This is a genomic window from Pseudoduganella guangdongensis, from assembly GCF_009857475.1.
GTDB classification, from domain to species: domain Bacteria; phylum Pseudomonadota; class Gammaproteobacteria; order Burkholderiales; family Burkholderiaceae_D; genus Rugamonas; species Rugamonas guangdongensis.
In genome coordinates this window covers 1-54730 of the sequence record NZ_WWCJ01000008.1, presented here as the reverse complement: position 1 = coordinate 54730, position 54730 = coordinate 1, and the positions used below count along the sequence as shown (strand labels likewise).

Here is a 54730-nt window from a genome sequence, read left to right as displayed (position 1 = left end):
AGCCATGATCGGCACGGCATCGCGTCCGTCGCGCTGCAGGGTCAGCTGATCGCCCGCGCGCCGCACCACACGCCGGGTCTGCCCGGCGCCGACATAGGTGCCCACAAAGGCGTCCAGCGCCTCCGGCGCCAGCGCCATCGGCCTGTGCTCCGGGAAGGGCTGGCCGATGGCGATGGCGGCGGCCGTGTAGGCGATGACCTGGGTGTTGAGCGCACCGCCGTTGCCGTTGGTGAGCACCGCGACAAAGACCTGGTCGTCCGGCAGGCGCAAGGCCTGCGCCGTGAAGCCGGGAATGGAGCCGCCGTGGTGGATCATCTTGTGCCCGGCCAGCGTGCCGATATTCCAGCCGTAGCCGTAGTGGCAGGGCGCGCCCTGCGGCAGGCGGCACGCCGTGAAGGCCTGGCGCCAGGTGGCAGGCTTGAGCAGCTTGCCGCCGCTGACCGCCGCCTCCCAGCGCGCCATATCGTCCACCGTGGTCACCAGCGCGCCGGCGGCGTAGGCGATCTTCACGTCGATCTCGGCCACCGGCACAATCTCCTTGCCCGCCAGGCGATAGCCATTGATGCGGCGCCTGGCGCTGCGCTCATTGCCCTCGTGCGCGGTATCGCGCATGCCCAGCGGCTCGAAGATGTTCTGCGCCAGGTATTCGTGGTAGGCCTTGCCGGACAGCTTCTCGATCACCATGCCAAGCAGGAAGTAGCCGGAGTTGCTGTACTTGTGCTGCGTGCCCGGCGCGAATTCCAGGGCTTCGTCCTTGAACATGTCGAGCACCTGGCCGAGCGCCACGTTCTCCTTGGGCAGGCTGCGCATGGCTTTCAGCTCGGTGTAATTGGGAATGCCGGAGGTGTGCTGCAGCAGGTGCTCGATGGTGATGCGCTGGCCCTTGTCCGGAAAGTCCGGCAGATGCTGGCGCACATCGTCCTGCAGCGCAAGCTTGCCCTGCTCCGCCAGCTGGAGGATGGCGACCGCCGTGAACTGCTTGGTAATGGAACCGATACGCAGCAGCATCTCCGGCTGCATCGGCGTTTTTTCCGGCAAGCTGGCCAGGCCGTAGGCCTTGCGGAACAGCGGCTTGCCGTCGCGCGTAACAATCACCGTGGCGCCCGGCCAGTCCGGCTTGAACAGGGGCGCCAGGGCGGCGTCGATGCGCTGCTCCAGTGGCGTTTCCGCCCCTGCCAACGGCGCTTGCAGGAGAATGAGTGCAGTGATCGCTAGTGCTGATAGTTTCGTCATGGCCCGGCCTCCCCGAAAATCCGCATGCTAGCGCCGCCCTGCCGCGCCAGCCACGCCGGGGCGACGAATGGTCGATCCCGGGGGGCGAATGGCGGCAGGCGCCGATCAGTTGAAGGTCAGTTGAGGACGCGCTGCGCGCTTTCGTCGCCGTAAGTACCGTGCAGGACGAAGCCGGTCACCGCCCCATCCGGCCCGCGCATGAAGTCCAGCGTCGACAGCGAGCCTTCGACGAAGAATTTATCCACCGCATAGGGACGCAGCCCGGCTCCCGGCCGCCCCCTGCGTTCGAAGCGCAGGCCGCCGCCATCGAAACTGATGGTGCGCATGCCGCTATCCGCCATACGGTAGCTGCCGGCAAAAGCGGCCAGCGCCAGCTTGGCCATGGGGATGGCGCGCTGCGGCGGGAAAGGATCGCCAGCCGCCATGGCCGCCGCCGTGAAAGCGGCGCGGTCGATGTTCACCACGCTGCGGCTGCCGTTGGACAGCACCGCCACGAACACCTTATCGTCCGGCAGGCGGATCGCCTGGCTGTTAAAGCCGGAAATATCGCCGCCGTGCGACAGCATCCGGTGCCCGCGCAAGCTGCCGGTCAGCCAGCCATAGCCATACGTGCATTTGCCGCCGCCAGGCAGGCGGCATGGCGTGAACGCTTGCTGCCAGCTTTCCGCCGTGAGCAGCTTGCCGGCGCTGATCGCCGCATCCCAGCGCGCCAGGTCGTCCACGGTGGAAACCACGCCGCCCGCCGCATACGGCAGCGCCATGCTGATCTCCGGCGCCGCCCGGTAACCGCCCAAAATGCCCGCGCGATAGCCGGTCACGCGCCGCTTGGCGCTGCGTTCGTGGCCCTCATACGCCGTGTCGCGCATGCCGAGCGGCTCGAAGATGTTCTGCGCGATGAAATCCGCATACGACAGGCCGGACGCCTTTTCTATGATCGCGCCCAGCAGGACATAGCCCGAATTGCTGTAAGCCCAGCGCTCGCCCGGCGTAAAGTCCAGCGCATCGTCCTTGAAGAAGTCGATCACCTGCTGCACGCTCTTGTCCTTGTCCTCCACCATCGCGAAGCTGAACATATTGGTGTAGCTGGGAAGCCCCGCCGTGTGCTGCAGCAGCTGCGCAATGGTGATGCGCTGGCCCCGCGTGGGATAGTCCGGCAGCAGGCGCGTAACATCATCCTGCAACGTCAGCTTGCCCTGCTCCGCCAGCATCAGGATTGCCACCGCCGTGAACTGCTTGGTAATGGAGCCGAGCCGCAGCTGCATATCCGCCTGCAGCGGCGTCCCCGCATCCACGTCCGCCAGGCCGTAGCCTTTGCGCAGGACCGGCACCCCGTCCTTGACCACAATCACCGTGGCGCCCGGCGCATTGGGTTTGAACATGGGCGCCAAGGCGGCATCCAGCCGCTGCGCCAGCGGCGCCTCGGCCCGCACCGGCGCGGCTATGGCCACTAACAGCGCCAGGAAAATCGGCCTGACGGTAGTCAACTTCACTTGGCGGCCGGCTTGCTGATCTTGCCATGCACCTGGTTCACCATCATCAGCCCCGCAGAGCCGAAGTGGGTGTGATACTCGGCCACCATTTCGCCCTTGGCGATGACAGGATCGGTCGCCACCAGGGCCTTGGCCTCGTCGATGCTCTCCACCGCGAAAATGAAGATGCCGCGCGCGCCATCCACCCCATCCAGCGGGCCGGCGTAAGCCAGCTTGCGCTCATTGGCCAGGCGCTGGATATTGGCCATGTGGCCGGCGAACATTTCCGTGCGCTCGGGCCCGGCCGGCACCTTGTTCGGCCCGCTGCGCAACAGCACGAACACATAACGGCGCATGCCGTTGTCGTTGCCGCCCAGGGACTTGGCCAGTTCCGCATCGTATGCCGGCGCCGTCTGCGCCTGCGCCGCACCACCCCATGCCAGCGCCACCAGCAACACCGCGTATGCGAATGGTTTCATTCCGTCTCCCCAGGCTATTTGAATTGCCTAGAGTGTAACGTCAGCGCAAGGCTTGCGCCACCTGGTCGGCGAACGCCATGCCATACAGGTGGGAGGCCAGTTGAACCGTCAGCATGGCGCACATTGCGGGGTTATCGTGGTGCAACATGCACCGCTCGGCGTGGCGGGTGGCGAAGGCGTCCGCCTCGACCTGGTTAGGGTCGGCGGCAAAGGTATGGGCCGAGGCCAAAGCGGTAAGCAGCACGGCCCCGCTGGTGCGGGCAAAAGACATGGCATCTCCTGAAAGCTTGCTTGAATTCCGATGCTACGCCGGCATTATTTCGCCTCCATGACGGGGAATGTTTCCATTTTACAAAGCATCTGTTGCCCTCATTAAACGGAACTTACTAGAAACTTCCCTCCGCGCATCGGTTTACTGTAGGATGCTCCACTTAGTGATGATTCACTTGCGAAAAATCAATGCAATAGGGAAAAAGGATGGAATTTCGGTTGGGCGTTAGCGCCATTGCCAGCTCGCAAAGCGCGCGCTCCTATTCCGGCAAAGCCTCCCTGTTGGCCAAGCTCGCGTGTGCCGCTGCCCTCCTCCTGGCCACCGGCGCCGAGATCAAACGCTGGTATTACTCGGCCTCGCACCAGGCGCCCGCCGCCATGCTGATCGAACCGGCCCAGCGCGGCAAAATCAGTTTCGTCCCGCGCAGCGCCACCCTGCTCCCCAAACCGCCCAACGCCCCGTCGGCCCACGCCAGCGCGATCACGCCCCTGCCTGGCGGCCGCATGGCAGCCTTCTGGTGGGCCGGCAGCCGCGAAAGCGGCCCCGATGTCAAAGTCTACGCCGCGCACTGGATCGATGGCAAGTGGTCGCAACCGTGGGAAGTGGCCAGCCGCAACAGCCTGGGCGCCGCCCTCGGATACGGCGTGCGCCGCATCGGCAACCCGGTGGCCTGGGGCTCGGCCGATGGCCGCATCGACCTATTCGTGGTAGCCACCGGCCTGGGTGGCTGGGCCGCCTCGCGCATCGTGCAGCTGGTGTCGCACGACGAGGGCAGAAGCTTCACCGTCAAACGCCTGCTGCCCTTGTCGCCCTTGTTCAACACCAGCACCCTGGTGCGCACCACCCCGGTCGGCCTGGCCGACGGCGGCTGGCTGCTGCCGGCCTATTTTGAAATGGGCATCAAGTACCCGATGATGCTGGCCTTCGACCCGGCCGGCGACCCGCGCTGGATGTCGCGCATCGGCCAGCGCACCGCCGCCCTGCAGCCGACCATTGTGCCGATATCGCAGTCCGAAGTGCACGCCTGGATGCGCGACTCCAGCAGCGAGCAGAAAGTCCAGCACGCGCGCAGCAGCGACGGCGGCGTGAACTGGGACGACCTGCCGCCGCTCGACCTGCCCAACCAGAGCACCTCGCTCAGCGCCGTGCGCCTGAGCAATGGCAGCATCGCCCTGTTGCACAACCACGTGGTGCCGGGCGGCTCCGACCGCAATATCCTGCGCCTGTCGGTCACCGACAATGGCCGCAACTGGTCGCGCGTGATCGACGTTGCGCAAGGCAGCGCCGGCGAAGAATTCTCCTATCCCGACCTGCACCAGGTCGGCAACGAGCTGCACATCACCTACACCTCGCGCCGCGAGGCCATTGCCCACCACGTCATCGACCTCGAATTCGGAGGAAGTCCGGAATGACCCTGCCCGACCTGGTACTGCAAGGTACCTACGGCAGGCTGGCATGGGCGGTGGTGTTCGCCGCTGCTTTTGCCGCCCTGCTGCCAGCATCCCTGCAACGCTCGCGCCGCGCCGTCGCCCTGCTGCTCGCCAGCCTGATGCTGCTGATGATGCTGCCGGGCCAATACTCGCCCGCCTACTGGATCGCGCTGGCCGTGCAATGGCCAAGCGGCCTGCTGGCCGGCCTGTGCCTGGTGCGCCTGGCCCGCCCCTGGCGCGCTGCCGGCGCGGAAGAAGGCATGCCCCTTCTGATGGCAGCGGCGCTGGCCCTGCTCGGCCTGCTGCTCTACCTGGACGCCCTGGGCATGGTGCACCTGGGCCTGTATTACTGGGGTTTCGGCCCGCGCGCCGCGCCGCTCCTGGCGCTGGCCTTGATGGCGCTGTGCGCGGCCGGCATTGCGCGCGGCATCAAGCAGGCCCACCTGTTCGCCCTGCTCGGCGCCCTGGCCCTGTTTGCCGTGCTGCGCCTGCCCACCGGTAACCTGTGGGACGCCCTGCTCGATCCCCTGCTGTGGATCTGGGCGGTGGTGTCGCTGGCAATCAAAACGATCAAAATCAAACAAGGAGTAGTTCAGTGGTAAATCGCAAATGGTATGCGCATCCAGTGCTGTTGACTGGTATCGCCATCAATGTGTTCGTATTGTTGCTGGCCGTGGGCGCGCGAGGCTCCAGCGAGCAATTGGCGCGCCTGGTCACCGAAGACGGGCTGGTCGAATGGATGCAGTTCCTCTCCTTCGCCATGACCGCCGGCCTGCTGCTGTTCGCCGGCGTGGAACGCTGGAAGCGCGGCAAGCTTGACCTGACCACCCTCGGCATCCTGGGCCTGGGCCTGGTGGTGGCGGCGGCCGCCATGGAAGAAGTGAGCTGGTTCCAGCGCGTGCTCAATGTGCAGTCCTCCGAATTCTTCGCACAGAACAACCGCCAGGGCGAAACCAACCTGCACAACCTGGCCATCGGCAGCAGCGGCAGCATCCACAAGACCATCATGCTCAAGCTGATCCTGCTGGTCGGCCTGACCCACAACGTGGTGCTGCCCCTGCTGGCGCGCAGCCGCCCCGCCGTGCGCAACTTCGTTGAGAAATTCGGCGTCTACCTGCCGCCGCTGCCGGTAGCGCTGGTCTACCTGGTGCTGGTGGCCCTGTCGCACGTGCTGATCGAGCATCCGCGCAAAGGCGAGCTGGGCGAAATGTTCGGCGCCGTGCACTATATGAGCACCGCCTTCGCCGCCTACTTCCTGGGTCACGGCTACGGCCAGCCGGCAGTGTTCCAGCAGCCGGGCGAAAGCCGCCTGCTCGATAAGCTGTTCAGCTGCCTGATGCTGTTCCTGCTGTTGACCGCATGGCTGCTGGCGGCAGGCACCGGCGTCGAGAAGTACCTGGCATCATGAACCGAGCAGCCGTCCGCATTGCCCGTCTGACCAAATGGGCGGGCCCTTACGCTACCCTGCTGCAGATGCTGGTTGCCGGTCTGCTGCTCCTCTCCGTTTCACGCTTTGCCCTGGTGGCCTGGCAATGGGATCGCGTCAGCGCCACCGGCATTGTTGGTGAAATCCTGGTGCAAGGCGTGCGCGCCGACCTGATCCTGCTCGGCTACCTGCTGGTGCTGCCGCTGCTGCTGGCGCCCGTGCTGGCACAACGCTATTCCGAACGCGCCTGGAAGACATTCAGCGTGGCCTGGGCCAGTTTCGGGCTGCTGTTCATCGTCTTCATGGAACTGTCCACGCCGCAGTTCATCATGCAGTACGACTTCCGCCCGAACCGCCTGTTCGTCGAATACCTGTCCTACCCCAAAGAGGTCGCCGCCACGCTGTGGAACGGCTTCCGCTTGGCCGTTATCGCCGGCATCAGCGGCACCATCCTGCTGTCGGTGCTGTTGTACCGCATGCTCAAGTCGGCGGCCTCCCATACCGGCATGTGGTCGCCCAAAGTGCTGCTGCTGACATGGCCTCTGCTGGTGCTGGTGCTGGCCTTCCAGATCCGCTCCACCACCGCCCATCGCCCGGCCAACCCGGCCACCTTCGCCCTGACCGGCGACGCCATGGTCAACTCCATCATCATCAACTCGCCATGGTCGGTGATCGACGCCATTGCCTCGATGCGCAAGGAAGCCAACTCCTCCGAGATCTACGGCGATTTCCCGCGTGAGAAAGTATTCCCGACCGTGACCGCCGCGCCGTGGCTGCGCGACTATCAGTTCAACAACCCCGAGCTGCCCACCCTGCACGCGCAGGAAGCCGCCATCAAGCGCGACAAGCCGCTCAACCTGGTGATCGTGCTGGAAGAAAGCCTGGGCGCCACCTTTGTGCAATCGCTGGGCGGCCTGCCGGTTACGCCGGAGCTGGAGAAGCTGAAGAACGAAGGCTGGTGGTTTGAGCAGCTGTACGCCACCGGCACCCGCTCCGTGCGCGGCATCGAAGCCGTGGTGGCGGGCAATGCGCCAACGCCGGCGCGCAGCGTGGTCAAGCTCTCGCTGGCGCAGCAGAATTTCTACACCCTGGCCATGGGCCTGGGCAAGCAAGGCTACAACACGGAATTCGTCTACGGCGGCGAAGCGCACTTCGACAATATGCGCAGCTTCTTCACCGGCAACGGCTTCCAGAACGTGGTGGACCGGGGCGATATGCAGCCCAAGTTCGTCGGCAGCTGGGGCGCATCCGATGAAGACCTGTTCGACAAATCGCTGGAGCGCCTGAAAACGCTGCATGCGCAGGACAAGCCCTTCTTCAGCCTGATTTTCAGCTCCTCCAACCACGAGCCGTTCGAATTCCCGGACGGGAAAATCGAACTGCACGACCCGGCCAAGCAAACGGTCAACAACGCCGTGAAATACGCCGACTACGCGCTGGGCAAATTCATCGCCGCCGCCAAGAAGGAAGCATACTGGCAGGACACCGTCTTCCTGATCGTGGCCGACCACGACAACCGCGTCTACGGCAACAGCCTGGTGCCGATCAAGAAATTCCACATCCCCGGCCTGATCCTGGGCGCCGACGTGCAGCCGAAGCGTATTACCACCCTGGCCAGCCAGATCGACCTGGGCCCGACTTTGCTTTCCCTGATGGGCATATCGAGCAGCCACCCGATGATCGGCCGCGACTTTGTGAAGGACGGCACCAGCCCGGGCCGCGCCATTATGCAGTTCGATAACTACTTCACCTGGCTGGAAGGGAAAACCGCGACCATCCTGCGCCCCGGCCAGGCGCCGCTGATCGGCAACTACGATTTCGGCAAAGGCGAACTGCACCTGACCGACATCAAGCCCACCGAGGCCCAGGTCGACAAGGCCATGGCCCACGTGATTGCGCCGTCGCTGTTGTACCGTGAGCAGCGCTATCGACTGACGAAGTAAAATGGGCGCTTCTGCCAGCAGGAGCGCCCCATGAAGATCACCGCCACGGTCCGCAACTCCGCCCAGGCGCACGAAGTACTCGTCGCCACCAACGGCGCCGCACAGACGCTGCCGGTGCCAGCCAAGAGCACCGGCCAGGGCTCCGCCGTGAACGGCGGCGAATTCCTGATGCTGGCCCTTGCCACCTGCTATTGCAACGACGTGTACCGCGAAGCCGAACGGCTGCAAATCCCGGTCGACGCGGTGTACGTGGAAGCCAGCGCCGACTTCCCCGGTCGCGGCCTGGCTGCCACCAATATCCGCTACTTCGCCCGCGTCACCTCACCAGCCCCGGACCACGTAATTGCCGACCTGCTGCGCCAAACCGACGCCGTGGCGGAAGTGCAAAGCACGATCCGTAATGGCGCTGCCGTGCTGCTGGAGTAAGGCAGCCGCCTTGCCGCCCTGACAAGCGCCAGCCAGCAAAAGCAAACCAAGCCGCAAACACATCACTCGTCCCCGCACTGAAGACCGAGTTGCGCCTTGAACTTTTGCGCCTCATCTCGCGGCTCTTTGGTAAGCAGGGCACACGCCGTGAAATTGCCGAACGTGCGCCGCTGCGCCGCATCCCAGTAAGTCCAGTCCACCACCAGCTCGCGCCCAAACTTGATCCGCTGCCCGCTGGTGACCTTCTTCACCATGCGCGGCTCATTCGCGAGGGTGCCGGTGAACTGCCCATCCGCCCACTGGAAATCACGTACCCAGAAAAACTCCGTGTTCAGCCCCTCGGTGATGGCGACCTTTAACGCATACTTGGACGTACCCTGCGCAGGCGCAGAGGCCTTGGCCAGGAAGCTGTCGAGCGTTGCACGCCCCTTCTCGAAAGCACTCTTCATAGCAGGCTCCTCGTTCCGCATGAAGACCAGCTTGTCCTCCTTCGCCTTATCAGCAACCGGCGCCGCGTTGGCGCCCAGCGCCGCACACAACATCAATCCCACAATGCCCTTCTGCATTCAGCTTCTCCAGAATTACTGCGACACAGTCCACCAATCATCAATATGCACAAGCGTACAAGGCTTGTTGTGCGGCTTAACGTACTGGCTACAGGTGGCAATCGCATCCTCCGCCGCCACACGCGGCGAAGTGCGGTTCGCCGCCCAGCCCCAACTACCGTCCGGCGCCTGCGCAAAAGCCTTGCTCCCCTTCCCTGGCAAATACTTCTCAAGGAATGCCTGCCTGGCAGTGTTCATCCGCAGCACATCCCCCGCCGCCAACGACGTGGTCGGCCGCGCGTGCTCCCCCATAAAGCGCAGCCACTCCACATCATGCGACCACTGCGGCACGACGTGCGCCAACCACATCTCGGAACGACGTTCGAATTTGAGGTAAAGATCTTCGTTCACGCGATAGAGCGTGGCGCGGTGGACGAAATGGCCATGGTAAGGAATTTTGTCCATCCCAGGACCTTTGCGATCGAGCACCCTAAGGGTCAGGCCATCGGCGCCGCACGACCACTCGCCCCTGGCAAACATGCGCGAGGACACCAGCTTCTCGCCGATCAGATACTTGATCGACACGCCCTGATTCTCAGTCAACGCCACAGAGAACGTGCGCGGCATCGCATGCTGCACATCCGGCTGCACCTCCTGGTGGGACAGGCCCAACGCCCACCAGACTCCATGGTATTGGCCGCCGGACTTTTCACCCAGCCGACTCGCCGGGAACTCTTCGTGTTCCCAACGCCTTTGGTTAGGATCGATATAAGAGCCCTGGACCTCCGCACAATTCTCGGACATGCCCTTCAGGGCAGGCCAGCCAATTGGGAAAGACTGCACCCTCTCATTCGAAAAGACCCCCGCATTGGCCAACAGAGGAAGTAAAAGGCAACTAATTAAAGATCTAACTTTTTTCTCCTAATGACGCGTTGTCGCGTGGCGCACGCATTGCAAGGTAAACGCCCCCGCCGCCAGATAGCTGGGAACGACCTTCACCCCACAAACAAGGCGCGGCAGCTGCGGCGACAGGTTGCCGCACAAGCATCCAAACCCTATGAACTCCTGATCGCCTGAAGCGAGACCCGGAAACCTATTTGGCATTCACCTTGTCCACGACCAGCTTGTGCTCGGCATCGAACACCCACGCATCTTCATAGTCGATTTCGAACAAGTGCCCATCCGGGTCTTTGAAGTAGGCAGCGACACCCCAAGCCGTTTTGGTAACTGGCTTTACAACGGTACCGCCTGCCGCCACCGCCCGCGCCAGAACAAGCGGCACTTCATCCGTCGACTTGGCCAGGTAAGCCAGCCCTACCCCAGAAAACCCGCTGCCCTTGGCAGTCGGCGACTGCGCATCCTTGGCGAACGCCTCGCGCGACAAAAGGCAAAGCGCATAGCCGCCCATATCGAACTTCACAAAGCCCTCGTTCCCGGATGGTGACTTCTTCCAGCCCAGAGCCTCGTAGAATTTAACGGAGCGGGCCACGTCTTCAACACCCAGCAAGATCAAGTGCAAGCGCTGACTCGGAGGTATGGCCGATATCTTTCCGGAAGCGGGCATGGTCTCGGCGGCCTGCGGGCTTGCGATCGCCAGGCCAGAAACAAGGGCGAATACAACGGCGGCCACTCTGCTCATCCGAATCCCCTTACTGCTTCACCAGCTTATGGTAAGCAAACGTGCCCGCTATGCCTTGAGCGTAGTAGTAGATGAAGATAATGGCCAATACCGTCCCGCTGACTGAACCCGTTTCAATGGCGATCAGGATTTTGGAGACGACGAAATAGACCAGCATCAAAACCGCACACGCACGGCTCTTCTTATAGATACCGAACGCCAGGCCAAAGATCAGTACGACGTCAATAAAATTCCAAGCATTGAAACCGGCAGCCTTGGTTCCGCTGATCGCCAGCAGCGTGAACAACAGCGTCATTGAGCCTGAGATGGCGCCGGCAATCCAGGCTTGCTTGATCTTTTTTTGGACTTCAGGCGGCACCTCCGGCATCGCGCGCTCAACGGCAACGTCTGCAACTGGGGGCAAGTAGGGATTCATTTGGTCTCCGCAGGTCAAATAACCGTTAATCATAACTGGCGCGGCACCGGGAAAAACTCTCCAACAGTAACATCCTGCGCGGCGGCCGCGCGGGGCTGCGGTATGCGGAACGGGGGAAGTCACTTAACTACCCATCCGACGCAAGCACCTCCCCGACTTGAGAGTTCGGCTTGCGGCGCTCCATGACATCAATTAGCTGATTCAAGCGCTTCTTATTGTATTGCTGGAGCAAACACGGATAGAGATTGCCGACAGTATTGAAGAAGACGAAGGCGATGCCTACTTTGGGCCCGTAAATAGTCCATGCGTAGACCGTCGATACCGCCATCACAGCAAAGCCCACCCAGTGCGAAACCTCCGCAGTCGCAATGTGCTTTCGGATGTCCTTCAGCAGTTGCAAGTCGCGCTTCTTCGGCAGTTTGATGTTGGTGTTAAACATCCGCAGCGGCGTCGCCAGGAGAAATTTCTGAAACCGCTCAACCCCAACATTTTCGTACGTCTTTGAATCTGCAAACAGGTAGCGCGCGCTGATCCATCCATAAAACGGCATCCGGCGGAGCACAAGGTCCGCGATGACTCCGATGATGAACGACAGGAACATCACCGCGATCGGGTTATTCAGAAGTTGCATGCTTGCTTCCTCAAGTTTTCTCAATTGTCTCGAATCTTTAGGCTTCCAACGCACAGAGTCTAGACGCGTCCGAATGCGTGGGCTGGGACGCCGCTCCACGCCCGACACGATACTCAACGATCGCAGGGAGGCGGTAGCTTGCAGCCCAGTAATAGAAGAGATAACGCGACAGCTGACCAGCGGATCATAGGGCTTTCAACCATGAAAAGTTGGCTTTTTAACAAACATCATTATGCCGCCTAATCCCAAGACAATGCAAAAACCTTTACGCCGAATAGCCTGGAGGCAGACCCATGATCTAGCCCAGACCGAAGCGGCAGACTTACTTCCCCGAGGCGAATTCAGCGTACGCATATGCCTTGGCCTTGTCATGGAGGTTAAGTCGATCCTCGTCTTGCACTGACCTGACTAAATATTCGCGCAGTTCGGCGGCGGAGAACGACGGGAGCGCAACGTCTTCGCATTGCCCCCATCGAGCCTCGGCAAGGGCAATCCACCACCAAGCCTCTTTGGGATCGCGCAGGTCGGCGGGGCCGCAAGTGTGAATCCAGGCAAGCTGCGTTTCACGCCTATTCCCCGGCAAATGCCCGCTCTTCCACTCAGTTGCCAGCGCCTGCATGTCCTGTGTGGCGCCAATGCCCAGAAAACGGCGGCGGTCATACTCCTCATATGCCCGAGCGGGGCGTTCAACCCAGTCATGGCATTGCAAGGCGCTATGGTAGGCCTGCGTGGCAAGTGCCGGGTTTTGCGGTTGTTGAGCCGCATAGTAGTCTGCTAGTGCGAGCCAGGCTTCGCCAACGGAAAGACGGGCCAGCTCCAACATTGGAGCAAGGTCGCCGACTTCGAGGCGATCTCGAGCTTTGGCAAGGCGATTTGCTCGTCGGTTTCGACGAAAGGCATCGCGCACCTCCTCAAGGATGATCCGCAAAATTCCTGGTCGCTTCGTTGACCTTCCACCGTTCTGACTCATCTACATCCTTACGATAGCCAGCGGCTGACGCGTGCGGTCAGGCTGGGGGGCATAGTCAACAAAAGATGATGCACTGGAACTCCCAACGTTATAAAACAACCGGCGCGCACTAGCGCGTCCGGGTTGATTGCCTGGTTGCGCTTTTGCGGCACCTTCATTATTGCGCTGCGCAGACTTCCGCGACTTGAGGGTAGCGTTCTTCACTTTTTATCGTGTCGATCACCGCGCCGCGTCTCATGAATTTTCCTGCCATTACAGTGTCCCTTGTCCCGCCCAACGTTTAAGCAGAGCCTTGAGCGGCAGCTTGTCGACGCCAGTCCGCTCGATTAACGGGTTAAGTCGCATTGGTTGCAGGTTGATAAGCAACTTTGAACCGCTCACAGGCAACGAGCATGTTCTCGCTGAACTGGCGGCCTGCTCGGGCGCATTCGCGAGTGAAGTACTGTCTATGCGCCTCACGCCAGAACGACAACGAGCCATCCCCTTCGCCTTCAATGGCCGCAAACTCGGAACTGACTTCGCCAAAGGGCACAACCTCGACTGATTCGGTTTCAATGATACACAGCGGTATGCCAGCCCAGTTCGTTACGATGCTGAGATCGCCCGGCATAGGAATTCGTTTCCCTTCATCTTGGTAGGACCATACCGACCCCGCTGTGGCGCGCTTGGCACCCCGAAGCACGAGTTCGGCAAGCTCATTCGCAAGAGCCTCACTATCCCCGAAGACGCACACCTCGTAGAAGCGGGCAGCGTCCACGCCGCCGATGGAATCGGCGAAAGCATTCCAGAAGTCAGACAGGTGCGCGGGTATATGTGTGATCATGCTTGTGCGGCCTAACATTGAGCTGAGCGAAGGGTTCGGCGTCGGGCTTGATAGCGCCATGGGCTTCAAGCGGCCACACCAAAGAGGGCCCCAACGCCAGCGGTCAATGCCATTGCCAAAGCGCCCCAGAACGTGACGCGCGTTACAGAAGCAATTACGGGAGAACCGCCTGCGCGTGCAGCCAGAAAGCCCAACAGAGCAAGAAAGAAGAGAGAGCTGCCGGCAAGACCCCACATGAGCAGAGAGCCTGGAAGCAAGAGAACCATGAGGAGAGGAAGCGCTGCGCCCACCGCAAAGGTGCCGGCCGAGGCTAATGCGGCTTGCACTGGCTTCGCGGCCAGTGTGTCCGATATGCCCAGTTCATCTCGCGCATGTGCGGCAAGTGCATCATGCTGCGTCAATTGCGTGGCAACGCTCGACGCCAGCGCTTCGTCGAGACCACGTTTGGCGTAGATGTTTTTGAGTTCTGCGTGTTCTTCTATGGGATTCGCGGCAAGCTCCTTGCCCTCCCGCGCTAGATCTGCGCGCTCAGTATCAGCTTGCGAACTGACCGAGACATACTCTCCAGCGGCCATTGACATGGCACCAGCGACGAGACCAGCGACGCCGGCAACCAGAAGGCCCTTGGTATCCGCACCTGCCGCAGCTACACCCAAGACAAGACTAGCAGTAGAAACAATACCGTCGTTCGCGCCAAGAACGGCAGCACGGAGCCAGCCTGTGCGGTGAGTTCTGTGTCTTTCGCTATGTCGCATAGCGTCTGCCCGTGATAAAAAGGTTGTTCTGACGTCTAACGTTCAAGGTGGCTAGCTGCCAGGTTAGACATTTTGCCTCACTCTCGGCGCCAGCCCGCGTAGTATTTCGAGTCGATTGGAAGGCGCATTTGGAGCGAGGAAGTCAGGAATAGTAAATTGGTCGCGCTGCGGTCTTGATAGAAATGCGACGGGCCATTCCGTGACACGCTCCTCTTGAACGTGGGCGTATTGCCCCGGTTCAGGCTCATCGATATATTCCCGCTGAAGGACTAAGGCAAGGGGCTCTTCGGTTCCAGGATTTTCGGTTGCAAAGGCTTTGGCTTCTTCGAATGATTCGAATGCATAGTAGTAGTCGCTTCCGTCATCATCATCCGGAGCGCCTCGCTCAGGGTGACACCAGACCCGGTACTCAAGTACTGCATCCCAAACGAAGCCGCCACCAGCCTTTGCCGAAGCTGGATACTCGCCGACTTTTGATGGGTCAAGAACTGTTGGATAGATCATGAGCTAAGTTGTGAAGTGAACGACCCAACGTTTTGAATTCAGCCGGGACGTAGGGGGCCACTGGAATGGATTGTTCGGCGATTGCGCCATTTTACTCATTCGCCGATTCCCTTTGAAGTTCGCCCAAAAGTTCATTCAGAGTTTTGTGGCGATCGTTTATACCCCAGGCTTCGAGCAGCACCGCAAGGCCTTCGGCTTTCCAGGCGTCGGTTGCGCTATTGATGCGCGAAGCGACTGCCTCGATGTTCTCAAACGTCAACGGGGAAAAGCACGCTTCCAACTCTCGAATGAAAGCATTCACCAGAGTGAGATTTTCAGTTGGCCAGTCATTCATCGCGGCGCAGAGCGCCCGCGCCACTCGCCGACAATTCTCCGAGGTTCTCGGAGCGGACGCGATCACATGCAGTTTTTCGGAATCGAGGCGCATTTAGACTAGGTCACAACGTCCAAGGTAACTGACTGCCAGAACGCGCTGCGTGAAGGTAGCCCAGTTGACCGCAAGGTTAGGATAGCCAAAGAACATCAAGGTCTCCGTCAACGAATCCAACGGCGATTGCCTGACGTGACTTCAAGATTTGTGCAGCAGCAGAACCTGACGCCAAGAGTTGATTCAACAGGTCCGCCATTTCGTCGAGACAGCTCCGCCAGTCGTTACCCGAGAAGGCCAAGGGAATTTCGATCCGACTATTAACAGGAGCCCAAACTTCCGAGCATGCCCAGTCACCGTCGTCGGCGTCGAATTCGTCGACCCCAATCAGTTCGACGGAAAATAGTCCATCATCGCTGCGGTCATAAAGGTTAAAACAAAACGCGCAAACCTCAGTCGGCACACCGGAACCGACGGCGAGCATCACCCATTCGGAAAATTCATCGGCAAAGCACATTGAGTTCCTAGCTTTGAAGCTACCGGTTGAGCGATGGATTATGCATCGCTGCGAAGCCGCTTAGATTGGGGCGATTTATGAGACAGAGACTTTCGTGAAAAAAGCAGTTGCTCAGCAAGATCCGTAACGACCCATTCTTCGATGATCAGCGAGTTGCAGAAGCGACTGACCACCATCTCACGCCAGACGATCGGCTGACCCGTTGCCGGGAACCCTTTGAAAGCTCCAGTGTGTGTAGCGCGCATAGTTCGTTGCCAACTCACGGTATCCGCTGACTCCATGAAGAACTGAACATCGACCACCAAGTTACGAAAGGCGCCGCGATACAGTTCGATTGCCGACCGAATCAACTTCGGCCCACCGCGCAAGTCTTGGCCTGCAGTGTGTACGACGTAGTCAGGGGCGAAGTGTTTGCCGATCACTTCGTATTGTCCGTCGCAAAAGAGCGCGGAAGTGGCGCTCAGTATCTGCTCTTTAGCATGCTGGTTCATTGGTGATGGGTGGCCTGTGATGCCGAACGTCCAAGGTAACCGGCTGCCAGAACGCGCAGCGTGGAGGCAGCCCGGTTGACCGCCAGGTTAGGCATAGACCTCATTTCATGAAGAGCGATAAGAACCAATTGCGCCTCCTTGGTAAGAGATGATCGCAGCAGCTGGGATTGTTGCCCAAGCGTTCAATTATGGCGGGATCATTCCCGCCATAACGAAGTGCGTCAGCACAGCATACTTCGATGGCTTGGCAGGCACGTTCAATTTCTTCCGGCGTAGCCGGCTGTCTCAGAAAATACGTTTCGGAGTTGTTGTCATCAAGCTGAGCCAAAAGTTCAGGCGCCATACTCTCTGGTGCACCGCACGACATGCACTCGCCAGTGGTATAGAACGGACCTGGTGCATTTTTTTCGCAACGCGTGATCATCAATCACCACGCTCCGGTCTCAGCAAGCAGGTCGACTGCGCCGCCGTGCCCTTTGCTGGCCGCGAGCTTTAACCAACGGATAGCCTCGTCCCTGCTCTCGGAAAACTGAAGTAGGTGCTGTCCAAGCTTCCAACAGGAGGCGTCCAAGCCGGCCGCAGCGCACTGACGGAGGAGATCAACGGCTCCTGCAACGTCCTGCTCTGTCCCCATGCCATGGTACATGAAACTCGCCACCCAGTGCCTTGCCTCCAGAAACCCACCGGCCGCCGATTTTCTGTACCAAACCAGGGCTCCGGCCTGATCCCGGGGTGACTCCTCGTCCGCGAGATGTCCCAGGTAAAACTCCGCCTGATGGTCGCCGGCCAGGGCGAGCGCAAAAAGCTGCTCGCGCGCTTCAGCGGGGTCTAAGTCGTTGTAGATGTCCTCAGGGCTCATTCAGTGATGTCGAACGTGGTGAGTTCAGCGGCGCCGCAGGCGTCCGTTGGAACGAGTGGTTGGGCCGATGGACTTTATTCATCATCTTCGTCCTCTGGAGGTGCCAGCTCACGAACCCACACAGCACCAAGGTGACTGCGAGTCGCGATCCAACCCGGTTCAAGATCCGCAACCTCCACCACTGATGGATCGAGGCCTACGACGTGCGACAAGCAAACAAGCGCAGCGTCCTTTGCTTCGAACGTTTCATTATCAAGAAATTGCCAACCGTGATCATCTTCATCGTGAGATACATAGAGGATGGCATTGCGGCCTTCGAGTATAGCGCGTGAAATGATCGTTCCACAATTCTGCGGTTGATCAAACGGCCAAGTGTTCATAATCGAGGATTCAAAAAAGCGCCCAACGTTGCGTTAAGCGGCGCGCTTCAGCGCGTCCGGGTTGATTGCATGGTTGGGATTTTCATGCCTTTCCATGTTTAATTCGCACGAAGGTGAACGGCCAGGCGCATTGCCGAATCCAGGTAATCGATAGCGTCCTCAATCCCTAGCGTAAAATCGTCGGCATGAGCCGCCAGATTTCGAAGCTCACGCAGCCTATGAAATACCTTGAACTGATCCTTGTTCATTACGCCCGCTTGCAAAAGCGCATGACCAATTCGCGAGTGGCCCTTCAATGAATCAGATTCAGGAGCTAGATTGTTTCTGGTAACGCACGCGATGGCTTCCGACTCAACAGTTCGCCAAGCTTCAAGCACAGCGGAACGCGGTGAAACTTCAGCAAGTTGAGCTAAAGGACTTCTTGTTTGATCCTCAGAATTAGGTATCTCGGCGGGCTGAGGAATTGCAACCAGCGCCTCCTGCTTCACCTCTTCGACACCCTTTGAAAACTCCACCTCCAGATCTTTGTACTTCAATGACTTCAAGAACGGTATCAAATCTGCGAGAGGTTTCCGGAAAAGCATCGTAACAATGACCGTTGTGACCGGCCAAGCAAGTGCCTTGGTCAATTCGACGGCGAACGTAAGCCAATCCATGTCATCCCCAACGTGTTAGGTCAGCGGCGCCGAAGGCGTCCGCTGGAGTGCATGGTTGGGCTTATTTTCTGACATAGGGCTCACCTGAAACCTGTTTGACGCTTTCAATCTCCGCTACATCGTAGCCGCCAAAAAGCAGCGGTTTGGCCTTCACCCTAACTCTCAACGTCTCGCGCTTATCTTCCAGCTCGAACGGAGAAGTTTGCCAAAGCCTGGACTTGTCCGATGCGGAGACGTAAAAGACCGGCGCCTCCAAGATACGCAACCGCCTGTTCCCCAAAATGCCCTCGAAGAAGGAGCGGTTATCGTCCTCAAGCTCCATGATCTTGAAGTAGACCTCACCATCAAAGCTCCGCTCGGGTCCACCGGGAATTCGGTAAGCGGCGATGCAAAAGGCGAACCACCCCATTACGAGGAGGAGAAACCCAGTCATCCCAAGTTTGAGTCGTTTCAACACCATCCAGGAGCCCAACGTTCACGCTAACCGGCACGACAAAGCGCAGCTTTGGCGTGTCCAGCGAACGAAGTGAGCGAGGTTGAGCAAATTGTTAGCCATTTATTCCTCTACTGAAGTACGGAACTCTTCATAGCTCCTCCAGACGCGATCCTCAGCGACATGAATCTCGATCGGAAAAGGTTTAAGCCTTCCAAGTGACTTATTCAACACAGAAAAGAACTCAGCCTCAGTTTTCGAGTAGAAAATCCATTCCTTCAACCCGTTCCCTGTCGATACGAGCGCCAACGTCGCCAATCCATTTGCCGCAACTGCTGGATAAAGCGCATCCTCCAATTCGTTCATCCGCACATTCATTTCGCTAGCAGGCATCCCATTCGGCCCCTCGTACTTCCAGGAGATGATTACTCGGATCGGCTGAACTTCACGTTTGAAATTGGGGCCTAGGTCTTTGATGTATCGAAAGATAATTGCCGTCCCGTCTGCCTTATTTTTTGAGACAGCTGTGGCCCATGTCTGGGATTGTGCGAAAGCCGGAAGCATTGTTATGCTGAGAAAAATACAAGCGATAAATCGGATCATAGGGCTAACGTGGCTGTTCAGCGGCGCCGCGAGGCCCGGGAGCCAAGCGGAGAGGAGAAGCATGCGTCATGTTCAAAGCGGCGCCCAACGTTGGACGTAACCGGCCACAGCAGCGCGCAGCGATGCGGAGGTCCGGTTGACGGAATGGTTGGGCAGTTTTGCCGGCACTTTATTCAACAAGAACGACCTCAACGGTTCGCGACCTTCTAATTCCTTCTAGGATTTCATCGAAATTTTGTGCGGACCCGGGAATTAAAATGCGAGAGAACTTACCGAGTTTTGCAACGAGAGTGAAATCCTCCATTCCATTCATTTTGTCCCAGTTGTCGTCGCTTAGTAACCTGAACGACCTGACCGAATCGATATTCACAAACGTATCAACACGCCCAGTGGAAATCATCAGCTCATTCTCTCGGATCGCGAGTTGCCACGGGTGCCGAGGAGTACTCATCATCCCTTTTAGGTACAGGCTCAACCACCATCCCAGATAGCCCAAAGCAATTCCACCGGTCGCCAAGATATAGAAGAGATAGAGGCCGATACTCGTCGAAGTGTCGAGAAAACGGCCCGTAGTCTTGGGGCCGAGCAGTGCCCATCCACAAGCTAGAACCCCAATGAGTACCCAAAGCGGAATGGAGCGAACAATTGCCTGTCGAACAGCAAAGCCGGTTGGAGTGAGTAAAGTTGACATTCAAGCCCAACGTGGTGCTAACCGGCGGCTGGAGCGCGCAGCGCGTAAGCCGTCCGGTTGAGCTAGATGTTGGACACGCGCGTGAACTAGCCGCGAAGGTTTAGCTACCAACGTGTCCGCGAATGCGCCCGCACGAACGCCAGCAAACCGCGCGCGCAGGCCCCTGCCACTAAAATGAGAACTGCCAGCGGCCCAAACGCGGGCATTAGCCGCACTGGCGGATTTGCCAGTGGCCCAAGTGCCAGAAGTAAGAGCTGAAGCCTGCATCATGTTCAAAGCGATGACCAACGTTGGACGTAACCGGCCGTAGCAGCGCGCAGCGATGCGGAGGTCAGGTTGACGGAATTGTTGGGCAAATGCGGCATATTTAGAATGGAATGCGGCCTTTGCGATCGAGTGCCTTAACCCAGCGACGAATCACTCCAGCAAGCGGTTCGACAGAGTCATCTTCGTAATCATCCAGGGCTTTTTGTTCATCAGCATCGAGCTCTAGCACCTTCGACGCGCACCCACAAGAAACGAGCTGACCACCACAAAATGGGCAACGTTCTCGCGTACAAAAGGCCTCATGCAAACTGCCTTCGACCGTTCCGCAATCATCACAAACTTTCGACATAGTGTCCTTCAAATGTGGGCCCAACGTGGTTGCTCAGCGGCGTGCGGAAGTGGGCGAAGCCCGCTGTAGCACGTCCGCTGGAGCTGAAAGTTAGAAGATAAATCAACTACCATATAAAGCCTGAGTTCAGGAACGAGTTCACCAAACAAGATCTAGCAGATCTCGAAGCCACAACTTGAAACTCTTCCCAGTACGTTCACCAGCGCGTAAGCGGGCGATGAACAGCCACGTCGCGTAAAGAAACAGAAAAATGCCCAGGCAAAAAACCACGATTCCTATCAGAATATCGATGAGCATGCACGGGTCTCTAACGTGGAACTAACCGGCGGCGGAGGCGCGCAGCGCTGTAGCCGTCCGGTTGAGTGTAGTGTTGGACACGCGCGTGAACTAGCCGCGAAGGCTTAGCTACCGGCGTGTCCGCGAATGCGCCCATGCTAGCGGCGGCGGGCCGCACTGCACTGGACTTGCCACCAAACTTTGCGCAAACGGCGGCCAAAGCGGCACCGCAAGCCGCACTGGCGGATTTGCCAGCGACCCAGGTGCCAGAAGTAAGAGCTGAAGCCTGCATCATGTTCACAGCGATGACCAACGTGGACGTTCAGCGGCGCCGTCAGGCGTCCGCTGGAACTGAAGGTTAGGTAAAATCATTGAAGAACTCCCTTGCATCACTTGCGATGCGCTCCAGTTGGCCAGCTTCGATTTCAATCGATAGTTCAGCTGACCAGCAAGGCGAGGCATAGCTTGGAAGGATTTCCACAACAAGCGTAGTGTGGCCAATGGCGTCAGAGGATGCCGATAAATTGAACTCACCTTCGATTGCGCCCCATTCCTTTTGCCCTTTGAAGCCACTCCATTCTTCGGCCAACTCACCGAAGAGCTTCGCAGGAGAGCTACCATAGGGAAGGTTCTCAACCTCACGAGTCGCGCGTAAGCCCCGTGCATCGATAGTGATTGTGTAGGCGGTGACCCAGCCAGTGTGATCAAACCTTCTTGAGTCAAAGGTTACCTTCGCCTCTTTATCTGATCGAATAACGAATTCGTCCATGGCCCCTAACGTGACGAGCTAACCGGCACGGCAAGCGCGAAGCGATTGGCGTGTCCAGCGAACGAAGTGAGCGAGGTTGAGCGCATTGTTAGGCTATTCGATTGTTGTGACGGGCCTGTACTCGCGCAAAAGCATCGAGACATTGAAGCTGTAGCTCCGGCTCTCGGCCTTCGGCCGAGAGCCAGCTAACCAGGTCTTCCGAGTCAAAGGTTCGTTCGCCATTTTCAACCAAGCCCGCGATTTGAGCAAAGACCCGATGTTGGATTTCATTGATCCGCCGCAGCAAGATCGGATCAACAACTCCCGGAGCCTGGAACTCGTACCCGCCGCGAGCGACAACCGTAAGCCAATGGCCAAGACGCGCAAGAAACGCGGCCTCCTCCGTCGGCGTAAGCCGGGAGAGGAATTCAATTGCTTCGAGACGCGTGATCGACATGCAGTAAGCCTAACGTTGGACGTAACCGGCCGCAGCAGCGCGGAGCGATGCGGAGGTCCGGTTGACGGAATTGTTGGGCAATATTTTCATTGTTCAAAAACCTCAAAGCAGTTGGCGCGGACTGTAATATCGCCAAAGTCACCCTCGAAGATAACGCCGCTGTCAGTGACTGCAACACTTTCAAGCTCGCCTAAGCTCGGAAGGTTTTCCGTAGTTGTAAAGTTGCCGTGAAAGTGAACCTAACCGAATTCGACACCGATCGGAGAGCCGTCATGATTTCGAGCCTGCACCTTGAAGTGTGCGCCACCAAAGGCGACAACCGTCAATTCAAGATAAGCGTGACGCTGATCCAAATAGAAGGATAGAACGTCAGTTTCAGCGAGGTCTTCGATCTTCATACGGCCCAACGTGTTTGCTCAGCGGCGCGAGGAAGCGGGCGAAGCCCGCTGTAGCGCGTCCGCTGGAGCTGATGGTTAGGGTACCCTTTAGGTATCGTCGCGTGCATCAGACCAGAGTGCATAAAAATCAAAATCCATACTAAGGTTGAACTTCGCTAGACCCGCGACCAGTGAGGCTGAAAAGACAAGACCAGGGTACTCTTCGTGAAAATAGCCGACCAACTGCATGCGCCCGCTGTGTTCTTTGGCGAGTGCAGCAAATTCGATCGGGCTTGCCTCAAGTTGCACCAGTACATCCGCGATGTGAAGTTCCAGCTCCTCAGTTCGAGGCAAACGAGAGGCCAATTCCCAACGATCAAACTTCCGTTCCCTTCGGGTACGCGGATGCAAATCACCCTTGCGCCAAGAATCCGTGGGCGCAATGCCCGTTCGCCTCGACACCATTTCTGGATCAAGAGTCCCCGTCAGCGCAAAATACGCATAGCTTTCATTCGACTGTGACATCGAGCTCCTAACGTTGAATTGAGCGGGGCGCGTAAGCGCATCCGCTCGAATGAGATGTTGGACGGCGCGTCACGGAACGACCAATGGCCGCCGCGTGGGGACGCCCGAGGCGAACAGCCGCAGTCACCGCAGCCGACAGGCCGGCGTTGCGGTGAGCATTGAAGCTAGCGATGTGCGATGCAGCGTGCATATTCTTTAGATCGCAGACGTACAACGTGGTGCTAACCGGCGGCTGGAGCGCGCAGCGCGTAAGCCGTCCGGTTGAGCTAGATGTTGGACACGCGCGTGAACTGGCCGCGAAGGCACAGACGACAGCATGTCCGCGAATGCGCCCGCACGAACGCTAGCAAACCGCGCGCGCAGACCCCTGCCACCAAACTGAGAACTGCCAGCGACCCAAACGCCGGCACTAGCCGCGCTGGCGGATTTGCCAGCGGCCCAAGTGCCGAACGAAGTGGTCGAAGTCTGCATCATGTTCAAAGCGATGGCCAACGTGTTTGAATTAACCGGCGCGCGTCAGCGCGTCCGCGTTGAATGAATTGTTGGGCATAGTTTAACTTGGGTCTAGGTCGGTTGGAAATTTGCTGGCCTCATCCCAAGCATGTCCTTCGAGTTCACCAATGACATTTCGACGGTGCCACGCACGATTGAGATGAGAAAAGATGTGCCCCAGTTCGACGCGAAAAACACTCTCGTCAAACTCAGGATCGGCAGTCATCGAGTCCATCATTTTTTCGAGATGTTCACGAGCATCGTCAAGTTCGTACATGAGCATGGCCCATTCAACCGGAGCTTCTTCTTTCGAAATCATCGTTAGCTTCACCGTCCAGCCCAACGTTAAGTGGACGTCATATTGACGTTTTCGCAAATTTTATCACGACACCTAACGCCACTTTGATCCAGATCCAAGTCGCACCACCGCTGCAGTATGAAGATAAAACCTCCTAACGGCTGGAGGATCACATCATGAACTCCGATCAACCAAAGTTGCTCGATCAGATTCGCGCCACAATACGAACCCTGCATTACAGCATCCGCACCGAAGAAGCTTATGTTGACTGGGCGCGCCGCTTCATCCTGTTCCATAAAAAGCGCCATCCGCGCGACATGGGCAAGGAAGAAATCGAAGCCTTTCTGACCCATCTTGCAGTGGAGCGACGCGTATCCGCATCCACCCAATCGCAAGCGAAAGCCGCCCTCCTCTTCCTGTACCAGAAGGTGCTGAAGGTTGATGTCGACTGGCTGAAAGATGTGGTCGCTGCAAAGCAGCCACAACGCCTTCCTACCGTGCTGACCGTCGAAGAAGTGCGCTGCTTGCTCGCGCACATGAAAGGTGAGACCTGGCTCATCGCCTCCCTACTTTATGGCACCGGCATGCGCGTGCTGGAGGCGTGCCGCTTGCGCGTGCTGGATATCGATTTCGGCAATCGCCAGATCGTGGTCCGTAACGGTAAAGGTGCCAAGGACCGGGTTACTATGCTGCCAGACTCCCTTTTGGCGCCATTAAAGGCCCAGCTTGAAGTGGCCAGATTGCAGCACGAGCGGGATTGTGCTCAAGGTGATGGCGCGGTTTATCTGCCGTTCGCGTTGGATCGCAAATATCCCAACGCTGAGAAGGAATGGAAATGGCAGTACGTATTCCCGGCTACGCGCCTGTCGCGCGACCCGCGCTCAGGTGAAGTGCGGCGCCACCATGTGGAGGAACAGCGGGTCCAGCGGGCTGTGCGGCAGGCGGCACGCGATGCGGGGATCCAAAAGAAGGTGTCGCCGCATACGTTGCGGCATAGTTGTGCGACGCATCTGCTGCAAAGTGGCTACGACATCCGGACCGTGCAGGAGATACTCGGGCATAAAGACGTTCGCACCACCATGATTTACACCCATGTGCTGAACCGTGGCGGGCGTGGGGTGATGAGTCCGCTTGATCGGCATGACATCAGGGGCGGGAACCAAGACTTGCTTCAAGGTTGAGGCAATAGTCACCAGGCTCAGATATGGATTACCAATCGCGACAACAAAGGAATCGTCACAGTTCCCTCCGGACAGGCCTTCGCCAAGCAATTCAAGTTCGCCCCCCTGAGCCCTTAAGTGGGCTCAGGGGAGCGTGGCGCGCTACTTGATCAAGTAGTTGGCATGGCTGGCAATCAGCGTGGCGCCGCATGCTGTGGTATCGCCATCGCGGGCAGTTGGCCTGCCGTCGGTGATATAGGTCTCGCTGCCGCTGTTGATAGTGGTTTCGCTTGGGTGAAGAGGGCAACTCACCGTATCTCCCAGGCGCGCCACGCCCTTGCCGTCAAGGACAAAGGCAGAACTTCCCGTCAGTACCTCGCCGCCATGCGACGTCTTATCTCCAACGCGTATCACTGGACGACTCATTCCCACCCCTTCCCCATCGATTACATATTGCGCCGCGCTGTGTAGGCACGACTATTTCTTTCCGACCAGCTTTACACAGTACTGGGCTGCCGTTCGCGCTTCAATCGATGGCAATGCTGCAATCGCCTCATCAAATTGCTTGCGAACCGGCGCCTTTGTACCCAAAGAAGTAAACACGGCCAGATTGCCCCCGAACTCGGGATCAAAGAAATTCGAACATGCGGAGCGATCCAGGATGGCGGCACAACCGGCAATGGCTGCAATTTCCTCCATCGCCTTTGGATCGATGCGTTTGGTCGGAAGTGTCTGGTAGGCCCAATCCTTGCCCCATACCGTGCGAAAACGCTGATCGAGGCTGTCACTAACTTTCTTAACCTCAGCGCCAGGCTCGCTGCCGCGCGTACAGCTCAGGCCAAATGGCGAATAGACATCACCCGCAAATGCTGGTGTCATCTGGAACGTAGCCGCCAACATCCAGCTCATACTGAACAACAATTTCATTCGACGCATCTTTACTCCAAATACCAAATTCCCGTTACCTCGAATCGGACCTTATAACTAAAGTGCACGGGAGACACCATAGTTAAGTAGTCCGTACGATAGCACGGGTCAACTTCGTTAAAGTCACTGACGAAACCTCCGGCGTGCTTGATCTCGATGTGCCCGGAGATGACTTTGCCCGCGCTGGTAGTCTGCTTCTCAATCGGGGCATAAATGATAATCGAGCCGTGCGGAGCAGTCTTGAGATTGATTCCCGGCGTGGTTTCCAGCAGATTCTTGAACCCATTCTTCGCAAGAACCGGGCCAAAATTCTTGGCATGCTCGCAACCGGGATACTTGAAGTAGCCAGCGGCGACCAGCGCCCTTTTTACATACTTCAGGCAGTAGTGGATTGATTTTGGATGCTTGTGCTTCATCGCATAAGCGATCGCAGTCTCGATCCTGCCGGATGCCTTGGGTTTGCTGACGGTTGCTTCCGGGTGCTTGGATTCAGCGCTGCGATCTTCCCTCACTACCGGCCTGCTGGCGGCAGGCGATGCCTGGGATGGCTTTGCCGGCGCGGTTGCTGCCGGGGCCGCCGCTTGCGCTGGTTTGGCCTGCTCCGGCGCGGGCTTGCCCTTACCATCCGGCACTTTCAGCATCTGGTGCGGATGCAGCAAGTACGGCTTGTCGATGTTGTTCATCTTGGCCAGCACCTGGTAGGTTGTACCATAGAGGCGAGCGATACCCGAGAGGGTCTGGCCTTTTTTCACCTCATGCATACCAGGAGTCTTGGCCGGTGCCGCCTTGTCCTCGTGCAGGTGGGTCTTTACTGGCATGCGCTCCTTGGGCGCAACGATCGTCCAGCTTGAGTTCAACTTATCGATCGCAAGCTGGCCGAGCTCTTTGAACTCCTCGCTGGTCTTCTGGATGAAGATGGTCAAGGGGCCAAAATCCGGCGACGCCAGGAAGGTCGGCAGCAAGCCATGCTCGTTGGACTTCATGACCTTCGATTTGCCGTTCTGCTCTACCTTCACGACCGCGTCGGCAATCGGACTGCCGGACGCGTCGACGATACTCAGCGCGTGCCCGACATCGAGCGCCTTCTCATACAGGTCGGCCAGCTTGGAAAATTTTCCGGTAGCCAGCCCCTCGCCGCCATAATTTCCGCTCGGGCCGTCGTGATGGTACTTGTAGCACCAGACATCAGGCTTACCTCGCTTTTTGGCCAAGGCCTCATTATCAAGGAAGTGCGCCAGCAAAGCCTTGACGTTGGCATTCGTATCGAAGCGATTGCTGTCGTTCAGGCCGTAAAACTTGCCCGTTTTATTGACGAACTGGCCCAGGCTGCTGGCGGAAGTAGTGCCGGCAGCAGCATCAGGATTAAAGCCCGACTCGATTTTGGCCGTCGCCAGCAGCAATGCGGTGCGGCGCACGTTCATGCCGGCCCCTTTGGCGGCCGCAATCAGCTTGTCAATAACCTGTTTTTGCACGGCCAGCGACGCATCCCCCCAAACGCGGGAATGACCAGCCAACCTGCCGGGACTATGATCGACCGGCTCCTTGTAATGCGAGTACGACTTGACCTGCTTGTCCTTATACTCCGCGCCCTTATTCTTGGTATAGAAGACGTTGTAATCAATGGCCATTCAACGCACTTTCGATATAGACATCGAACAGGCTGCCCTGCCCTATCTTCTTCGCTTTCTTATCGAACGCAGTTTTCGTCGCTTCGCCCACTGCGGGGTTCTTTTTCTTGTCGCGACTGGAACCGATCAGGGCACCATCCCAACTGTAAACATCGGCCCATTCGCATTGCGTGCAATTGCCACCGTTCGACATCGAGACGACGATCACCTTCTGTTTTCCTGGCGTTTCAGCACAGATGACATCGCCAACTTTATCGGCGATCAGGGGATAAGCATCACCAGTTTGCAGTGGCTCTGGCTTGAACGACTGGCCACCGAGTTCACGTCCGTTGGCGCCATCGCTGATGCTCAGGCGCTGGTTGGTGCAGGACAGGCCTGGGTAGCCGGCCTCCTTATAGCAGCTTGCCTTCAGCTCTATCTTGCGGTCAACGCATTGCAGCGCCGCAGCACGCTGGCGCAATGTCGGCTTGGATTGGGCCAACGCGGTCTGCGCCAGGCAAACGGACATCAACAAACCCAGGATCAAGTTTTTTTTCATAATCATGCTTCACGAATAGGTGGGATAAAGTCTGGTGCATCCTCTTCGGGACGCAAATCGGCTGGCGGCAGGTCAAGTTCAAACAGGTCAAAATTAGACAACGACAAGGCATCGGCCTCATCATCAATCCCGAAGCAGCCAGATGTGGCGCGATCCAGCACTTTGGCCATGTCGCGCGCGCGTTTCGCAGCGGCCTCTTCGAAGATGGACGACACGTCGCGCGGAAGTTCGCCTTCGCCACGCCAGTCGCGCGTGACCATCGCCACCAGCTTGGCGGCGGAATGGTTGACCTTGGACTCGACCAAATCGAGCATGCCTTCGCGTGCCACCTGCACCGCCTTTTCCACAGCGACGCCGGCAACAAGCTCTTTCATGTCATCGCTGCGTTTCAGGATGTGCACGATAGTGGCAGCCGGCATGCCGATCTTCTGGCCCAGCAACGTCAGCGCCTCGGCGCGGATGTCGATTTCGCCGTCTGGCATAAACAGCTTCTTCGCATGCTCCACCGGAATCTGTGCCTTCGACGCGAGAACGCCGACGCCAACCGGCGTCTTCACTTTTTCCGGCAAATCATCATCCGTGTCGGCATCCATTTCAGGATCATGCTTGAAGTCCTCCAGGAATTCCCATTTGCCGTTGTTGCGATCAATCTCGACCTGCAGTTCTTCCATGTCTTCGGTGAACACGCGTGCCGTCTTGCCTTCATCATCCAGTTTTCCCGACTGCAGCACAGAACCGTCCTTCGCCAGTATCTTGTAGGCATAGCCCGCCGCCGCGCCGGCCGCAAGGTTCAGCGCGTCGCGCAGCACCACTTGCTGGCTGAACTTACCAACATTCATCATTCCCCAGAATTCGGTCACCGGCGCCGACTTCACCGAACCTTGGTTAACCACCTTGGCCGCACCAAGCTCAAGGGTACCGGCGATTTCGTGGGTTTCCTTGGCACCCTTGATCAGGATCTCACCCGCCTCGGTCAAGACAATGCTGCCGCCTTTGGTCTTCAGCACAATGTCGCCCGTCTTGGCTTCGAACACCATGCCCTTTTGCGACACGGTTTCCACTTTTCCGTCCTGCACGTGCAGGTAATGGTTGCCATGGCTGATGGCGGTGACCAGGCTACCGCGCTCAACGTGTTGCCGAATCCCTTTGGCCGAGCTGAAGGACATTTGCTCGCCGGACGTCATATCGACATTGCCGGCGGCATAGCAGCCCAGATCCTCTCCCGCGGCATGCACGATGCTCTTCGGCGTGCTGGCGGCAATCCCGTCCGGTGCCGATAGGAAGACCAGTGGCTTGGTCAGCGACCAGGAATGCTCACTCAGCACCTTGTGCTTTTTCAGTCCACCGTGCGAGCTTTTCTGTTCGCCGCGCTGCTCGGTGGCCATTTCCGCCGCCTGGCTGCGCAGGCTCGCGCTGTCGAGCACTGCACGCAGCGTATCGGTGCCTTCGGTGTTGTCTTGTTGCGTGGTACCGGCATCCTGCACCGGCTGGGCCCAGGCCGTGACGAGCACGCCTTTGGCGGCGCGGACGGCGCCCCAACCATCGGTACGCAGTTCGAAGCCTTCGCCGCGGTGGTCCTTGCGGCCGGAAGTATCGAGCACGCGCGTCAGGTACCCCAGGTTAAGCTGGCTTCGGTAATGGTCGGAAGACAGCACGGCCTGGATCTGGCCTGCGGTATCGTCCATCAACAAGTGATTATTACGACCGCCCGCCCCACCTGCGCCCTTCAACTCGCTGCTGCGAATACCCGACAGGGCATGCTGGTGTGGCAGCTCCCAGGGCGGCATGTTTTCGCCGTTGTAAACGCGCCCCGTGATGATGGGCCGGTCCGGATTCGAGTCCAGCCACTGCACAATGACTTCCTGACCGATGCGCGGCAAGGAAATACCACCGAAATTTCCGCCCGCCCAGCTGGACGCGACCCGAACCCAGGCCGAGCTCTGCTCGTCATGCCTCCCCACACGGTCCCAATGGAACTGCACACGCACGCGGCCGTGTTCATCCGTATAAATTTCCTGCCCGGAAGGGCCGACCACGATGGCCGTTTGCGGGCCATGAATCCTCGCCGGCTCGCTGTTAAAGCTGCGGCCAGGGCGCCAATGGACGCTCTTGCGCACGCAGGTGAATTGGTTGCGGTATGCCGAAATCCCTTCGCTTTGCTGAAGGTAGTTGTTGGTGGCGGAATGACGCACGCTGACCACCACGAACGCCATTTTGTCGTCCGAAGCGCCAATCGCATCCGCCGAAAAATGCTCGCACAGGCGGAACCAGCGGCCCGGCATCAGGTAGCGGCTATTGCCCAGGGCCTCAAAATGCTTACCACGGCTTTCGATTTCCTCCATACGCAGCAAGGCCTGTGTTTCCGCATCCTTGCGGTTGCGCACACCGTAGGCGCCGGCATATTCATGGCTTTCCATCGCCAGCACATCGCCCTGCTGGTTCAGCGTAGGCAGGTCGACATGCCTCGGGACCGGATGCTTGAAATCAAAGGCCGACAACGCGACCTTGCTGGCTACGATGCTGCGCACCGGCGACCAGTCGCCGATACCGTCCTCCTCAGCCGCGCCACCATGGCGCTGGAAGCGCACATCGGCACTGTCGCCGTCGACAGGCGGGGACTGCTTGCTATCGTCGGACAGCACCAGCGTGTGACCGCGTTCACCGTGCTCGTACCAGTAATGCCAGCCCGCCGCTTCCCAGCGCCGGTGCAGATAGTTGTAGTCGGTCTCGTCGAATTGGCAGGCCATGGTCATGACCTCATCAACGCCTTGCACGCGGCAGCTCCAGTCGGGATGGGTGCCGTAATCGGAAAACACCTCTGCCGACTGCTCGCGCAGGTTCTTTCCGTGGAAAAGATAGTTATCGCGTCGCAGCTTCAGATAAGCCAGCCAAGGCCGCAGCACCATCGAATAAAACGCAACGCTGCCATCGGTCTTAACCAGACGGAATTCGAATACGTAGCCGTTAAAGTAGCGCAAGCTGCCATCGCCGCGTACCAGCGAAATAGTAACCAGCTTGCCTTGCACCTCTTTTAGCGCAATGCTGGCATCGTCGGCCAGCACCTCCACCGTGTACTCAAAATCGCGCGACATCCCCTCATCGGCATCCAAACGGTTGGCCAACAGCAAGGAGCGCGGCCCATCATCATTGGGGAACGACAGGCGCAGGAGACGATTGTTCTGCCGCCCAAATGGCAGCTCCGATAAAATTTGCGAGAGGCTACGCATGCTCTTATTTAATTACAATTATTGCAAGTTTCCGCGTGGAATTATATCAGCACCGAGCTAGCGCACGATTGAAAATTTGTAATATCTTTTGATAACTTTGAGGCTTGCAGCTCCGGTTCTTGCTTGCCGTAGTCGCAATAAAAAAGCCGCCAGGGTTGCGCACTGGCGGCTTTTTGTTTCAGCTAGCGCTGATTACTGTGCAGCGGCGGCAGCTTCTTCAGCAGCAGCTTTCATCGACAGTTTCAGGCGACCGCGCTCGTCGGTCTCCAGGACCTTCACGCGCACTTGCTGGCCTTCTTTCAGGTAGTCGGCAACGGCGTTCACACGCTCGTTGGCGATCTGCGAGATGTGCAGCAGGCCGTCTTTGCCAGGCATAACCTGGACGATGGCGCCGAAGTCCAGCAGCTTCAGCACGGTGCCGTCGTAGGACTTGCCCACTTCTACGGAAGCGGTCAGTTCTTCGATACGGCGCTTGGCTTCCTGGCCGGCAGCTGCGTCGACGGAAGCGATGGTGACGATGCCGTCGTCGCTGATGTCGATCTGGGTGCCGGTTTCTTCGGTCAGCGCGCGGATCACGGCGCCGCCCTTGCCGATCACGTCACGGATCTTCTCTGGGTTGATCTTGATGGTGATCAGGCGTGGCGCGAAGTCGGACAGCTCGGTCTTCACAGTCGGCATGGCCTTCTGCATTTCGCCCAGGATGTGCTGACGGCCTTCTTTAGCCTGTGCCAGTGCAACCTGCATAATTTCCTTGGTGATGCCCTGGATCTTGATGTCCATCTGCAGCGCGGTAATGCCAGCGGCAGTACCAGCAACCTTGAAGTCCATGTCGCCCAGGTGGTCTTCGTCACCCAGAATGTCGGACAGAACGGCGAAGCGGCCGCCTTCCTTGATCAGGCCCATGGCGATACCGGCCACGTGTGCTTTCATCGGCACGCCGGCGTCCATCAGTGCCAGGCAGCCGCCGCAGACGGATGCCATCGACGAGGAACCGTTCGATTCGGTGATTTCCGACACCAGGCGCACGGAGTACGAGAAGTCTTCCGGGTTAGGCAGTGCGGCGATCAGTGCGCGCTTGGCCAGGCGGCCGTGGCCGATTTCGCGGCGCTTAGGGGTACCAACACGGCCGGTTTCGCCGGTGGCGAACGGAGGCATGTTGTAGTGCAGCATGAAGTCGTCGGTGTACTCGCCCATCAGCGCGTCGATCTTCTGCGAATCACGGGCGGTGCCCAGGGTCGCTACGACCAGTGCCTGGGTTTCGCCGCGGGTGAACAGGGCGGAACCGTGGGTACGTGGCAGCACGGACGAACGGATCGAGATTGGACGCACGGTCTTGGTGTCGCGGCCGTCGATACGTGGCTCGCCTTGCAGGATCTGGGAGCGCACAACTTTGGCTTCCATTTCGAACAGGATATTGCCGACTTCTACCGAGTCAGGAGCATCCACGCCGTTGGCAGCTGCGTCGGCGGCCAGGTCGGCGGCGACTTCAGCGGACATGGCGCGCAGCTTGTCGGTACGGGCTTGCTTGTCTTTGGTCTGGTAAGCAGCGTTGATCTTCGCTTCTGCGAACTGTGCCACTTTAGCGATCAGGGCTTCGTTCTTGGCAGGGGCGGTCCACACTTGCTCAGGCTTGCCACCGTCGCGCACCAGTTCATGGATCGCGTCGATCACAGCCTTCATCTGCTCGTGGCCGTAGACCACGGCGCCCAGCATGATTTCTTCGGACAGTTGCTGCGCTTCGGATTCCACCATCAGCACGGCGGATTCGGTACCGGCAACCACCAGGTCCATCTGGGAGTCTTTGAGCTGGGAAGCGGTTGGGTTCAGGATGTACTGGCCATCCTTGTAGCCGACGCGGGCTGCGCCGATCGGGCCGTTGAATGGCACGCCGGACACGCACAGGGCGGCGGAGGCGCCGATCATCGAAGCGATGTCAGGGTCGATTTCTGGGTTGACCGACAGAACGTGAATGATCACCTGCACTTCATTCATGTAGCCTTCTGGGAACAGAGGGCGGATTGGACGGTCGATCAGACGGGAAGTCAGGGTTTCTTTTTCAGAAGGACGGCCTTCGCGCTTGAAGAAGCCGCCAGGGATTTTACCCGCTGCGTAGGTCTTCTCGAGGTAGTCGACGGTCAATGGGAAGAAGTCCTGGCCTGGTTTTGCGTCTTTGCGCGCCACCACGGTTGCCAGTACTACGGTGTCATCCACCGATACCATTACCGCGCCAGAGGCCTGGCGAGCGATTTCGCCAGTTTCCAGGGTCACGGTGTGTTGGCCGTACTGGAAGGTCTTCGTTACTTTGTTAAACATGGGTTTATCCCTCTTTCTCTTTAGCCGACAGATTTTCAGGAGCTGTCGTAGCACCTCACCACGAACGGCCGGAAGGCCGTTTTACTGCTTTACTGCAAGAAAACTACCGGCCCAAAATGTCAAAATGCCTGCGGCAGCGAACTGGCGCAGGCATTTCTCGTTTAAACCGGGATACGCAAGAATTACTTACGCAGGCCGAGTTTAGCGATCAGGTCGCGGTAACGGGTTGCGTCTTTATTCTTCAGGTAAGCCAGCAGGGACTTACGACGGTTCACCATCATGATCAGGCCACGACGGGAGTGGTGATCCTTGGAGTGCGCTTTGAAGTGGCCGTTCAGTTCGTTGATACGGGCGGTCAGCAGAGCAACTTGCACTTCTGGGGAGCCGGTGTCGTTTTGGCCACGGGCGTTGTCAGCGATGATGGCCGACTTGTTGATGTTTTCAACGGTCATTTTCTTACCTTTCACATGCGATGCACGGAGTCTCGCAACCCTACGCATCGTGAACTACTTGTTAAATAAAAATCCAGCCGGAAGGCCAGACACGGGAGTATAACCGAAAAAATGGGGACGTACCCCATTTAATTTGCATCAAAATGCGCTGGGCGGAGTGTCGCCATACTGGAGCCACCATCACCCTCCCCTTGCCTATCATGCCGCGCCGAGCCCGCTTTGTCGTCCCGGATGTTCCCGTCCACCTGGTCCAGCGGGGGCATAATAAGCGCCCTTGCTTCTTCAATCATGGCGATTGCGAGTTTTATCTGCATTGGCTGGAGATTCTTGCAAAAGATTCATCATGCCAGGTGCATGCGTTTGTCTTGATGACCAATCATGTCCATTTTGCCATTACGCCACATGAGCATGACAGCTTGCCGCAGCTGATGAAATCGCTGCACCAGCGCTACGCTGGCTACATCAATAAGAAATACGACCGCAGCGGCACGCTGTGGGGAGGACGCTACCGGCTTTGCATTATCTTCGATGGCGCCTACTTGCTGACTTGCATGCGCTATATAGAGCTGAATCCGGTCAGGGCTGGCATGGTACAGCATCCACGCGACTATCGCTGGTCGAGCTATCGGGTCAATGCGGAAGGAGCGCAGTCCAGCTTCGTTGAACCGCATCCACTTTACCTGTCGCTCGGCGAAAATGAGGCCGACCGCCTGCGGAACTACCGCCAGTTCGTCGCCGCCACGCCGGACGACGAAGTGACCGACACCCTGCGGCGCGCCACCCGCAGCAACTGCATCGTCGGCGACCCCGCCGGCGACCCAGCCCTACCCATCCCCGGCAGAAAGGGACGCCCCCATAAATAAATGGGGTACGTCCCCATTTTTCACGCTGGCTCGAACCAGATGCCGTATTTGTCACCTTGCCAGGTGAGGAAGTGGAACAGGTAGGCGTTGGCCAGCAGAATCAAGCCGCCAGCCAGGGCCGGCGGGCTCGCCAGGCCGGCCAGGCAAAACAAATATCCCATGGCATGCGAGGCGATGATGGCGCGCCGGGCGGCGTAGCGCTGCGGGCGCGGGGCGAGGAAGTTGATACGGATCTGTTTCAGAATCATTGCAAGGGAACCTCGTTGCTCGTGAGCCTCGAATATCGCGAAAATCGGGCGCTGACGGTTACGACAACTGCCCGACTTTCACCCGACATACAGGAATTCACGGCAAAAAAAATATGGCAATGTGCCACATTGCCATATTTCTCAAAAAATGGGGTACGTCCCCATTTTTCAGTCCTTGATTTCGAGGGCGCGGTTGAGGCTGAGGGCGGCGAGGGAGCCGGCGGCGCCGGAGAGCAGGTACAGGCTCACATAAGCCAGGCCGAAGTTGGCGGACAAGCCGAGCGCGACCAGAGGGGCGAACGCGGCGCCGACCAGCCAGGCCAGGTCGGAGGTCAGCGCGGCGCCGCTATAACGGAAGCGCGATTCGAAATTGGCGGTCACGGCGCCGGCAGCCTGGCCATACGACAGGCCCAGCAGGGCGAAGCCGAGCAGGATGAACGTGGTCTGGCCGGTGTCGCCTCCTTGCAACAACAAGGGGACGAAGCCGCTGAACACGCCGATCATGATGGCCAGCGTGCCCAGGGTGCGGCGGCGGCCGACGCGGTCGGCAATCCAGCCGGAGGCGACGATGCAGGCGGCGGCGATAAAGGCGCCGGCAATCTGGATCACCAGGAATTCACTGACCGAGCGCTCCGAGTACAGCGAAATCCAGGACAGCGGGAACACCGTCACCAGGTGGAACAGGGCGTAGCTGGCCAGCGCGGCCAGGGCGCCGATCACCACGTTGCGGCCCTGGGTCTTGAGCAGTTCGCCGACGTCGGTCGGCTGCAGCTCGCGCTCTTCCAGCAGGCGGGCGTACTCCTTGGTGGATACCAGGCGCAGGCGGGCAAACAGGGCCACCACGTTGATGGCGAAGGCGACGTAGAAGGGATAGCGCCAGCCCCAGGTCAAAAAGTCCTCTTTCGCCAGGTTGGCCAGCAGGAAGGAGAACAGGCCGGCGGCGATGATGAAACCGGTCGGGGCGCCGAGCTGGCCCAACATAGCGTACCAGCCGCGCTTGTTCTGCGGGGCGCTCAGGGCCAGCAGCGACGGCAGGCCGTCCCAGGAGCCGCCCAGGGCAATGCCCTGCCCGAAGCGCAGCACGGCGAGGAAGGCGATCGCGGCCATGCCCATGTCGCCATAAGTCGGCAGGAAGGCCATGCAGGCGGTGGAGGTGCCGAGCAGGAACAGCGCGGCGGTCAGCTTGGCCTCCCGCCCGAAGCGCTGCTGGATGGCCATGAAGGTCACCGTGCCCAGCGGCCTTGCCAAAAATGCAAATGAGAAGATCACGAAGGAGTACAGCATCCCGTCCAGCGCGGAGGCGAAGGGGAAGAACACCTGCGGGAACACCAGCACCGAAGCAATGGCGTACACGAAGAAGTCGAAATACTCGGAAGCGCGGCCAATCACCACCCCCACCGCAATCTCCTCGGGGGCGATGCGTGGGTTGGCTGAATTTGTCTGCGAAGAAAAGCCGTTTGCCGGCACAGTCATGCTTTGCATCTGGTTGTCTCCTATAACGCCGGGCGCAGTCATCACCGGCACTTATAACTGTTATATGTCCTGCTAGTAGGACAATATGTCCAATCGCGGAATCTGTCCAGTTTCAATAGAGTTGCAAGTTTCTTGATCCAGGACATTGATTCTCTCGCATGCCTATCATTCTGCTCATCCTAGCGGCACTTCTCCTGACCGGTTGTGACACCATTGTCATGAACCCGGCGGGCGATATCGCCAAGCAGCAAGCCCAGCTCGTGACCGTTTCCACGTTGCTGATGTTGCTCATCATCGTACCCGTTATCGCCCTGACGATTTTCTTCGCCTGGCGTTACCGTAAAAACAACACCAAGGCCACTTACGCGCCGGACTGGGACCATTCGACCCAGCTCGAGTTCGTCATCTGGGGCGCCCCACTGCTGATTATCATCGTGCTGGGCCTGCTGACCTGGATCAGCACCCACATGCTGGACCCTTACCGTCCGCTCAGCCGCATCGACGAAAACCGTCCGCTGGCCGCTAGCCACAAGCCGATGGTGGTGCAAGTGGTGGCGCTGGACTGGAAGTGGCTGTTCATCTACCCGGAGCAAGGCATCGCCACGGTAAACGAACTGGTGACCCCGGTCGACACCCCGATCCGCTTCAAGATTACCGCATCCACGGTAATGAACTCGTTCTATATCCCTGCCCTGGCCGGCCAGATCTACGCCATGCCGGGTATGGACACCACCCTGAACGCGGTGCTGAACAAGCCGGGCGTGTATGAGGGCTTCTCCGCCAACTACAGCGGTGCTGGCTTCTCGCACATGCGCTTCAAGTACCACGGCGTATCGACCGCGGACTTCGACGCCTGGGTCGCCAAGACCAAGGCCGAAGGCGGTTCCCTGGACCGTTCCGGTTACATGAACCTGGTCAAACCAAGCGAGCGCGAACCTGTGCAGCGCTTCGGCGGCGTGGAAGATGGCCTGTACAGCGCCATCATCAACCGCTGCGTTGAACCTGGTACCACCTGCATGGCCCAGACCATGGCGGAAGACGCCATGCGCGTGCGCAACGCGGTCACGAAGAAGGAAATGGAGGCGCGCATCTGCACGCCGAACGACTCCTACGTCGCCCTCGCCAATACTGCTAGCAAGAACTGATTATGGAAAACCACACCAACGCAGTCCACCCAATCCTGGGCCGACTCAGCTGGGACGCAATCCCTTACCACGAGCCTATCCTGGTCGTCACCTTCGCCATGGTGGTGCTGGGCGGCCTGGCCATGATGGGCGCCATGACCCGCTATCGCCTGTGGGGCCCGCTGTGGCGCGACTGGATCACCAGTATCGACCACAAGAAGATCGGCATCATGTACATGATCCTCGGTCTCGTCATGCTGATGCGCGGCTTTGCCGACGCGCTCATGATGCGTATGCAGCAAGCCATGGCCTTCGGCGAGAACATGGGCTACCTGCCGCCGCACCACTACGACCAGATCTTCACCGCCCACGGCGTGATCATGATCTTCTTCGTCGCCATGCCATTCGTCACCGGCCTGATGAACTACATCGTGCCGCTGCAGATCGGCGCGCGCGACGTGGCCTTCCCGTTCCTGAATAACTTCTCCTTCTGGATGACCGCTTTCGGCGCCGGCCTGACCATGGTCTCGCTGTTCGTCGGTGAATACGCGAAAACCGGCTGGCTGGCCTACCCGCCGCTGTCGGGCATCCTGGGCAGCCCGGATGTGGGGGTCGATTACTATATCTGGTCGCTACAGGTGGCCGGGGTCGGGACATTGCTATCCGGGGTTAACCTGATCGCGACCATCGTCAAGATGCGCGCGCCGGGCATGACCATGATGAAGATGCCTGTCTTCACCTGGACCTCCCTGTGCACCAACGTGCTGATCGTGGTTTCCTTCCCGGTACTGACCGTGGTGCTGGCCATGCTGTCCATGGACCGCATGCTGGGCACCCACTTCTTCACCGCCGACATGGGCGGCGACTCCATGCTGTACGTGAACCTGATCTGGATCTGGGGCCACCCAGAGGTGTACATCCTGATCCTGCCGATCTTCGGCGTGTTCTCGGAAGTGGTGTCGACCTTCTCCGGCAAGCGCCTGTTCGGCTACACCTCCATGGTCTATGCGACCGTGGTGATCACCATCCTGTCCTACCTGGTATGGCTGCACCACTTCTTCACCATGGGTTCGGGCGCTAGCGTCAACTCGTTCTTCGGCATCACCACGATGATCATCTCGATCCCGACCGGCGCCAAGATCTTCAACTGGCTGTTCACCATGTACCGTGGCCGCATCCGCTTTGAGCTGCCAATGATGTGGACCATCGCGTTCATGATCACCTTTGTTATCGGTGGCATGACCGGCGTCCTGCTGGCCGTTCCGCCAGCCGACTTCGTGCTGCACAACAGCCTGTTCCTGATCGCTCACTTCCACAACGTGATCATCGGCGGCGTGGTGTTCGGCGTGTTCGCTGCGATCAACTACTGGTTCCCGAAAGCCTTCGGCTACAAGCTGGACGAGTTCTGGGGCAAGATCTCCTTCTGGGGCTGGGTGCTCGGTTTCTACCTGGCGTTCATGCCGCTGTACGTGCTGGGCCTGATGGGCGTGACCCGTCGTATGAGCCACTTCGAAGATACTTCGCTGCAGATCTGGTTCCAGATCGCTGCCTTCGGCGCCGTGCTGATCGCGATCGGTATCTTCGCCATGCTGGTACAGTTCTACGTCAGCTTCCGCCGCCGCCACCAGCTGCGCGACGTGACCGGCGACCCGTGGGATGGCCGTACCCTGGAGTGGTCGACTTCGTCGCCGCCGCCTGACTACAACTTCGCGTTCACCCCACGCGTGCACGACAACGATTCGTGGACCGATATGAAGCGTCGCGGTTACAAGCGCCCGGTGGATGGTTTCATCCCGATCCACATGCCGTCCAACACCGCAGCCGGCTTCATCATCGCCGGCCTGAGCGCGGCGACCGGTTTCGCCCTGGTGTGGCAGATGTGGATCATTGCGGCTGTCGCCTTCTTCGCGACCATCGCTGCTTCCATCATCCATACCTTCAATTACAAGCGCGATTACTACATCCCTGCGGAAGAAGTGATCCGCACCGAAGATGAGCGCACCCGTAACCTGGAGAAACTTGCCAATGTCTGATATCGCCCTCAACGCCCACGGCGCTGCGGCGCCCGCACAGGAAGAGAATCTCTTCCACGTGCGTGACCACCACCCGGAAAACGGCACCCTGCTCGGCTTCTGGCTCTACCTGATGAGCGACTGCCTGCTGTTCGCAGTGCTGTTCATCGCGTACGCGGTCCTGGGCCGCAATTTCGCCGGCGGCCCGTCCGGCGCCGAGCTGTTCGACCTGAAGCTGATCGCCATTAACACCGGCTTCCTGCTGCTGTCGTCGATCACCTATGGCTTCGCCATGCTGGAATCGCAGCGCAAAAAGCTGAATAGCACCCTGCTGTGGCTGGCCGTCACCGGCCTGTTCGGCCTGGCCTTCCTGGGCCTGGAGATCTATGAGTTCTCGCACCTGATCCACGAAGGCGCGGGCCCGCAGCGCAGCGCCTTCCTGACCTCGTTCTTCGCGCTGGTCGGCACCCACGGCCTGCACGTGACCGTTGGCGTGGTGTGGTTGGTGACCCTGATGATCCAGCTGAAAAAGCACGGCCTGAACGAAGCCAACAACCGTCGCCTGATGTGCCTCTCCATGTTCTGGCACTTCCTGGACGTGATCTGGATCGGCGTCTTTACCTTTGTCTACCTGATGGGAGTCCTGCCATGAGCGCACATCACGACCATAGCCACGGCCACGACCACGGCGGCCATGACCACGGCAGCCTGAAAAGCTACACCATCGGCTTCATCCTGTCGGTGATCCTGACGGCGATCCCGTTCTGGCTCGTCATGGGCAATGTGTTCAAGGATTCGAGCACCACCGCCTTTGTCATCCTCGGCTTCGCCGCGGTGCAGATCGTGGTGCACATGATCTACTTCCTGCACATGAACTCCCGCTCGGAGGGTGGCTGGAGCCTGCTGGCCCTGATCTTCACCATTATCCTGGTGGTGATCGTGCTGGTTGGTTCGATCTGGGTCATGTATCACCTGAACCACAACATGATGCCGGGCATGAACCATGCCGCTGGCGCCGTGGAAGCCGCCGGCGCCGCCGGCGCAGCTTCGCAACCGGCCCACCACGCACCATGAGTGCAGCGCGCCCCACCGCCCCACGGGTAGGCCTACTGTGGGCCGTGGGGATCGCGCTCGCCACCGCCCTGTTCCTGGCACTGGGCACCTGGCAGGTCTATCGCATGCAATGGAAGCATGCGCTGATCGCCCGCGTCAATGAGCGGGCGCACGCAGCACCTGTGGCCGTGCCGCCGCGCGCGGCATGGCCCACCCTCACCGCTGAAAATGCCGAATACCTGCGCGTGCAGGTTGCCGGCACCCTCCTGCTGGACCGCAGCACCCTGGTGCAAGCCTCCACCGACCATGGCCTCGGCTACTGGGTCATGACGCCCCTGCGCACTGCCGAAGGCGACATCATCCTGGTCAACCGCGGCTACGTTTCCAGCCTCAAGTTCGACGCCGGTTCCGGCACGCGCCCGGCGCAAGTCACCGGCCTGTTGCGCCTGAACCAGGCCGGCGGCGGCTTCCTGCGCCGGAATGACGCGGCCGCCAACCGCTGGTATTCGCGCGACATCCCCGCCATTGCCGCCGCGCGCGGCCTGGCCCCTGTTGCGCCCTACTTCATTGATGCCGACGCCGCCTCCGCTGCGGAAGCCGGCCAGCCGATCGGCGGCCTGACGGTCATCAAATTCAACGACCACCACCTCGTCTACGCCTTGACTTGGTATGCTCTTGCCTTGATGATCATCGGACTCACATGGCAAATCAAACGGAAAAATCGGCGGACTGGGGCGGAATGAAGTCGCTGGCCATCGCAACAGGCGTAGGCAGCGCAACCGGCCATAAAAACATGCTTTACCTGATCCGGCTACGCTGGATCGCGGTACTGGGGCAAATCACGACCATCGCCGTCGTGGCCCTGGGCCTCGGGCTGAACCTGCCCATGCCGCAGATGCTGACGGTGCTGGCCTGCCTGATCGCCTTCAACATCGGCAGCCACCTGCGCTGGCAGGAAAACCCGATTGTCACCAATAGCGAAATGTTCCTGGCCCTGCTGGTCGACGTGGCCACGCTCACGGCGCAGCTGCATTTCTCCGGCGGCACCACCAATCCCTTCGCTTTCCTCTACCTGCTGCAGGTGATCCTGTCGGCCGTGCTGCTGGACGCCTGGGCCACCTGGACCATCGTCGTCATCACCAGTTTCTGCATGGGCGGGCTGGCCCTGTTCTCCAAGCCGCTGCCGGAGCTGCTGGACCGCCAGGCCGATTTCACCCACCTGTACGTGGTGGGCATGCTGATCTGCTTCCTGCTGATCGCCGGCCTGCTGGTGATCCTGATCAAGAGCATCACCGGCAACCTGCGCGCCGGCGATGCGCGCCTGGCCAGCCTGCGCCAGCGCGCGGCGGAAGAAGAGCATATCGTGCGTATGGGCCTGCTGGCCTCCGGCGCGGCGCATGAACTGGGCACGCCCATGGCCACCATGTCGGTCCTGCTGGGCGACTGGCTGCGCATGAAGGAGTTCTCCGGCAATCCCGACCTGCAGGAAGAAATCCGCGAAATGCAAACGCAGCTCCAGCGCTGCAAGACCATCGTGACCGGCATCCTGCTCTCCGCCGGCGAGACGCGCGGCGAATACTCGGCCAAGACCACCCTGCGCGCCTTCCTTAACGGCCTGCTGGAAGAATGGCGCGGCAACCGCCCGGTGGTGGCGTTCGAATACGACGACGAACGACTGGAAGACATTCCCGTGGTGTTCGAATCGGCCCTCAAGCAAACCATCTTCAACCTGCTCGACAACGCGCTGGAAGCCTCGCCCCTGTGGGTGCGGCTGGACGCCTCGGTCGAAGATGATATGCTCAAGCTGGCGGTCAGCGACCGTGGCCCCGGCTTCGCCCCGGCCATGCTGGCCAAATTCGGCAAACCGTACCAGTCGAGCAAAGGCCGGCCCGGCAGCGGCCTGGGGCTGTTCCTGGTCGTAAACGTCGCCCGCACCCTGGGCGGCACCGTGGAAGCGCGCAACCTGCAGCAAGGGGCGCTGGTCGAACTGCGCTTGCCGCTGTCGGCTATCGCACTCGAATAGGAAGTACCGAATGAGCAACGAGCGCCTGTTATTAATCGTCGAAGACGACCCAGCCTTTGCGCGCACCCTTGCGCGCTCCTTCGAACGGCGCGAATACACCGTCCTGCGGGCCGGCAACCTGGAAGAAGTCAACGCCCTGCTGCTGGAGCACACGCCCACGCATGCCGTGGTCGATCTCAAGCTCGAGGGCAACACCTCCGGCCTGGCCTGCGTGCAGGCGCTCAACACGCACTCGCCGGACATGCTGATCGTGGTGCTGACCGGTTTCGCCAGCATCGTCACCGCCGTGGAGGCGATCAAGCTGGGCGCCTGCCAATATCTGGCCAAGCCCTCCAACACCGACGATATCGAAGCCGCCTTCACCCACGTGGCCGGCGTGGATGAAGTGGAGCTGACCAATCGCGCCACTTCCGTCAAAACGCTGGAATGGGAGCATATCCACAAAGTACTGGCCGAGACCGACTTCAACATTTCCGAAGCCGCGCGCCGCCTTGGCATGCACCGCCGCACCCTGGCGCGCAAGCTGGAAAAGCAGCGCGTCAAGTAGGGCATGGAGCGGCCACACCGAACCAAACGGCACGCGCTGCTACCTGGCCATGTTCAAGCGCTTTCCCGGCTGCCGGAATGGCGACCTTGAGATCGCCGAGCAGGCCTGGGCCTTTTTCAAGGACAAATCACTGCGCGATTTCCGCAGCGATACGCTCGGCCAGTTTGGACAGCAGCAAATGGACATGGAAGCCATCGACGAAACCGTGATGGGCCTGGATACAGAACGGCACTGACATCGTGTCCCCCGCCAGGTCGCTATAGCGGCCCCACGCGATCAAAGGAATGTCGGCAGTTTTGTACTCATAGATCGGATGCTCGATCGCGCGCAGGTCCAGCCACGGCATGCAGGTCGTGTAGATATTATCCTTCTGCTCGCGCGGCGACAGCTCGCGCCCCGTATTGATCAACTCCCGCGTCGCCCGCGCCACCTCCCCTGCCGCCACGCTGCGCGCAATGAACGCCGCGCGATCCTCCGAAATATCGAAGTTCGCGTAATTCAGGTTGTTGTCCTGGTTGATGACGGTATAGCCGCCAAAGAAGCGATCGATCTTGATCACCTCCCCCTCGAACTCGCGATAAAGGAAGTTATCAACCTCCTTCACGCTCATATAGAAGCAATACAGCAGGAAGTGAAACGGCGGCAGTTGCCGCTGCTTGCAATACGGACGAAACTCCGGCAAGCGCGCCACCACGCTCAGGTTGAGCAGCGGGTTCTGGTACTTGCGGAACGACTCATAACGGTCGCGGCGAAATTCAAAGGCATCCATAGCAAAACTGCTCATCATAAGAACCAACCACCCGCGCCGCCTTGACCCGGGCCAAGTAAAACGCTAAACCTGCGGATTAAGCCTCTCTATTTTCGAATGGAGTTTATTCAGGCCCGCGAGATAGGCCTTGGCGGAGGCGACGACGATATCGGGATCGGCGCCGACGCCGTTCACGATGCGGCCTGAATGGGCCAGGCGCATCGTCACTTCGCCCTGCGACTGCGTGCCAGGGCTGATGCCGTTGATGGCGAACAGCACCAGCTCCGCACCGCTCTGCGCGCGGCTCTCGATGGCATTGACCATGGCATCCACCGGTCCATCGCCCGTGCCCTCGGCGGCATGCTCGACGCCGTCAATCGAGAACACCACGCGCGCGAACGGCAGCTCGCCCGTCTCCGAGCGCTGCGCCAGTGAAACGAAGCGGTAATGCTCGCCACCGGCAGCAGCTTCCTCGTCGCTCACCAGGGCCATGATGTCCTCGTCGAAGATCTCCGCCTTGCGGTCCGCCAGCTCCTTGAAGCGCGAGAACGCCGCATTCACCTCCGCCTCCGAATCGAGCTCGATGCCCAGCTCCTGCAAGCGCTGCTTGAAGGCGTTGCGGCCGGATAGCTTACCCAGGACGATCCTGTTGGCCGTCCAGCCCACATCCTCCGCCCGCATGATCTCGTAAGTCTCGCGCGCCTTCAGGATGCCATCCTGGTGGATGCCCGAGGCATGAGCGAACGCGTTGGCGCCCACCACCGCCTTGTTCGGCTGCACCGCAAAGCCCGTAATCTGCGACACCATCTTCGACGCCGCAACGATCTGCGTCGTATCGATACCGCATTCCAGGTTGTAATACGCCGCACGCGTGCGCAAAGCCATCACCACCTCTTCCAGTGCCGTATTGCCGGCGCGCTCGCCCAGGCCATTGATTGTGCACTCGACCTGGCGCGCCCCGCCGATCATCACCCCGGCCAGCGAATTTGCCACCGCCAGCCCAAGGTCGTTATGGCAATGCACCGACCACACCGCCTTGTCGGAATTGGGAATGCGTTCACGCAGGCGGCGGATTGTTTCGCCGTAAAGCTCCGGCACCGCATAGCCCACGGTATCCGGAAAATTGATCGTCGTCGCCCCTTCCGCGATCACCGCCTCCAGCACGCGGCACAGGAAGTCCTCCTCCGAGCGGCTACCGTCCTCCGGGCTGAACTCAATATCGTCGGTGAATTTGCGCGCGAAACGCAGCGCCAGCTTGGCCTGCTCCAGCACCTGCTCCGGCTCCATGCGCAGCTTCATTTTCATGTGCAGCGGCGAAGTCGCGATAAAGGTATGGATACGTTTGCGCGCGGCCGGCTCCAGCGCCTCCGCCGCGCGGGCCAGGTCGCGCTCATTGGCGCGCGCCAGCGAGCAGACCACCGGCTCACGCACAGCGCCCGCAATAGCACGAATGGACTCAAAGTCGCCCTGCGACGCAGCAGCGAAACCCGCCTCGATCACATCCACCCGCAGCTTCTCCAGCTGGCGCGCGATGCGGACCTTTTCCTCACGGGTCATGGAAGCGCCCGGCGATTGCTCGCCGTCGCGCAAAGTGGTGTCGAAGATGATGAGGCGGTTATCCATGGAGCAGCTCCTTGACATTGACCGCCCCCAGGGGCGTTACGCGTCTTTCTGGTCGCCCGGCTCGCTGGCTTTCTCGATCAGCTTCACCGGATTGCCGCGCACCATGCGCGTCGCATAGATCACATAGCCCGACAGGCCGTACGCCACGAACAGCACAAACAGCACTTTCGGTGGATCGATCGAAATCAGCGCAAAGAACATCGCAATCAGGAACACCGCGATGAACGGCACCGACTTGCGGAAATTAATGTCCTTGAAGCTGTAGAACGGCACATTCGACACCATGCTCAAGCCGGCGAACACCGCCAGCACCCAACCCTGCCACGGATAGATCACGCCCGGCACTTCCAGGTCGGTCAACAGCATGACGAAACCAGCGATCAGCGCCGCCGCAGCCGGCGAAGGCAGGCCCTGGAAATAACGCTTATCCACGACCTCGATATTGGTGTTGAAACGCGCCAGGCGCAAGGCAGCGCCAGCGCAATAAACGAAAGCCGCGATCCAGCCCAGCTTACCCAGGCCGCGCAACGAAAACTCGTAAATCACCAACGCCGGAGCGGCGCCGAAGGACACCATATCCGACAGCGAATCGTACTGCGCCCCGAACTCGCTCTGGGTATTGGTCAAGCGCGCCACGCGCCCATCCAGCCCATCCAGCAGCATCGCAACGAAAATCGCCCAGGCCGCGTGCTCGAAACGCTGGTTCATCGCCATAACGATAGCGAAGAAACCGCAGAACAGCGCACCAGTGGTGAAAGCGTTCGGCAGCAGATAGATGCCACGCGAGCGCGGACGATCACCCGCCTCACCCTTGCGGCGGGCAAAGCGGCTGAACAAGGATTGTTTGCCAGCAGCGTTCTTAGAGCGACGTCGAGGGAATTTGGCCATACCTTTGTAATTTCAATATTAGTCCGGCCCCTATTATAGAGGACACACCGCACGCCGCAATGGCCGAGCCCGTGTCAACCTCGGGGTCAGACCCCAAGGTTGACACGGGCTCGGCCGTGGGCGGGTGTTACTTGAACTTGACTTTGCCGACTACGCGCATTTCCAGCGTGGTTTCACCGGGCTCGAAGCTTGGCTCGGCCACGGTCTGGTCCATCTCGGCTTTGGCGGACATGCGCATCATGGCCGGTGCTGCGGCCGGGGCGCCGCCTGCGTAGTTGCCCGAGCCTTCGTAGTCGATGGTGTCCAGCACGGCGTCGGTCACCGGACGGCCCATGGCGGAGGCGATCGAGGAGATGCGCTCGTTCAGGTTCTTGTAAGTGGCGGCGATGCGCGCATCATCCAGCTTGCGCGTGGCGGCCGGGCTCAGGCCGAAGGACAGGCCGTTCAGGGTCAATACCTTCTGCGCTGCAGCCACGGTCTTCGGCAGCACAGCAATATTGGTGGTGGTCATCTCCACGTACTGGCCCACGCGCCACGAGGTCGGCTGGCGTGGCTTGGCCACGGCGCCCGGCGGCAGCGGACGGTCTTCCGGATATACCGGATAGGTGTAGTAGCCCTGGGTTTTCAGCTTGGCCTGCGGATCTTCCTTCTTCAGGATGTCCAGGCCCTGCTTGATCTTCTGGTTGACGCGGGAGGCGGCGGCCGCCTTGTCCTTGTCCTGCTCCTCAATCGCCAGCATGGCCACGGCCTGGTCGTTCGGCGCAGTGACTTCACCATAAGCAGGCACGATGACGGTGGCGCCGGCAGTCGGCACGGATTGGGCGAAAGCAGCCTGGGTGCCCAGCACCAGGGCGGCGGCAGCTACAGTTTTCAGGACGGTCATTGTTGTTCTCCTAAATTGCGATGGGGGCACTTTAACTGAAATCCCCGGGCCAATCGGCACCAGTTGGTGAGCGTTTGTAACAACCCTGACATCATACCGCCACGCGCTTGTGGCATTATCACGAGTCGTCCACTCCATTCATGAACAAGGAAAATGGCAAAGTACCTGATTCCCGCACTGGCCCTGGCGGCCACGTTCGGCGCCCACGCGGCCCCGGCCAAACAGCCTGCACAACCAAAACTCGTCCTGGTGATGGCCGTTGACGGCCTGCCACAAGAACAAGTGACCCGCTACCGCCACCAGTTCGCCCAGGGCGGCTTCCGCCGCCTGCTCGAGCAGGGCGCGTGGTTCAGCAATGCGCACCAGGCGCACGGCATCACCGTGACCGCAGTGGGCCACGCCGCCATCCTGAGCGGCGCCTACCCTTACCAGCACGGCATCATCGGCAACAACTGGGTCAACCCGGTTAATGGCGGCAGCATGTACTGCACCGAAGACACCGCGCACAAATACCTGAACAACGAGAAGACCGATCCGCATGACGGCACCTCCCCGGCCAACCTGCGCGTCGACACCTTGGGCGACCAACTGCGCTACGCCACCGGCCAGCAATCCAAGGTGATCACCGTGTCCGGCAAGGACCGCGGCGCGATCCTCCTGGGCGGCAAGACCGGCACGGCCTATATGTACATGGAAGAAAGCGGCAACTTCTCGTCGTCCACCTTCTATATGCAGGAACACCCGCAATGGGTGCAGAAGTACCAGGCCGGCAAACCGCAAGAGCGCTACTACGGCGTGAAGTGGAAACCGCTGCTGGCCGATTCCGCTTACGCGGGCGACTACGGCGATGCGCCGAACCTGCAGCTGGCCAGCGATTCGGGCAAGACCGATGCGGCCTACTATAAGAAGCTGAAAGCCTCTCCGTTCCTGGACGAGCTGACCGTGGAGTTCGCGCAAGCGGCGATTGAGGGCGAGAACCTCGGCAAGAACCCGGCCGGCGTGCCGGACCTGCTGGGCGTAAGCTTCTCCGCGCACGACCTGGCCAACCACGAACACGGCCCGGAGAGCAAGGTCTCGCACGACCATCTGTTGCGCCTGGACCGCATGCTGGCCAACTTCTTCTCCTACCTCGACAAGCGCATCGGCATGGACAATGTGCTGGTGGTACTGACTGCGGACCACGGCTTCCCGAACACGCCGGAGTTCTCCAGCGGCGTGCAGAAGACCGGCGCTCAGCGCGTTGATAGCAAGAAGCTGGTGGAGGATTTGAATGCCCACCTGAACGCCAAGTTCGGCCTGGAAAAAGGCCTGCGCGCGCAATCGATCCCTAACCTGCATCTGGACTATGCCCAGATTGATGCCAAGGGCCTGAAGCGTGAGGAGGTGGAAAATGCCGCAGCGCGCTTCATCCTGGCGCAGAACGGGGTGGCGGATGTGTTCACCCGCACGCAGATGGAAAATGGCGGCAACGGCGGCGGCACCCGCATCGCCACCCTGATGCGCCGCGCGTGGAACCGCCAGATTTCGGGCGATCTGATGGTGGTGCTGAAGCCGCACTGGATCTTCGGCTTCTCCAGCGGCAAAGGCACCACGCACGGCGCCCCATATGCGTACGACACCAATGTCCCGCTGATCGTGATGGGCAAGCCATGGGTCAAGTCAGGCCACTACGGCCAGTACGCCGAAGTGGTTGACATTGCCCCCACCCTCGCCCACCTGCTGAACGTCCGCCCACCAGCCGGCGCCGAAGGCCGCGTCCTCACCGAAGCGCTGAAGTAATTCCGCTCGAGAAATGTCCACTTCGGGGTCAGGAAGAAAAGTGGACATTTCCCAAAAATGTCCACTTTTCTTCCTGACCCCATAGTGGACATTTTTTCTCTGCAAAAAAAAACGGCCCCGAAGGGCCGTTGAACTTGCTTCTAGGGACAAATCAGTTCTTGGATTGGTCTACCAGCTTGTTCTTGGCGATCCATGGCATCATGGCGCGCAGCTTGGCGCCCACTTCTTCGATCTGGTGTTCGGAAGTCAGGCGGCGGCGCGAAATCAGCGTCGGTGCACCGGCCTTGTTCTCGAGGATGAAGCTCTTGGCGTATTCGCCGGTCTGGATGTCCTTCAGGCACTGGCGCATCGCGTCCTTGGTGGCGGAGGTCACCACTTTCGGGCCGGTCACATACTCGCCGTACTCCGCGTTGTTGGAGATCGAGTAGTTCATGTTGGCGATGCCGCCTTCGTAGATCAGGTCAACAATCAGCTTCAGCTCGTGCAGGCATTCGAAGTACGCCATCTCCGGCGCGTAGCCCGCTTCCACCAGGGTTTCGAAACCGGCCTTGATCAGTTCCACAGTACCGCCGCACAGGACCGCTTGTTCGCCGAACAGGTCGGTTTCGGTCTCTTCACGGAAGTTGGTTTCGATGATGCCGGCCTTGCCGCCGCCATTCGCCGAAGCATACGACAGGGCGATATCACGGGCCGAACCGGATTTGTCCTGGTACACGGCGATCAGGTGCGGTACGCCGCCACCCTGGCGGTAGGTGCCGCGCACGGTGTGGCCTGGGGCCTTCGGTGCGATCATGATCACGTCCAGGTCGGCGCGCGGTACAACCTGGCCGTAGTGCACGTTAAAGCCGTGGGCAAAGGCCAGCACGCCGCCTTGCTTGATGTTCGGTTCGACGTTTTCTTTGTACACCTGGGCGATGTTCTCGTCCGGCAGCAGGATCATCACGACATCGGCGTTCTTCACCGCTTCATTGACTTCCGCGACTTTCAGGCCGGCCGCTTCCACCTTCTGCCACGAGGCGCCGCCCTTGCGCAGGCCGACGGTCACGTTCACGCCCGATTCGGTCAGGTTTTGCGCGTGCGCGTGGCCTTGCGAGCCGTAGCCGATGATGGCCACGTTCTTGCCTTTGATGAGGGAGAGGTCAGCGTCTTTGTCGTAGAAAACTTTCATGGTCATTCCTTAGTGTGAATTCGATTCAATTTATACTTTGAGGATGCGTTCGCCGCGGCCAATGCCGGAGCCGCCGGTACGGACGGTCTCGAGGATCGCTGCGCGGTCGATCGAATCAATGAAGGCGTCCAGCTTGCTCTTGGCGCCCGTCAGCTCAATGGTGTAGGTCTTTTCGGTGACATCGATGATGCGGCCACGGAAGATGTCGGCGGTGCGCTTCATCTCTTCACGCTCCTTGCCCACCGCGCGCACCTTGATCAGCATCAGCTCGCGCTCAATGTGCTGGCCCTCGGTCAGGTCCACCACCTTCACCACTTCAATCAGGCGGTTCAGGTGCTTGGTGATCTGTTCGATGATGTCGTCCGAACCCGTGGTGACGATGGTCATACGGGACAGGGTCGCATCTTCGGTCGGTGCCACGGTCAGCGTTTCGATGTTGTAGCCGCGCGCGGAGAACAGGCCCACCACGCGGGACAGCGCGCCCGCTTCGTTTTCAAGCAGTACAGAAATAATGTGTCGCATGATTACAGGTCCTCCGAGCCAAGCAGCATTTCGGAGAGGCCTTTACCGGCTTTCACCATCGGCCACACGTTCTCGCTCTGGTCGGTAATGAAGTTCATGAACACCAGGCGGTCCTTCATGCCGAAGGCTTCCTTCAGCGCGCCTTCCACGTCGCCCGGTTTCTCGATGCGCATGCCGACGTGGCCATAGGCCTCGGCCAGCTTTTCAAAGTCCGGCAGCGAATCCATATAGGACTCGGAATAGCGCGAGCCGTAGTCGATCTGCTGCCACTGGCGCACCATGCCCAGGAAGCGGTTGTTCAAGAGGATGATCTTCGGCGTCAGGCGGTACTGTTTGCAGGTCGCCAGTTCCTGGATGTTCATCTGGATCGAGCCTTCGCCGGTGATACAGGCGACAGTCGCATCCGGATTGGCCATCTGCACGCCCATGGCGTACGGCAGGCCGACACCCATGGTGCCCAGTCCGCCGGAATTGATCCAGCGGCGCGGCTTGTCGAAGCGGTAGTACTGCGCCGCCCACATCTGGTGCTGGCCGACGTCGGAAGTGATGAAGGCGTCGCCCTTGGTGATGTCGTACAGCGACTCCACCACTTGCTGCGGCTTGATCACCAGCTCGGAGCTGGCGTAGCCCAGGCACTTGCGGCCACGCCATTCTTCGATCTGCTTCCACCAGTCTTTCAGCGCCGGGGCGTTCGGGCGCAGCTCGCTCGCTTCCAGCTGCGACAGCAGTTCCACCAGCACGTCTTTCACGTTGCCGACGATAGGAATGTCCACTTTCACGCGCTTCGAGATCGACGATGGGTCGATGTCGATGTGGATGATCTTGCGCGGGTTCTGGCTGAAGTGCTTCGGGTTGCCGATCACGCGGTCGTCAAAGCGGGCGCCGATGGCAATCAGCACGTCGCAGTTCTGCATCGCGAGGTTGGCTTCGTAGGTGCCGTGCATGCCGGGCATGCCGACGAAGCATGGATCGGAAGCGCGCGAGCCGCCAAGTCCCATCAGGGTATTGGTGACCGGGAAGCCGAGCTTCTCCACCAGTTTGTTCAGCTCATTCGATGCATGCGCCAGGATCACGCCGCCGCCGGTGTAGATCATCGGGCGCTCTGCGGTCATCAGCAGCTGCAGCGCCTTGCGGATCTGGCCGGCATGGCCCTTATCCACCGGGCGATACGAACGCATCTCGATCTCTTTCGGATACGAGTACGTATGCTTGTGCATCGAAATGTCTTTAGGAATATCGACCAGCACAGGGCCTGGACGGCCGGTGCGGGCAATATAGAAAGCCTTCTTGACGGTTTCCGCCAGGTCTTTCACGTCCTTGACCAGGAAGTTGTGCTTGACCACCGGGCGCGTAATGCCGACGGTGTCGCACTCCTGGAAGGCGTCCTGGCCAATGGCGTGACTTGGCACCTGGCCGGAAATCACTACCATCGGCACGGAATCCATGTATGCCGTGGACAGGCCGGTCACCGCATTGGTCACGCCTGGTCCGGAGGTCACCAGCGCCACGCCTACTTTGTTCGAGCTGCGCGAATACGCGTCGGCGGCATGGATAGCGGCCTGCTCATGGCGAACGAGGATGTGCTGGAATTTGTCTTGCTTGAAGATGGCGTCGTAAATATACAAGACGGCGCCGCCGGGGTAGCCAAAGACATGTTCGACGCCTTCTTCTGCGAGGCAACGAACGAGGATCTCGGCGCCCGTGATGGGAGCTTCGGTATTCATGAAACAATCCTTTCAAGGTCCATAGGAGATTGATTGGATGCTCTTGCCTAGCGAAGTGGGCGTCACCGTGCACGACTCTCAGCTTCCCTTCTTTCTGCGGTGACACTGACCCTTCCCCCATGCGTAGCTGGAGTACAAGCCGGTGCTAAACGCAACTCGTTTGGCCGGAGTTTTGCAGCGGTTCCTGCCTACCTCTCGCGCTTGTGGCACGGGTTAGAGCAAACTGCTGACAATAGAAAGCTGGTTTTTCGAAACGGCTTTGTGTGCCTGTCCCGAAGAACCGGGGAGCTTCGTGGTGTGCAAAGCGTCCTTAACGTTACTGCGTTGCACCATATTGGTCAAGCTTAATCTGCAATTTTTGTTAAAATGCCGGATTGTTCAGATAAACAGCAGCGCGCAGCCCTCTTTTCCGACGCATGGCCACAGACAAAGAATTATCGGATTTCCTCGAAAGCGTCGAGCGCCGCGCATTCAAGCAAGCGGTGTACGCCGTCCGCAAGGACGAGTCAGCACTGGACATTGTTCAAGATGCAATGATCAAGCTGGCCGAGAAGTACGGCGACAAGCCGGCGGCCGAGCTGCCCGCGCTGTTCCAGCGCATCCTGCAGACCACCATTCTCGACTATTTCCGTCGGGAAAAAGTTCGCAACACCTGGGTCAGCCTCTTTTCGGGCCTGGGCCCCAGCCAGGAAGAGCATGAGGACTTTGATATACTGGAGTCCTACGAGGCTGAACAGGGTTCCCAGGCGGCCGAGTCGAGTGCAGACCAGGTAGAACGGGCACAGATCTTGCAGATTATTGAAGAAGAAGTGCAAAAACTGCCTGCGCGTCAACGAGAAGCCTTCCTCATGCGTTACTGGCAGGATATGGATGTAGCGGAAACAGCCGAAGCAATGGGGTGTTCCGAAGGGAGCGTCAAGACGCATTGCTCGCGAGCCACACACACGCTCGCTGAATCGCTCAAAGCCAAGGGAATTAAGTTATGAACACCGAAGATACCAACTTTGCCTATAGCGTGCGGCGCGCGCTGAATGAAAAGCTAGACGATCTGCCAGCCTCGACTACCGATCGTCTTGCTGCGGCGCGACAGGCTGCCTTGGCGCGCAAAAAGGCCGATGCGCCAGCGCGCGTGCGCGTCAGCGCCACCGCCCCGGCCGTGGCTGGCGGCGGCGCTTTCTTTGCCAATCCGTTTGCCTGGTTCACCCGCGTCAGCGTGGCCCTGCCATTGCTTTTGGCGCTGGGCGGCCTGGTCGGCGTGTACCAGTACGAACAACAGCAATCGATCGTGGAGCTGGCAGAGATGGACGCCGCTGTGCTGTCCGATGAGCTGCCGCTGTCTGCTTACCTTGACCAGGGCTTCGGCGCCTACCTCGAAACTCGCGAGCAATAAGTATGGCGCGTGTCAGCGGTAGAAAAAAATGGATTGCTGGTGCGATCGCCCTGCTGGGCGCCGGGATTGCTGCCGCCGTCTGGCTGGTGAGCCGCCCTGCTTCGCACGCCAACAGCGCGCCATCGACCGCCACCGCTACCGCCGATGCTGCTAAACCGGTCGGTGAAAAACCGCACTGGTCCGACCTCAAGCCAGCCCAGCAGCAAGCCCTGGCGCCGCTGCAGTCGACCTGGGAAGAACTGGGGCCGGTGCGCAAGCAAAAATGGATTTCCATCGCCAACCGCCTGGCCAAGATGAAGCCGGCGGAAAAGGCGCGCGTGCAGGAGCGCATGCACGAGTGGATCGCCCTGACCCCGGCGGAACGCAAGTCGGTGCGCGAGAATTTCGCGCGCGCGCAGAAGAAAGCCACCCCGCCCGCCCAGCGCGCGGCGGAGTGGGAACAGTACAAGAATTTGCCGGAAGAAACCAAGAAAGCCCTGGCGGAAGCCGGCGCCGCCAAAAAGGCCCAGGTCGCGAAGACGCCGACCCCGGCCCAGGCGGCGGCCCGCACGCCGGCGCCGGTGAAGGCAGCCGGCCACGGCCTGGTGCCGGCGCCGGGCACCGTGCCGCCTATCGGTTTGCCGCAGGGCTCGCCGGCCGTAGTGCCGCCGGGCAGCGCGCAGGGCGCCGTCC

At 59.6% G+C, this 54730-nt stretch carries 63 protein-coding genes (1 of these 63 cut by a window edge); 18 read left to right on the top strand and 45 right to left on the bottom strand.

Going from position 1 to position 54730, the window contains the following annotated elements; translation table 11 throughout:
• The 4 genes from GTP41_RS12565 to GTP41_RS12550 all read right to left on the bottom strand — a co-directional run.
• A protein-coding gene (locus GTP41_RS12565) for a serine hydrolase (RefSeq protein ID WP_161025923.1) crosses the window boundary here: on the bottom strand, positions 1-1233 show its 5' portion. Its footprint begins 129 nt before the window's first position; the window shows 1233 of its 1362 coding nt (coding positions 1-1233); it begins with the start codon at positions 1231-1233; its stop codon lies off the left edge, out of view.
• A gap of 116 nt (positions 1234-1349) precedes the next feature.
• On the bottom strand, positions 1350-2723 hold the full coding sequence (locus GTP41_RS12560; RefSeq protein WP_161025922.1) for a serine hydrolase: 1374 nt from the start codon (positions 2721-2723) through the stop codon (positions 1350-1352).
• Positions 2720-3181 (bottom strand): YciI family protein, encoded by a 462-nt coding sequence (locus GTP41_RS12555; RefSeq protein ID WP_161025921.1) that lies wholly within the window; start codon positions 3179-3181, stop codon positions 2720-2722. The genes GTP41_RS12560 and GTP41_RS12555 overlap by 4 nt, the downstream gene beginning before the upstream one ends.
• A gap of 40 nt (positions 3182-3221) precedes the next feature.
• Positions 3222-3452 (bottom strand): hypothetical protein, encoded by a 231-nt coding sequence (locus GTP41_RS12550; protein WP_161025920.1) that lies wholly within the window; start codon positions 3450-3452, stop codon positions 3222-3224.
• Between the two features lie 206 nt (positions 3453-3658).
• Between GTP41_RS12550 and GTP41_RS12545 the strand changes: the two genes are divergently transcribed.
• The 5 genes from GTP41_RS12545 to GTP41_RS12525 are packed head-to-tail and all read left to right on the top strand — an operon-like array spanning position 3659 to position 8677.
• Complete coding sequence (locus GTP41_RS12545; RefSeq protein ID WP_161025919.1) at positions 3659-4864, top strand: sialidase family protein; 1206 nt, start codon at positions 3659-3661, stop codon at positions 4862-4864.
• On the top strand, positions 4861-5484 hold the full coding sequence (locus tag GTP41_RS12540) for a hypothetical protein (protein WP_161025918.1): 624 nt from the start codon (positions 4861-4863) through the stop codon (positions 5482-5484). The genes GTP41_RS12545 and GTP41_RS12540 overlap by 4 nt, the downstream gene beginning before the upstream one ends.
• Complete coding sequence (locus GTP41_RS12535) at positions 5478-6290, top strand: hypothetical protein (protein WP_371867351.1); 813 nt, start codon at positions 5478-5480, stop codon at positions 6288-6290. The genes GTP41_RS12540 and GTP41_RS12535 overlap by 7 nt, the downstream gene beginning before the upstream one ends.
• A complete protein-coding gene (locus GTP41_RS12530) occupies positions 6287-8251 on the top strand; it encodes an LTA synthase family protein (protein ID WP_229502838.1) in 1965 nt (654 codons plus the stop codon). Before GTP41_RS12535 ends, GTP41_RS12530 begins: the two co-directional genes overlap by 4 nt.
• Positions 8252-8281: 30 nt before the next feature.
• Positions 8282-8677, top strand: coding sequence for an OsmC family protein (locus tag GTP41_RS12525; protein ID WP_161025917.1), 396 nt, complete (start codon positions 8282-8284; stop codon positions 8675-8677).
• Positions 8678-8739: 62 nt separating this feature from the next.
• Here the strand turns inward: GTP41_RS12525 and GTP41_RS12520 are convergent, their stop codons facing one another.
• The 25 genes from GTP41_RS12520 to GTP41_RS12400 form a co-directional block, all read right to left on the bottom strand.
• A complete protein-coding gene (locus GTP41_RS12520; RefSeq protein ID WP_161025916.1) occupies positions 8740-9243 on the bottom strand; it encodes a YegJ family protein in 504 nt (167 codons plus the stop codon).
• Between the two features lie 15 nt (positions 9244-9258).
• On the bottom strand, positions 9259-9894 hold the full coding sequence (locus tag GTP41_RS12515) for a hypothetical protein (RefSeq protein ID WP_161025915.1): 636 nt from the start codon (positions 9892-9894) through the stop codon (positions 9259-9261).
• A gap of 421 nt (positions 9895-10315) precedes the next feature.
• Complete coding sequence (locus tag GTP41_RS12510; RefSeq protein WP_202419721.1) at positions 10316-10861, bottom strand: VOC family protein; 546 nt, start codon at positions 10859-10861, stop codon at positions 10316-10318.
• Between the two features lie 10 nt (positions 10862-10871).
• On the bottom strand, positions 10872-11276 hold the full coding sequence (locus GTP41_RS12505) for a hypothetical protein (RefSeq protein WP_161025914.1): 405 nt from the start codon (positions 11274-11276) through the stop codon (positions 10872-10874).
• A 127-nt stretch (positions 11277-11403) separates the two neighbouring features.
• Positions 11404-11907: a glycosyl-4,4'-diaponeurosporenoate acyltransferase CrtO family protein gene (locus GTP41_RS12500; RefSeq protein ID WP_161025913.1), complete on the bottom strand. Its 504-nt coding sequence runs from the start codon at positions 11905-11907 to the stop codon at positions 11404-11406.
• 322 nt (positions 11908-12229) lie between these two features.
• Entirely contained in the window at positions 12230-12877 is a 648-nt protein-coding gene (locus tag GTP41_RS12495; RefSeq protein ID WP_161025912.1) for a hypothetical protein, read from the bottom strand.
• 334 nt (positions 12878-13211) lie between these two features.
• Positions 13212-13700 carry an ASCH domain-containing protein gene (locus GTP41_RS12490; RefSeq protein ID WP_161025911.1) on the bottom strand — a complete coding sequence of 163 codons (489 nt, stop codon included), beginning with the start codon at positions 13698-13700 and terminating at the stop codon, positions 13212-13214.
• Positions 13701-13765: 65 nt separating this feature from the next.
• On the bottom strand, positions 13766-14455 hold the full coding sequence (locus GTP41_RS12485; RefSeq protein WP_161025910.1) for a VIT1/CCC1 transporter family protein: 690 nt from the start codon (positions 14453-14455) through the stop codon (positions 13766-13768).
• A 63-nt stretch (positions 14456-14518) separates the two neighbouring features.
• On the bottom strand, positions 14519-14959 hold the full coding sequence (locus GTP41_RS12480) for a GCN5 family acetyltransferase (protein ID WP_161025909.1): 441 nt from the start codon (positions 14957-14959) through the stop codon (positions 14519-14521).
• Positions 14960-15050: 91 nt separating this feature from the next.
• A complete protein-coding gene (locus tag GTP41_RS12475; protein WP_161025908.1) occupies positions 15051-15386 on the bottom strand; it encodes a hypothetical protein in 336 nt (111 codons plus the stop codon).
• A 76-nt stretch (positions 15387-15462) separates the two neighbouring features.
• Entirely contained in the window at positions 15463-15843 is a 381-nt protein-coding gene (locus GTP41_RS12470) for a hypothetical protein (protein ID WP_161025907.1), read from the bottom strand.
• 38 nt (positions 15844-15881) lie between these two features.
• Entirely contained in the window at positions 15882-16334 is a 453-nt protein-coding gene (locus GTP41_RS12465; RefSeq protein ID WP_161025906.1) for an ester cyclase, read from the bottom strand.
• A gap of 100 nt (positions 16335-16434) precedes the next feature.
• Entirely contained in the window at positions 16435-16701 is a 267-nt protein-coding gene (locus GTP41_RS27990; protein WP_371867355.1) for a 4Fe-4S domain-containing protein, read from the bottom strand.
• Between the two features lie 60 nt (positions 16702-16761).
• Entirely contained in the window at positions 16762-17193 is a 432-nt protein-coding gene (locus GTP41_RS12455) for a tetratricopeptide repeat protein (RefSeq protein ID WP_161025904.1), read from the bottom strand.
• Positions 17194-17267: 74 nt separating this feature from the next.
• Entirely contained in the window at positions 17268-17573 is a 306-nt protein-coding gene (locus tag GTP41_RS12450) for a hypothetical protein (protein WP_202419720.1), read from the bottom strand.
• A 98-nt stretch (positions 17574-17671) separates the two neighbouring features.
• Positions 17672-18229, bottom strand: coding sequence for a DUF4145 domain-containing protein (locus GTP41_RS12445; RefSeq protein ID WP_161025903.1), 558 nt, complete (start codon positions 18227-18229; stop codon positions 17672-17674).
• A gap of 61 nt (positions 18230-18290) precedes the next feature.
• The gene (locus GTP41_RS12440) at positions 18291-18683 is read right to left on the bottom strand and encodes a hypothetical protein (protein WP_161025902.1); all 393 of its coding nucleotides are present in this window, start codon (positions 18681-18683) and stop codon (positions 18291-18293) included.
• Positions 18684-18785: 102 nt separating this feature from the next.
• Entirely contained in the window at positions 18786-19265 is a 480-nt protein-coding gene (locus GTP41_RS12435) for a DUF695 domain-containing protein (protein WP_161025901.1), read from the bottom strand.
• A gap of 169 nt (positions 19266-19434) precedes the next feature.
• Complete coding sequence (locus GTP41_RS12430) at positions 19435-19956, bottom strand: hypothetical protein (protein WP_161025900.1); 522 nt, start codon at positions 19954-19956, stop codon at positions 19435-19437.
• A 367-nt stretch (positions 19957-20323) separates the two neighbouring features.
• On the bottom strand, positions 20324-20572 hold the full coding sequence (locus GTP41_RS12425; RefSeq protein ID WP_161025899.1) for a hypothetical protein: 249 nt from the start codon (positions 20570-20572) through the stop codon (positions 20324-20326).
• A gap of 634 nt (positions 20573-21206) precedes the next feature.
• Positions 21207-21617, bottom strand: a complete 411-nt coding sequence (locus tag GTP41_RS12420) for a DUF6228 family protein (protein WP_161025898.1) — start codon at positions 21615-21617, stop codon at positions 21207-21209.
• Between the two features lie 88 nt (positions 21618-21705).
• Positions 21706-22053, bottom strand: coding sequence for a hypothetical protein (locus tag GTP41_RS12415; protein WP_161025897.1), 348 nt, complete (start codon positions 22051-22053; stop codon positions 21706-21708).
• A gap of 239 nt (positions 22054-22292) precedes the next feature.
• Positions 22293-22451, bottom strand: coding sequence for a hypothetical protein (locus GTP41_RS12410; RefSeq protein ID WP_161025896.1), 159 nt, complete (start codon positions 22449-22451; stop codon positions 22293-22295).
• A gap of 87 nt (positions 22452-22538) precedes the next feature.
• On the bottom strand, positions 22539-22955 hold the full coding sequence (locus GTP41_RS12405; protein ID WP_161025895.1) for a DUF4279 domain-containing protein: 417 nt from the start codon (positions 22953-22955) through the stop codon (positions 22539-22541).
• Between the two features lie 553 nt (positions 22956-23508).
• Positions 23509-23766: a hypothetical protein gene (locus GTP41_RS12400; RefSeq protein WP_161025894.1), complete on the bottom strand. Its 258-nt coding sequence runs from the start codon at positions 23764-23766 to the stop codon at positions 23509-23511.
• A gap of 155 nt (positions 23767-23921) precedes the next feature.
• Here GTP41_RS12400 and GTP41_RS12395 point away from each other — a divergent pair, with 155 nt between their 5' ends.
• The gene (locus GTP41_RS12395; protein ID WP_161025893.1) at positions 23922-24926 is read left to right on the top strand and encodes an integron integrase; all 1005 of its coding nucleotides are present in this window, start codon (positions 23922-23924) and stop codon (positions 24924-24926) included.
• 141 nt (positions 24927-25067) lie between these two features.
• Here the strand turns inward: GTP41_RS12395 and GTP41_RS12390 are convergent, their stop codons facing one another.
• The 7 genes from GTP41_RS12390 to rpsO all read right to left on the bottom strand — a co-directional run bounded on the left by GTP41_RS12390 (position 25068) and on the right by rpsO (position 33990).
• A complete protein-coding gene (locus GTP41_RS12390; protein WP_161025892.1) occupies positions 25068-25331 on the bottom strand; it encodes a PAAR domain-containing protein in 264 nt (87 codons plus the stop codon).
• 51 nt (positions 25332-25382) lie between these two features.
• Positions 25383-25832, bottom strand: a complete 450-nt coding sequence (locus tag GTP41_RS12385; RefSeq protein ID WP_161025891.1) for a hypothetical protein — start codon at positions 25830-25832, stop codon at positions 25383-25385.
• A gap of 11 nt (positions 25833-25843) precedes the next feature.
• Positions 25844-27460, bottom strand: coding sequence for a LysM peptidoglycan-binding domain-containing protein (locus GTP41_RS12380; RefSeq protein ID WP_161025890.1), 1617 nt, complete (start codon positions 27458-27460; stop codon positions 25844-25846).
• Positions 27450-27998, bottom strand: coding sequence for a hypothetical protein (locus tag GTP41_RS12375; RefSeq protein ID WP_161025889.1), 549 nt, complete (start codon positions 27996-27998; stop codon positions 27450-27452). The genes GTP41_RS12380 and GTP41_RS12375 overlap by 11 nt, the downstream gene beginning before the upstream one ends.
• Before the next feature lie 2 nt (positions 27999-28000).
• Complete coding sequence (locus GTP41_RS12370) at positions 28001-31225, bottom strand: type VI secretion system Vgr family protein (protein ID WP_161025888.1); 3225 nt, start codon at positions 31223-31225, stop codon at positions 28001-28003.
• A gap of 192 nt (positions 31226-31417) precedes the next feature.
• Complete coding sequence (gene pnp, locus GTP41_RS12365) at positions 31418-33538, bottom strand: polyribonucleotide nucleotidyltransferase (RefSeq protein WP_161025887.1); 2121 nt, start codon at positions 33536-33538, stop codon at positions 31418-31420.
• A gap of 182 nt (positions 33539-33720) precedes the next feature.
• Entirely contained in the window at positions 33721-33990 is a 270-nt protein-coding gene (gene rpsO / locus GTP41_RS12360) for a 30S ribosomal protein S15 (RefSeq protein ID WP_028104326.1), read from the bottom strand.
• 200 nt (positions 33991-34190) lie between these two features.
• On the opposite strand from rpsO, the gene GTP41_RS12355 reads away from it, so the two are divergent.
• The gene (locus GTP41_RS12355; RefSeq protein WP_161025886.1) at positions 34191-34853 is read left to right on the top strand and encodes a transposase; all 663 of its coding nucleotides are present in this window, start codon (positions 34191-34193) and stop codon (positions 34851-34853) included.
• Between the two features lie 20 nt (positions 34854-34873).
• On the opposite strand, the gene GTP41_RS12350 is transcribed toward GTP41_RS12355, so the two are convergent.
• A complete protein-coding gene (locus GTP41_RS12350) occupies positions 34874-35101 on the bottom strand; it encodes a hypothetical protein (protein ID WP_161025885.1) in 228 nt (75 codons plus the stop codon).
• Positions 35102-35269: 168 nt separating this feature from the next.
• Entirely contained in the window at positions 35270-36574 is a 1305-nt protein-coding gene (locus GTP41_RS12345) for an MFS transporter (protein ID WP_229502846.1), read from the bottom strand.
• A 158-nt stretch (positions 36575-36732) separates the two neighbouring features.
• On the opposite strand from GTP41_RS12345, the gene cyoA reads away from it, so the two are divergent.
• From cyoA to GTP41_RS12310, 7 genes are read left to right on the top strand one after another with little or no spacing between them, the layout of a single operon-like run.
• A complete protein-coding gene (gene cyoA / locus GTP41_RS12340) occupies positions 36733-37719 on the top strand; it encodes a ubiquinol oxidase subunit II (protein ID WP_161025883.1) in 987 nt (328 codons plus the stop codon).
• A gap of 2 nt (positions 37720-37721) precedes the next feature.
• Entirely contained in the window at positions 37722-39731 is a 2010-nt protein-coding gene (cyoB, locus tag GTP41_RS12335) for a cytochrome o ubiquinol oxidase subunit I (protein ID WP_161025882.1), read from the top strand.
• Positions 39724-40362 (top strand): cytochrome o ubiquinol oxidase subunit III, encoded by a 639-nt coding sequence (gene cyoC, locus GTP41_RS12330; RefSeq protein WP_161025881.1) that lies wholly within the window; start codon positions 39724-39726, stop codon positions 40360-40362. Before cyoB ends, cyoC begins: the two co-directional genes overlap by 8 nt.
• Positions 40359-40784, top strand: coding sequence for a cytochrome o ubiquinol oxidase subunit IV (cyoD, locus tag GTP41_RS12325; RefSeq protein WP_161025880.1), 426 nt, complete (start codon positions 40359-40361; stop codon positions 40782-40784). Before cyoC ends, cyoD begins: the two co-directional genes overlap by 4 nt.
• Positions 40781-41506, top strand: a complete 726-nt coding sequence (locus GTP41_RS12320) for an SURF1 family protein (RefSeq protein ID WP_161025879.1) — start codon at positions 40781-40783, stop codon at positions 41504-41506. Before cyoD ends, GTP41_RS12320 begins: the two co-directional genes overlap by 4 nt.
• Entirely contained in the window at positions 41464-42786 is a 1323-nt protein-coding gene (locus GTP41_RS12315; RefSeq protein WP_161025878.1) for an ATP-binding protein, read from the top strand. The genes GTP41_RS12320 and GTP41_RS12315 overlap by 43 nt, the downstream gene beginning before the upstream one ends.
• Before the next feature lie 10 nt (positions 42787-42796).
• Positions 42797-43333, top strand: a complete 537-nt coding sequence (locus tag GTP41_RS12310; RefSeq protein WP_161025877.1) for a response regulator transcription factor — start codon at positions 42797-42799, stop codon at positions 43331-43333.
• A gap of 127 nt (positions 43334-43460) precedes the next feature.
• On the opposite strand, the gene GTP41_RS12305 is transcribed toward GTP41_RS12310, so the two are convergent.
• The 4 genes from GTP41_RS12305 to GTP41_RS12290 all read right to left on the bottom strand — a co-directional run bounded on the left by GTP41_RS12305 (position 43461) and on the right by GTP41_RS12290 (position 47475).
• Positions 43461-44102, bottom strand: a complete 642-nt coding sequence (locus GTP41_RS12305; RefSeq protein ID WP_161025876.1) for a CatA-like O-acetyltransferase — start codon at positions 44100-44102, stop codon at positions 43461-43463.
• A 63-nt stretch (positions 44103-44165) separates the two neighbouring features.
• Entirely contained in the window at positions 44166-45704 is a 1539-nt protein-coding gene (locus GTP41_RS12300; protein WP_161025875.1) for a 2-isopropylmalate synthase, read from the bottom strand.
• A 36-nt stretch (positions 45705-45740) separates the two neighbouring features.
• Entirely contained in the window at positions 45741-46592 is an 852-nt protein-coding gene (pssA, locus tag GTP41_RS12295; protein WP_161025874.1) for a CDP-diacylglycerol--serine O-phosphatidyltransferase, read from the bottom strand.
• Between the two features lie 127 nt (positions 46593-46719).
• Entirely contained in the window at positions 46720-47475 is a 756-nt protein-coding gene (locus GTP41_RS12290; protein ID WP_161025873.1) for an SIMPL domain-containing protein, read from the bottom strand.
• 153 nt (positions 47476-47628) lie between these two features.
• Here GTP41_RS12290 and GTP41_RS12285 point away from each other — a divergent pair, with 153 nt between their 5' ends.
• Positions 47629-49254: an alkaline phosphatase family protein gene (locus GTP41_RS12285; protein WP_161025872.1), complete on the top strand. Its 1626-nt coding sequence runs from the start codon at positions 47629-47631 to the stop codon at positions 49252-49254.
• Between the two features lie 151 nt (positions 49255-49405).
• On the opposite strand, the gene ilvC is transcribed toward GTP41_RS12285, so the two are convergent.
• The 3 genes from ilvC to GTP41_RS12270 are packed head-to-tail and all read right to left on the bottom strand — an operon-like array spanning position 49406 to position 52668.
• Positions 49406-50422 carry a ketol-acid reductoisomerase gene (gene ilvC, locus GTP41_RS12280; protein ID WP_161025871.1) on the bottom strand — a complete coding sequence of 339 codons (1017 nt, stop codon included), beginning with the start codon at positions 50420-50422 and terminating at the stop codon, positions 49406-49408.
• Between the two features lie 30 nt (positions 50423-50452).
• Positions 50453-50944: an acetolactate synthase small subunit gene (gene ilvN, locus GTP41_RS12275; RefSeq protein ID WP_036168720.1), complete on the bottom strand. Its 492-nt coding sequence runs from the start codon at positions 50942-50944 to the stop codon at positions 50453-50455.
• Between the two features lie 2 nt (positions 50945-50946).
• Positions 50947-52668, bottom strand: coding sequence for an acetolactate synthase 3 catalytic subunit (locus GTP41_RS12270; RefSeq protein WP_161025870.1), 1722 nt, complete (start codon positions 52666-52668; stop codon positions 50947-50949).
• A 416-nt stretch (positions 52669-53084) separates the two neighbouring features.
• Between GTP41_RS12270 and GTP41_RS12265 the strand changes: the two genes are divergently transcribed.
• From GTP41_RS12265 to GTP41_RS12255, 3 genes are all read left to right on the top strand, one after another.
• Positions 53085-53654, top strand: a complete 570-nt coding sequence (locus GTP41_RS12265; protein WP_161025869.1) for an RNA polymerase sigma factor — start codon at positions 53085-53087, stop codon at positions 53652-53654.
• The gene (locus tag GTP41_RS12260; RefSeq protein WP_161025868.1) at positions 53651-54058 is read left to right on the top strand and encodes a DUF3619 family protein; all 408 of its coding nucleotides are present in this window, start codon (positions 53651-53653) and stop codon (positions 54056-54058) included. Before GTP41_RS12265 ends, GTP41_RS12260 begins: the two co-directional genes overlap by 4 nt.
• A 2-nt stretch (positions 54059-54060) precedes the next feature.
• A partial coding sequence (locus GTP41_RS12255; protein WP_161025867.1) for a DUF3106 domain-containing protein occupies positions 54061-54730 on the top strand: 670 nt, incomplete at its 3' end.

Excerpts from the sequence above, each read along its gene's own strand:
- GTP41_RS12470 (WP_161025907.1), bottom strand. The coding sequence starts at position 15,843 with ATGTGCTTTGCCGATGAATTTTCCGAATGGGTGATGCTCGCCGTCGGT.
- GTP41_RS12320 (WP_161025879.1), top strand. The coding sequence starts at position 40,781 with ATGAGTGCAGCGCGCCCCACCGCCCCACGGGTAGGCCTACTGTGGGCC.
- GTP41_RS12545 (WP_161025919.1), top strand. The coding sequence starts at position 3,659 with ATGGAATTTCGGTTGGGCGTTAGCGCCATTGCCAGCTCGCAAAGCGCG.
- GTP41_RS12370 (WP_161025888.1), bottom strand. The coding sequence starts at position 31,225 with ATGCGTAGCCTCTCGCAAATTTTATCGGAGCTGCCATTTGGGCGGCAG.
- GTP41_RS12310 (WP_161025877.1), top strand. The coding sequence starts at position 42,797 with ATGAGCAACGAGCGCCTGTTATTAATCGTCGAAGACGACCCAGCCTTT.
- rpsO (WP_028104326.1), bottom strand. The coding sequence starts at position 33,990 with ATGACCGTTGAAAACATCAACAAGTCGGCCATCATCGCTGACAACGCC.
- GTP41_RS12345 (WP_229502846.1), bottom strand. The coding sequence starts at position 36,574 with ATGACTGTGCCGGCAAACGGCTTTTCTTCGCAGACAAATTCAGCCAAC.
- GTP41_RS12410 (WP_161025896.1), bottom strand. The coding sequence starts at position 22,451 with ATGAAGATCGAAGACCTCGCTGAAACTGACGTTCTATCCTTCTATTTG.
- GTP41_RS12405 (WP_161025895.1), bottom strand. The coding sequence starts at position 22,955 with ATGTCACAGTCGAATGAAAGCTATGCGTATTTTGCGCTGACGGGGACT.
- GTP41_RS12540 (WP_161025918.1), top strand. The coding sequence starts at position 4,861 with ATGACCCTGCCCGACCTGGTACTGCAAGGTACCTACGGCAGGCTGGCA.
- GTP41_RS27990 (WP_371867355.1), bottom strand. The coding sequence starts at position 16,701 with ATGTCGTGCGGTGCACCAGAGAGTATGGCGCCTGAACTTTTGGCTCAG.
- GTP41_RS12415 (WP_161025897.1), bottom strand. The coding sequence starts at position 22,053 with ATGTCGATCACGCGTCTCGAAGCAATTGAATTCCTCTCCCGGCTTACG.
- GTP41_RS12305 (WP_161025876.1), bottom strand. The coding sequence starts at position 44,102 with ATGGATGCCTTTGAATTTCGCCGCGACCGTTATGAGTCGTTCCGCAAG.
- GTP41_RS12485 (WP_161025910.1), bottom strand. The coding sequence starts at position 14,455 with ATGCGACATAGCGAAAGACACAGAACTCACCGCACAGGCTGGCTCCGT.
- GTP41_RS12350 (WP_161025885.1), bottom strand. The coding sequence starts at position 35,101 with ATGATTCTGAAACAGATCCGTATCAACTTCCTCGCCCCGCGCCCGCAG.
- GTP41_RS12490 (WP_161025911.1), bottom strand. The coding sequence starts at position 13,700 with ATGATCACACATATACCCGCGCACCTGTCTGACTTCTGGAATGCTTTC.
- GTP41_RS12375 (WP_161025889.1), bottom strand. The coding sequence starts at position 27,998 with ATGAAAAAAAACTTGATCCTGGGTTTGTTGATGTCCGTTTGCCTGGCG.
- GTP41_RS12435 (WP_161025901.1), bottom strand. The coding sequence starts at position 19,265 with ATGATCCGATTTATCGCTTGTATTTTTCTCAGCATAACAATGCTTCCG.
- GTP41_RS12480 (WP_161025909.1), bottom strand. The coding sequence starts at position 14,959 with ATGATCTATCCAACAGTTCTTGACCCATCAAAAGTCGGCGAGTATCCA.
- pnp (WP_161025887.1), bottom strand. The coding sequence starts at position 33,538 with ATGTTTAACAAAGTAACGAAGACCTTCCAGTACGGCCAACACACCGTG.
- GTP41_RS12315 (WP_161025878.1), top strand. The coding sequence starts at position 41,464 with ATGGCAAATCAAACGGAAAAATCGGCGGACTGGGGCGGAATGAAGTCG.
- GTP41_RS12430 (WP_161025900.1), bottom strand. The coding sequence starts at position 19,956 with ATGTCAACTTTACTCACTCCAACCGGCTTTGCTGTTCGACAGGCAATT.
- GTP41_RS12530 (WP_229502838.1), top strand. The coding sequence starts at position 6,287 with ATGAACCGAGCAGCCGTCCGCATTGCCCGTCTGACCAAATGGGCGGGC.
- GTP41_RS12265 (WP_161025869.1), top strand. The coding sequence starts at position 53,085 with ATGGCCACAGACAAAGAATTATCGGATTTCCTCGAAAGCGTCGAGCGC.
- GTP41_RS12270 (WP_161025870.1), bottom strand. The coding sequence starts at position 52,668 with ATGAATACCGAAGCTCCCATCACGGGCGCCGAGATCCTCGTTCGTTGC.
- GTP41_RS12455 (WP_161025904.1), bottom strand. The coding sequence starts at position 17,193 with ATGAGCCCTGAGGACATCTACAACGACTTAGACCCCGCTGAAGCGCGC.
- cyoC (WP_161025881.1), top strand. The coding sequence starts at position 39,724 with ATGTCTGATATCGCCCTCAACGCCCACGGCGCTGCGGCGCCCGCACAG.
- GTP41_RS12390 (WP_161025892.1), bottom strand. The coding sequence starts at position 25,331 with ATGAGTCGTCCAGTGATACGCGTTGGAGATAAGACGTCGCATGGCGGC.
- GTP41_RS12475 (WP_161025908.1), bottom strand. The coding sequence starts at position 15,386 with ATGCGCCTCGATTCCGAAAAACTGCATGTGATCGCGTCCGCTCCGAGA.
- GTP41_RS12510 (WP_202419721.1), bottom strand. The coding sequence starts at position 10,861 with ATGAGCAGAGTGGCCGCCGTTGTATTCGCCCTTGTTTCTGGCCTGGCG.
- GTP41_RS12355 (WP_161025886.1), top strand. The coding sequence starts at position 34,191 with ATGCCGCGCCGAGCCCGCTTTGTCGTCCCGGATGTTCCCGTCCACCTG.
- GTP41_RS12395 (WP_161025893.1), top strand. The coding sequence starts at position 23,922 with ATGAACTCCGATCAACCAAAGTTGCTCGATCAGATTCGCGCCACAATA.
- GTP41_RS12400 (WP_161025894.1), bottom strand. The coding sequence starts at position 23,766 with ATGATTTCGAAAGAAGAAGCTCCGGTTGAATGGGCCATGCTCATGTAC.
- ilvC (WP_161025871.1), bottom strand. The coding sequence starts at position 50,422 with ATGAAAGTTTTCTACGACAAAGACGCTGACCTCTCCCTCATCAAAGGC.
- GTP41_RS12420 (WP_161025898.1), bottom strand. The coding sequence starts at position 21,617 with ATGGACGAATTCGTTATTCGATCAGATAAAGAGGCGAAGGTAACCTTT.
- cyoB (WP_161025882.1), top strand. The coding sequence starts at position 37,722 with ATGGAAAACCACACCAACGCAGTCCACCCAATCCTGGGCCGACTCAGC.
- GTP41_RS12495 (WP_161025912.1), bottom strand. The coding sequence starts at position 12,877 with ATGAGTCAGAACGGTGGAAGGTCAACGAAGCGACCAGGAATTTTGCGG.
- GTP41_RS12300 (WP_161025875.1), bottom strand. The coding sequence starts at position 45,704 with ATGGATAACCGCCTCATCATCTTCGACACCACTTTGCGCGACGGCGAG.
- ilvN (WP_036168720.1), bottom strand. The coding sequence starts at position 50,944 with ATGCGACACATTATTTCTGTACTGCTTGAAAACGAAGCGGGCGCGCTG.
- GTP41_RS12260 (WP_161025868.1), top strand. The coding sequence starts at position 53,651 with ATGAACACCGAAGATACCAACTTTGCCTATAGCGTGCGGCGCGCGCTG.
- cyoD (WP_161025880.1), top strand. The coding sequence starts at position 40,359 with ATGAGCGCACATCACGACCATAGCCACGGCCACGACCACGGCGGCCAT.
- GTP41_RS12555 (WP_161025921.1), bottom strand. The coding sequence starts at position 3,181 with ATGAAACCATTCGCATACGCGGTGTTGCTGGTGGCGCTGGCATGGGGT.
- GTP41_RS12465 (WP_161025906.1), bottom strand. The coding sequence starts at position 16,334 with ATGAACCAGCATGCTAAAGAGCAGATACTGAGCGCCACTTCCGCGCTC.
- GTP41_RS12425 (WP_161025899.1), bottom strand. The coding sequence starts at position 20,572 with ATGTCGAAAGTTTGTGATGATTGCGGAACGGTCGAAGGCAGTTTGCAT.
- GTP41_RS12285 (WP_161025872.1), top strand. The coding sequence starts at position 47,629 with ATGGCAAAGTACCTGATTCCCGCACTGGCCCTGGCGGCCACGTTCGGC.
- cyoA (WP_161025883.1), top strand. The coding sequence starts at position 36,733 with ATGCCTATCATTCTGCTCATCCTAGCGGCACTTCTCCTGACCGGTTGT.
- GTP41_RS12385 (WP_161025891.1), bottom strand. The coding sequence starts at position 25,832 with ATGAAATTGTTGTTCAGTATGAGCTGGATGTTGGCGGCTACGTTCCAG.
- GTP41_RS12450 (WP_202419720.1), bottom strand. The coding sequence starts at position 17,573 with ATGAACACTTGGCCGTTTGATCAACCGCAGAATTGTGGAACGATCATT.
- GTP41_RS12290 (WP_161025873.1), bottom strand. The coding sequence starts at position 47,475 with ATGACCGTCCTGAAAACTGTAGCTGCCGCCGCCCTGGTGCTGGGCACC.
- GTP41_RS12550 (WP_161025920.1), bottom strand. The coding sequence starts at position 3,452 with ATGTCTTTTGCCCGCACCAGCGGGGCCGTGCTGCTTACCGCTTTGGCC.
- GTP41_RS12520 (WP_161025916.1), bottom strand. The coding sequence starts at position 9,243 with ATGCAGAAGGGCATTGTGGGATTGATGTTGTGTGCGGCGCTGGGCGCC.
- GTP41_RS12525 (WP_161025917.1), top strand. The coding sequence starts at position 8,282 with ATGAAGATCACCGCCACGGTCCGCAACTCCGCCCAGGCGCACGAAGTA.
- pssA (WP_161025874.1), bottom strand. The coding sequence starts at position 46,592 with ATGGCCAAATTCCCTCGACGTCGCTCTAAGAACGCTGCTGGCAAACAA.
- GTP41_RS12505 (WP_161025914.1), bottom strand. The coding sequence starts at position 11,276 with ATGAATCCCTACTTGCCCCCAGTTGCAGACGTTGCCGTTGAGCGCGCG.
- GTP41_RS12445 (WP_161025903.1), bottom strand. The coding sequence starts at position 18,229 with ATGGATTGGCTTACGTTCGCCGTCGAATTGACCAAGGCACTTGCTTGG.
- GTP41_RS12380 (WP_161025890.1), bottom strand. The coding sequence starts at position 27,460 with ATGGCCATTGATTACAACGTCTTCTATACCAAGAATAAGGGCGCGGAG.
- GTP41_RS12500 (WP_161025913.1), bottom strand. The coding sequence starts at position 11,907 with ATGCAACTTCTGAATAACCCGATCGCGGTGATGTTCCTGTCGTTCATC.